At 71.7% G+C, this 43,214-nt stretch carries 35 protein-coding genes (1 of these 35 running past the window's edge); 20 read left to right on the top strand and 15 right to left on the bottom strand.

Going from position 1 to position 43,214, the window contains the following annotated elements; translation table 11 throughout:
* The coding region (locus ACFFQA_RS37195; RefSeq protein ID WP_377862508.1) for an HNH endonuclease signature motif containing protein at window positions 1-581 on the top strand (581 nt) is incomplete at its 5' end.
* A 276-nt stretch (window positions 582-857) separates the two neighbouring features.
* On the opposite strand, the gene ACFFQA_RS37190 is transcribed toward ACFFQA_RS37195, so the two are convergent.
* Window positions 858-1,748 carry a MaoC/PaaZ C-terminal domain-containing protein gene (locus tag ACFFQA_RS37190; RefSeq protein ID WP_377862507.1) on the bottom strand — a complete coding sequence of 297 codons (891 nt, stop codon included), beginning with the start codon at window positions 1,746-1,748 and terminating at the stop codon, window positions 858-860.
* A gap of 192 nt (window positions 1,749-1,940) precedes the next feature.
* Here ACFFQA_RS37190 and ACFFQA_RS37185 point away from each other — a divergent pair, with 192 nt between their 5' ends.
* From ACFFQA_RS37185 to ACFFQA_RS37170, 4 genes are all read left to right on the top strand, one after another.
* On the top strand, window positions 1,941-2,075 hold the full coding sequence (locus tag ACFFQA_RS37185; protein WP_377862506.1) for a hypothetical protein: 135 nt from the start codon (window positions 1,941-1,943) through the stop codon (window positions 2,073-2,075).
* Window positions 2,072-3,316, top strand: coding sequence for a YcaO-like family protein (locus ACFFQA_RS37180; protein ID WP_377862505.1), 1,245 nt, complete (start codon window positions 2,072-2,074; stop codon window positions 3,314-3,316). The genes ACFFQA_RS37185 and ACFFQA_RS37180 overlap by 4 nt, the downstream gene beginning before the upstream one ends.
* 26 nt (window positions 3,317-3,342) lie before the next feature.
* On the top strand, window positions 3,343-4,737 hold the full coding sequence (locus tag ACFFQA_RS37175) for a TfuA-like protein (RefSeq protein ID WP_377862504.1): 1,395 nt from the start codon (window positions 3,343-3,345) through the stop codon (window positions 4,735-4,737).
* A gap of 72 nt (window positions 4,738-4,809) precedes the next feature.
* Complete coding sequence (locus ACFFQA_RS37170) at window positions 4,810-7,785, top strand: tetratricopeptide repeat protein (protein WP_377862503.1); 2,976 nt, start codon at window positions 4,810-4,812, stop codon at window positions 7,783-7,785.
* On the opposite strand, the gene ACFFQA_RS37165 is transcribed toward ACFFQA_RS37170, so the two are convergent.
* The 3 genes from ACFFQA_RS37165 to ACFFQA_RS37155 all read right to left on the bottom strand — a co-directional run bounded on the left by ACFFQA_RS37165 (window position 7,782) and on the right by ACFFQA_RS37155 (window position 11,301).
* The gene (locus tag ACFFQA_RS37165; RefSeq protein ID WP_377862502.1) at window positions 7,782-8,231 is read right to left on the bottom strand and encodes a DUF6314 family protein; all 450 of its coding nucleotides are present in this window, start codon (window positions 8,229-8,231) and stop codon (window positions 7,782-7,784) included. The two genes, ACFFQA_RS37170 and ACFFQA_RS37165, sit on opposite strands and share 4 nt — an antisense overlap.
* A gap of 355 nt (window positions 8,232-8,586) precedes the next feature.
* Entirely contained in the window at window positions 8,587-9,933 is a 1,347-nt protein-coding gene (locus ACFFQA_RS37160) for a flavin-containing monooxygenase (protein ID WP_377862501.1), read from the bottom strand.
* Entirely contained in the window at window positions 9,934-11,301 is a 1,368-nt protein-coding gene (locus ACFFQA_RS37155; RefSeq protein WP_377862500.1) for a serine/threonine-protein kinase, read from the bottom strand.
* Window positions 11,302-11,321: 20 nt separating this feature from the next.
* Here ACFFQA_RS37155 and ACFFQA_RS37150 point away from each other — a divergent pair, with 20 nt between their 5' ends.
* The gene (locus tag ACFFQA_RS37150) at window positions 11,322-11,945 is read left to right on the top strand and encodes a hypothetical protein (protein ID WP_377862499.1); all 624 of its coding nucleotides are present in this window, start codon (window positions 11,322-11,324) and stop codon (window positions 11,943-11,945) included.
* Between the two features lie 326 nt (window positions 11,946-12,271).
* On the opposite strand, the gene ACFFQA_RS37145 is transcribed toward ACFFQA_RS37150, so the two are convergent.
* A complete protein-coding gene (locus ACFFQA_RS37145; RefSeq protein ID WP_377862498.1) occupies window positions 12,272-15,295 on the bottom strand; it encodes a S8 family peptidase in 3,024 nt (1,007 codons plus the stop codon).
* A gap of 63 nt (window positions 15,296-15,358) precedes the next feature.
* Here ACFFQA_RS37145 and ACFFQA_RS37140 point away from each other — a divergent pair, with 63 nt between their 5' ends.
* From ACFFQA_RS37140 to ACFFQA_RS37130, 3 genes are read left to right on the top strand one after another with little or no spacing between them, the layout of a single operon-like run.
* Window positions 15,359-15,910 (top strand): biotin transporter BioY, encoded by a 552-nt coding sequence (locus ACFFQA_RS37140; protein WP_377862497.1) that lies wholly within the window; start codon window positions 15,359-15,361, stop codon window positions 15,908-15,910.
* Window positions 15,910-16,590, top strand: coding sequence for an energy-coupling factor ABC transporter ATP-binding protein (locus ACFFQA_RS37135; protein WP_377862496.1), 681 nt, complete (start codon window positions 15,910-15,912; stop codon window positions 16,588-16,590). The genes ACFFQA_RS37140 and ACFFQA_RS37135 overlap by 1 nt, the downstream gene beginning before the upstream one ends.
* Complete coding sequence (locus ACFFQA_RS37130; RefSeq protein ID WP_377862495.1) at window positions 16,584-17,228, top strand: energy-coupling factor transporter transmembrane component T family protein; 645 nt, start codon at window positions 16,584-16,586, stop codon at window positions 17,226-17,228. Before ACFFQA_RS37135 ends, ACFFQA_RS37130 begins: the two co-directional genes overlap by 7 nt.
* Here the strand turns inward: ACFFQA_RS37130 and ACFFQA_RS37125 are convergent.
* Window positions 17,182-17,877 (bottom strand): SDR family oxidoreductase, encoded by a 696-nt coding sequence (locus ACFFQA_RS37125; protein WP_377862494.1) that lies wholly within the window; start codon window positions 17,875-17,877, stop codon window positions 17,182-17,184. The two genes, ACFFQA_RS37130 and ACFFQA_RS37125, sit on opposite strands and share 47 nt — an antisense overlap.
* 72 nt (window positions 17,878-17,949) lie before the next feature.
* On the opposite strand from ACFFQA_RS37125, the gene ACFFQA_RS37120 reads away from it, so the two are divergent.
* Window positions 17,950-18,534 (top strand): GNAT family N-acetyltransferase, encoded by a 585-nt coding sequence (locus ACFFQA_RS37120; RefSeq protein WP_377862493.1) that lies wholly within the window; start codon window positions 17,950-17,952, stop codon window positions 18,532-18,534.
* A gap of 382 nt (window positions 18,535-18,916) precedes the next feature.
* On the opposite strand, the gene ACFFQA_RS37115 is transcribed toward ACFFQA_RS37120, so the two are convergent.
* On the bottom strand, window positions 18,917-19,357 hold the full coding sequence (locus tag ACFFQA_RS37115) for a hypothetical protein (protein WP_377862492.1): 441 nt from the start codon (window positions 19,355-19,357) through the stop codon (window positions 18,917-18,919).
* A 134-nt stretch (window positions 19,358-19,491) separates the two neighbouring features.
* Here ACFFQA_RS37115 and ACFFQA_RS37110 point away from each other — a divergent pair, with 134 nt between their 5' ends.
* Window positions 19,492-21,138 (top strand): CocE/NonD family hydrolase, encoded by a 1,647-nt coding sequence (locus tag ACFFQA_RS37110; RefSeq protein WP_377862491.1) that lies wholly within the window; start codon window positions 19,492-19,494, stop codon window positions 21,136-21,138.
* On the opposite strand, the gene ACFFQA_RS37105 is transcribed toward ACFFQA_RS37110, so the two are convergent.
* The 5 genes from ACFFQA_RS37105 to ACFFQA_RS37085 are packed head-to-tail and all read right to left on the bottom strand — an operon-like array spanning window position 21,116 to window position 25,279.
* Window positions 21,116-21,721, bottom strand: coding sequence for a TetR/AcrR family transcriptional regulator (locus tag ACFFQA_RS37105; RefSeq protein WP_377862490.1), 606 nt, complete (start codon window positions 21,719-21,721; stop codon window positions 21,116-21,118). The genes ACFFQA_RS37110 and ACFFQA_RS37105 overlap by 23 nt on opposite strands.
* Before the next feature lie 54 nt (window positions 21,722-21,775).
* Entirely contained in the window at window positions 21,776-22,645 is an 870-nt protein-coding gene (locus tag ACFFQA_RS37100; protein ID WP_377862517.1) for an ABC transporter ATP-binding protein, read from the bottom strand.
* A gap of 25 nt (window positions 22,646-22,670) precedes the next feature.
* The gene (locus ACFFQA_RS37095; RefSeq protein ID WP_377862489.1) at window positions 22,671-23,483 is read right to left on the bottom strand and encodes an ABC transporter permease; all 813 of its coding nucleotides are present in this window, start codon (window positions 23,481-23,483) and stop codon (window positions 22,671-22,673) included.
* Window positions 23,480-24,247: an ABC transporter permease gene (locus tag ACFFQA_RS37090; protein ID WP_377862488.1), complete on the bottom strand. Its 768-nt coding sequence runs from the start codon at window positions 24,245-24,247 to the stop codon at window positions 23,480-23,482. Before ACFFQA_RS37090 ends, ACFFQA_RS37095 begins: the two co-directional genes overlap by 4 nt.
* Before the next feature lie 3 nt (window positions 24,248-24,250).
* Window positions 24,251-25,279 (bottom strand): ABC transporter substrate-binding protein, encoded by a 1,029-nt coding sequence (locus tag ACFFQA_RS37085; protein WP_377862487.1) that lies wholly within the window; start codon window positions 25,277-25,279, stop codon window positions 24,251-24,253.
* 746 nt (window positions 25,280-26,025) lie between these two features.
* Between ACFFQA_RS37085 and ACFFQA_RS37080 the strand changes: the two genes are divergently transcribed.
* The 5 genes from ACFFQA_RS37080 to ACFFQA_RS37060 are packed head-to-tail and all read left to right on the top strand — an operon-like array spanning window position 26,026 to window position 31,543.
* Complete coding sequence (locus ACFFQA_RS37080; protein ID WP_377862486.1) at window positions 26,026-29,346, top strand: sensor histidine kinase; 3,321 nt, start codon at window positions 26,026-26,028, stop codon at window positions 29,344-29,346.
* The gene (locus ACFFQA_RS37075; protein ID WP_377862485.1) at window positions 29,343-29,762 is read left to right on the top strand and encodes a roadblock/LC7 domain-containing protein; all 420 of its coding nucleotides are present in this window, start codon (window positions 29,343-29,345) and stop codon (window positions 29,760-29,762) included. Before ACFFQA_RS37080 ends, ACFFQA_RS37075 begins: the two co-directional genes overlap by 4 nt.
* Before the next feature lie 54 nt (window positions 29,763-29,816).
* The gene (locus tag ACFFQA_RS37070; RefSeq protein WP_377862484.1) at window positions 29,817-30,299 is read left to right on the top strand and encodes a DUF742 domain-containing protein; all 483 of its coding nucleotides are present in this window, start codon (window positions 29,817-29,819) and stop codon (window positions 30,297-30,299) included.
* Window positions 30,280-30,885, top strand: a complete 606-nt coding sequence (locus tag ACFFQA_RS37065; protein ID WP_377862483.1) for a GTP-binding protein — start codon at window positions 30,280-30,282, stop codon at window positions 30,883-30,885. Before ACFFQA_RS37070 ends, ACFFQA_RS37065 begins: the two co-directional genes overlap by 20 nt.
* A 28-nt stretch (window positions 30,886-30,913) precedes the next feature.
* A complete protein-coding gene (locus tag ACFFQA_RS37060; RefSeq protein ID WP_377862482.1) occupies window positions 30,914-31,543 on the top strand; it encodes a nucleoside/nucleotide kinase family protein in 630 nt (209 codons plus the stop codon).
* Between the two features lie 36 nt (window positions 31,544-31,579).
* Here ACFFQA_RS37060 and ACFFQA_RS37055 read toward each other — a convergent pair whose 3' ends face one another.
* The 3 genes from ACFFQA_RS37055 to ACFFQA_RS37045 form a co-directional block, all read right to left on the bottom strand.
* Window positions 31,580-35,119 carry a S8 family serine peptidase gene (locus tag ACFFQA_RS37055; protein ID WP_377862481.1) on the bottom strand — a complete coding sequence of 1,180 codons (3,540 nt, stop codon included), beginning with the start codon at window positions 35,117-35,119 and terminating at the stop codon, window positions 31,580-31,582.
* A 438-nt stretch (window positions 35,120-35,557) separates the two neighbouring features.
* A complete protein-coding gene (locus ACFFQA_RS37050; protein ID WP_377862480.1) occupies window positions 35,558-37,675 on the bottom strand; it encodes a serine/threonine-protein kinase in 2,118 nt (705 codons plus the stop codon).
* Window positions 37,676-37,835: 160 nt separating this feature from the next.
* Window positions 37,836-38,873 (bottom strand): terpene synthase family protein, encoded by a 1,038-nt coding sequence (locus ACFFQA_RS37045; RefSeq protein WP_377862479.1) that lies wholly within the window; start codon window positions 38,871-38,873, stop codon window positions 37,836-37,838.
* A gap of 263 nt (window positions 38,874-39,136) precedes the next feature.
* Here ACFFQA_RS37045 and ACFFQA_RS37040 point away from each other — a divergent pair, with 263 nt between their 5' ends.
* The 4 genes from ACFFQA_RS37040 to ACFFQA_RS37025 form a co-directional block, all read left to right on the top strand.
* Entirely contained in the window at window positions 39,137-40,225 is a 1,089-nt protein-coding gene (locus tag ACFFQA_RS37040; protein ID WP_377862478.1) for an ABC transporter substrate-binding protein, read from the top strand.
* Window positions 40,226-40,235: 10 nt separating this feature from the next.
* On the top strand, window positions 40,236-41,777 hold the full coding sequence (locus ACFFQA_RS37035) for a sugar ABC transporter ATP-binding protein (protein WP_377862477.1): 1,542 nt from the start codon (window positions 40,236-40,238) through the stop codon (window positions 41,775-41,777).
* A gap of 111 nt (window positions 41,778-41,888) precedes the next feature.
* Entirely contained in the window at window positions 41,889-42,833 is a 945-nt protein-coding gene (locus ACFFQA_RS37030) for an ABC transporter permease (protein WP_377862516.1), read from the top strand.
* On the top strand, window positions 42,830-43,214 hold the start of the coding sequence (locus ACFFQA_RS37025) for an ABC transporter permease (protein WP_377862476.1). Its footprint extends 590 nt past the window's final position; the window shows 385 of its 975 coding nt (coding positions 1-385); it begins with the start codon at window positions 42,830-42,832; its stop codon lies off the right edge, out of view. The genes ACFFQA_RS37030 and ACFFQA_RS37025 overlap by 4 nt, the downstream gene beginning before the upstream one ends.

Genomic DNA, 43,214 nt, shown 5'->3' with positions numbered 1-43,214 from the left:
TCGCCCGAGGCCTAGACGATGAGCGCACCATGGACCAGCGCCGCGCGGATGTCGCCTTCGACCTGTTGATGGGTAAGGAGACCGGTGCCCCGCAGGGTGAGGTGAAGGTCCTGGTCACCCTCCCCGCCACCACGCTGATGGGAATGGACCAGGAGCCCGGGATGCTCGCGGGCTACGGGCCGATCCCCGCCGACGTAGCCCGGGACATCGCCGCCGGGGGTACGTGGAAGCGGATCTTGACCGACCCCGTGTCTGGGGTGGCGGTGGACGTGGGACGCACGAACTACCGCCCGTCAGCCGCCCTCGCCGACCTCGTCCGCGCCCGGGATGTCACCTGCGTGGCCATCGGCTGCCGCCAACCGGCACACCGCTGCGACCTCGACCATTGCGAACCCTTCGACGGCACCAACACCATCGCGGACGACCTCGGCGCGAAATGCCGACGACATCACGTGATGAAACACCACACCCGGTGGAAACGAACCCAGCTCCCGGGCGGTATCCATATCTGGACCACCCCGATGGGAAGAACGTATGTCCGGGAACCGGAACCGATAGCGGATCCCGCTCCCCCGTTTTAAACCCGACCCCGGCTAGCCCGCCACCACATTAGGTGAGCGGGCTAGCGGTAGTGGATGCCCAAGGAAACCCGGCACCCAAGTCCGGAAGAATTATCCCGGTGGCAACCCGACGGAGTCGGGGCGGCAGCACGGCCGTAAACGCCACCACGGCGTCAACGCCACCACAACCCTCAACACCCACCACCCCACCGGCCATTCGCGGGCTTATGGACGTGTCCGCGCCTCCAGGGACGTCCATAAGCCCGCGAATGGCCGAGTGACCGTCGGAGGGAGGGGTCAGGTGGAGGTGATGACGCAGTCGGCCAGCACCGGACGAGACGAGGGGCCAGGGACCGTGGTGGTGAAGAGGAGACGGCCCCCGGTGCGCCAGACGCGGGTCTGGAGGGTCTCTCCCGGGAAGACCACCCCGGCGAAACGGGCCGAGTAGCTCCGCACGCGGGCGGGGTCGGCGCCGAGCATCGTGTCCACCACCGCCTTGCAGACCATGCCGTAGACGCAGACGCCCTGGAGGGTCGGGCGCGGGAATCCCGCCTCGCGGGCGCGGGCGGGGTCGGCGTGGACCGCGTTGCGCTCGCCGCACAGACGGTAGAGCAGCGCCTGCTGGGGCAGCGTCGGTGTGTCGATCACCGCGTCGGGCGCGCGGTCCGGCACGGGGACCGCGAGGTCGGCCAGCGAGGGGCCGCGCTCGCCGCCGAAGCCACCTTCGCCGCGCGCGTGGATGCTGGTCCGGAACGACAGCAACGGCTCGCCTTCGGAGCGCAGGGTGGCTTCCTGCACGATGATCGCCGCCGAGCCCTTGTCGTGCAGCTCCGCGATCCTGCTGTGCGCGGTGCCCGTGCCGCTGGCCGGGAGTGATTGGTGCACAAGGATTTCCTGGCGGGCGTGCACCAGGGTCGCCAGGTCGAGCCGCACGCCGGGGAAGCGGATCTCCGGGGGCTCGGGGTGGTAGTGCTCCGGGGCGGCGACGCCCAGGGCCGCGGGCACCGTCATGCCGAAGGTCGGCAGCACCCGCAGGTCCGGCTGGAGCACGTAGCGCAGCTCGGCGGGGTTGGTGTAGTCCGCGCCCGCTCCGAGCGCGAGGTGGTAGCGGACCACGTCGTCGGCGGCCCAGGAGAACTCGGTCCCCGGCAGCTCGGCGCCGGTGGCGAGGCTCGGATCAAGCGGCATGGCAGAAACCGTAGTCCGGCCGTAGCGACCCGCACCACAGCACCGCACACGCTTGTGACCAGCGAAAACACGTACCCGAATGAACCTTGCGTTGTCAGCGCGGTGCCAGCTCGCGCTGCCATCCTGGTTCGGCGATGGGAACTCCCCGACCTCATCGCAGGGAACACAGGAACACGACCCGCAGGAGTGAGAATGGACCGGATTGCCATCCCCACGGCGCAGGAGCTCGACACCGAGCTCGCCCAGCGTCACGAGGTGCGCGAGTACTCGGCCGTGAGCTGGCTGGCGCGCAGCGAGTCCTCGTCCTCCGAGTACCTCGGTTGGTGAGCGACCCGGAGCTGGAGGGGCGGGCCGGTGGCGTCACCGGCCCGCTTCGAGCGTCCGTCGCCACGGCCGAGCCGACCGAGCCGACCGGGTCCGGCGAGCCCGAGCCCGCCGGACGCCAGGACGACCAGCGCCTCCGCTCCCCCCGCGAGACCCTCGACTGGCTCGGCGAGAAGCTGCGCGCGGTCGGCATCACCCGGCTCGCCGACCTGACCTGGCTCGACGAGATCGGGATCCCGGTCTACCAGGCGATCCGCCCCGACGCCTGGCTGCTGTCGGTCTCCCAGGGCAAGGGCCTGACCCGCGAGGCCGCCAAGGTCGGCGCGGCCATGGAGGCCATCGAGCTCTGGCACGCCGAACGCGTCGAGCCGGACGTGCCCACCGCCGAGGCCGGCACCGTCTCCCCCGGGCTGGGCTACCGGCTGCGCGACCTCGACCGCACGCCGCGCAGCTGCCTCAACCCCGGGATGCGGCTGGCCTGGAACCACGCGCGGCGGCTGGACGGCTCCGGCGAGACCCTGGTGCCCACCGCGTGCCTGCGGCTGGACGGCCGCGTCCGTCCTGAGTGGACTCCTCCGGTCTTCTCCGGCACCACCAACGGGCTCGCCAGCGGCAACACCTTCGGCGAGGCGGTCAGGCACGGGCTCACCGAGGTGATCGAGCGCGACGCCCTCGCCCGCCACCAGCGCTCCGGCCGCCGCCCCCCGTTGCTGCGTCTGGACACTGTGGACGGTCCGGCCGCCGACCTGCTCGCGCTCTTCGCCGAGGCCGAGGTCGAGGTCCTCGTGGAGGTCCTGCCGGGGCCGTGCGGGGTGCCGTGCTTCGGCGCGCGGATCTTCAGCGACGCGTTCCCGGTCCACAGCCGCGGCTACGGCTGCCACCTGGACGCGCGGACCGCGCTGTGCCGGGCGCTCACCGAGGCCGCGCAGTCGCGGGTCACCTACATCGCAGGCACCCGCGACGACGTCGGCAAGCCCGCGTACCGGCAGACCAGCCCCTTCGCCACGCTGCGCGACCGGGAGTCCTTCAGCGCCGGGACCGCCGCCCCCGGTGACGCGCTGGACTTCGGCGACGTCCACTCGCTGCCCGTTCGCGGCACCGAGCAGGACGTGGCACTGCTGGTGGAGCGGGTCACGGCGGCGACCGGGGTGTGCCCGGTCGCCGTCGACCTGACCCGCGCCGACCTCGGCGTCCCGGTCGCCAGGGTGGTCGCGCCCCGTTTGCTGTTCCCCCAACACCTCTGAGCCACACCCGAGGAGCTGAGGTCGTCATGTCGATGCGAGTGCTGTTCGCCGGTCCCACCCTGCCGGACGCCGAGGAGCTGTTGGCGGGCACCGGAATCCAGGCCCTGCCCCCGGTCGCCGCCCACGACCTGTTCCGGCTGGACCCCGGTCCGGGGGACGTGCTCGGCATCGTGGACGGCTACTTCCACCACTCCCGGTCGATCACCCACAAGGAGATCCTCACCATGATCGACCGGGGCGTGCGCGTCCTCGGGGCGGCGAGCATGGGCGCCTTGCGGGCCGCCGAGCTGGACACCCTCGGCATGACCGGGATCGGCGACATCTACGCCGACTACGCGGAGGGCAGGCTGGAGGCCGACGACGAGGTGACCCTGCTGCACGGCCTGCCGGAGCACGACTACCGCCCGCTGTCCGAGCCGCTGGTGAACATGCGCGCGACCCTCGCGCTGGCCGAGCGCAAGGGCCACTGCTCCCCGCAGACCCGCGACCGGCTGCTCGCGGCAATGGCGCGACGGCCCTATGCCGCGCGCTGCTACCCGGCGATGTGGGCGATCGGCCGGGACATGGGACTGGACGAGGAGGAGCTGCTGCGGCTGGCGAGCTTCGTCAGCACCGGCGCGGTGGACCAGAAGCGCCGCGACGCGCTGCTGCTGGTCGAGCGCCTTCGGGATCCGGACCTGCCGCGCAGGCGGCCGCACACGCTGCCGCTGAGCCGGACGTTGTTCGTGCACGGGTGGGAGCTGGAGAGCCGAGGGCGGGTCGAGGAGACCACATCGACGTGGATCAGCGACCTCGCCGCGCTGCGGGTCTGCCAGCTGCTGGCCTCGGACTACCCGCGGCTGCACCGGCGGCTGGTGCTGGGCTGGCTCGCCGAGCGGTGCCGCCAGGAGTGCAGGCTGCCGCAGGCGGGCCGCGCCGACGCGGACGTCGCCATCGACCACGGTGAGCACCAAGGGGTCTACCGGATCGACTCAGCGGCGTACGCGGGCTTCCTCGACGAGTGGCTCAGCGAGGACGAACGCGGGTTGGAGCCGAGGGAGCAGCTGGAGCTGTTCCTGGTACGCAGTTTCCGCATCGCGCCCTCGCTGACCTGGGACGAGCTGGCGCTGGACGCGCTGCGCGGCACCCCGGCCTTCGAGCGCGCCCGGCAGCTGGCCGCCTTCGCCACCAACGTCAACGCCAAGCTGCTCGAACGCGACCACTCCTTCCACGTGGACCGGCTCTCCGAGAAGCGGGTCCTCGCCGACACCGCACTGCGGTGGCAGGTACCCGAACCGCTGTTGGAGCTCTCCGCGCTGGACCGGGGCTTCGGTTCGGCCGAGAACGCGGTCGCGGCGGGCAGGCACGTGCACCTGCTCGCCAGGTACAACCCCGACGAGGTCCGGCTGGAGGTCGAGCCGGAGACCGCTCGTGTGTGCTGACGGCGCGCCGTCGATCTTGCTCTAGTCTGACCGGCACGGTCGTGGACCACGGCCGACCGGCACGGATGCGGGGTGCGACAGGCGGTGGACCGGGCTGTGCGCAGACCGCTCGGCCCCTGGGTGCGCGAGCTGCGGACGCGGGCGGGGCTCACCCAGACCGAGGCCGCCGCCGTCGCCGGGATCAGCGTCGCGGGCCTGCGCGATCTGGAACAGGGCCGGATCGCCCGGCCCCGCCCCGGCACGCTGCGCAGGCTCGCCGAGGCGTTCGGCCTGTCCGAGCCGGAGACCGCCGAGCTGGTCCGGAGCGGCCGCCCGACCGTGTCCGGCACCCGGGTCCTGGTCCTCGGACCGCTCGTGGTGACCGACGACGGGGAGACCGTCGACCTCGGCTCGGCGCCGCAGCGGACGCTGCTCGGCGCGCTCGCGCTGACCCCGAACACGCCGGTCTCCAGGGACGCGTTGATCGACGCGGTCTGGGGCCACCGGCCACCGCCCAACGCGGTCGAGATGCTCCAGACGCACATCTCGCGGCTGCGGCGGCGGCTCGCCCCGGCCAGGCAGGAGACCAGCGGTCCGCAGCTCGGCGCGACCGGTGGCGGCTACCAGCTGACGGTCACCGAGGACCAGCTCGACCTGCTCGCGTTCCGCGGCCTGCTCGCCAAGGCCCGCGCCCGGTCCGGTGTGGAGGCGGCCGAGCTCTGCCAGGAGGCGCTCGCGCTCTGGCGCGACGAGCCCCTCGTCGGTCTCCCGGCGTTCCACGACCACCCGGTGGTCACCGAGGCGCGGCTGGCGTGGCAGGCGCTGGTGCTGGAGCTCGCCGAGCTCGACGACGAGCGCGGGCTCGCGCCGTTGCAGCGGCTCGCGGTGGCCGAGCCGCTGAACGAGGCCGTGCAGGCGCGGTTGATGATCACGCTCGCCGCGACCGGGCGGCAGGCCGCCGCGCTGGCCACCTTCGACGAGGTGCGCCGCAGGTTCGCCGACGAGCTGGGCGTGGACCCCGGTCCGAAGCTGACCGCGGCGCACCAGCGGGTGCTGCACAACCGCGTCACGAAGCCGAGCTCGGCCTCGGTCAGCGCGCACCGCCAGCTACCACCGGACATCGGCGACTTCACCGGCAGGGAGGCGGAGCTGCGGCGGTTGGGCGAGCGGCTCGCCGCGACCGCCGGGTCCGGGACGGCGTTGCCGATCGCGACGGTCGAGGGCATGGCCGGGGTCGGCAAGACGCGGCTGGTCGTGCACTTCGCGCACCGGCTCGTCGCCACCGGCAGCTACGAGGACATCCAGCTGTACGTGGACCTGCGCGCGCACTCCGACCAGCCGCCTGCCGACCCGGCCGTGGTGCTCGCCTCGTTCCTCACCCTGCTCGGGGTGCCGGGCGCGCAGGTCCCGGCCGACCTGGACTCGCGGGCGGCGCTGTACCGGGACCGGCTGCACGGCAGGCGGGCGCTGGTGATCCTGGACAACGCCGTGGACGAACGCCAGGTGCAGCCGCTGCTGCCCGCCAGTCCCGGCAACCTGGTCCTGGTCACCAGCAGGCGGCATCTCGCGCTGGACGGCGCGGTCACCCTCGCGCTGGACCTGTTCAGCATCCGGGACGCCCACGCGCTGCTGACCACGATCGCGGGCGGGAAGCGCGTCGCGGCCGACCCGGCGGGAGCGGAGGAGGTGACCGCGCTGTGCGGGCGGCTTCCGCTGGCGATCGCGCTCGCGGCCCGCAGGCTCCAGAACCGTCCTCTGTGGACATTGAGCGACCTCGCCGCCCGGCTGCGGGATTCCGGCGGCAGGCTCGGCGAGCTCAGCGCGGGAACCCGTGGGCTGCGCACGGTGTTCGACCTGTCCTACCGCGCGCTCACCCCGCGGGCGCAGCGCTTCTTCCGGTTGCTCGGCGTGCACCCCGGCGACGACGTCACGGCCTCCTCCGCCGCCGCGCTCACCGGTGTCGATCCCGTTGCCGCGCAACAGCAACTGGACCACCTCGTCGACGAGCACCTGCTCACGATGGTGACCGCGCGGCGCTACCGGCTGCACGACCTGCTCCGTGAGTACGCCGCAGGGCACGCGCGGGAACAGGAGGGGCGCGAGGCGGTCGAGCGCGTGCTGACCTGGTACCTCTACGCGGCGGACTCCGCGCGCGAGCGGCTCTTCGCGCACTTCGTCGACATCGAGCTGGACCCGGTGGCGCGGCCGGAGCACCTGCCCGCCTTCACCGGTGACGAGGACGCGTTCCGGTGGCTGACCGAGGAGCACGCCACCCTGGTCGCCGCGGTCGGGGTCGCGCTCACCGAGGGGCTGTACCCGCTCGCGTGGCGGTTGCCGTTGGTGCTCAAGCACTATTTCGAGCGGATCAGCAACTACAAGGACTGGATCACCACCGGGCAGGACGCGCTCAAGGCGGCGCAGCGGGTCGGTGACCGGCGGGGCGAGGCACTGGCCCGCAGCCTGCTCGGGGTGGCGCACGGCCAGCTCGGCGAGATCGACGTCTGCGTGCGGCACTTCACCGCGTCGCTGGCGATCCGGCGGGAGATCGGCGACGAGAACGGGGAAGCGGGGACGCTGGGTAACCTCGGCGTCGCCCACACCAACCGCGGCGACTACGAGGAGGCGGTGCGCTACCTGAAGCAGGCACTGGAGCTCTGCGGGCAGCTGGGCAACCGGCGGCTCGAAGTCCGCACGCTCAGCAACCTCGGCCGGTCGCAGACGATGAGCGGGCAGCCGGAGGACGCCATCCGCTCGTTGGAGTCCGCGCTCGGCCCGGCGCGGGAGCTCGACGACGTGATCGGCCTGGTCGCGGTGCTGCACAACCTCGCGGAGGCCAGGGTGCGCGTCGGCCGCCCCGGCGAGGCGCTGCCGCTGCTGGCCGAGTGCCTGGAGGTCTACCGCGACAAGCACTTCCGGCTCTACGAGGCCGAGGTGCTCGAACTGCTGGCGGAGTCCCGCGAAGGGCTCGGCGATCCGGGGCTGGCCCAGGACTTCTGGCGGCAGGCGGTGGAGATCCTGGAGGAGCTGGGCCACCCGCGGCTGGAGGAGGTCCGCGCCCGGCTGCGCTAGCTGGGGACCCGGTCGTAGGTGGTGTGCATCGAGTAGTCCTTCTTCGGGCCGCGCACCCGCATCTCGATGGTGAAGCGGTCCGGCCCGCTGAAGCGGTAGCGGCCGGTGTAGAGGTCCTTGTCGCAGAGGTGCTCGTCGGTCGCCTCGTCACCGTCCAGGCGCAGCGTGTGCATGGTGCGCCCGAACTGCGGCGGCTCCACGAAGCACACCCGGATCTGCGAGTCCTCCAACAGGTAGTGGTACTCCCGGTGGGTGTCGTGGCTCTGCCCGGAGTCGAGTTCGAGCCGACCGTCCTCCCGGTAGAGCAACAGGTCCGGCCGCAGCTCGCGGAAGCTGGCGACGCCGGTCACCGTCCCGATACCCGGGATCGCCCGCGACAGGGCCCATTCCCCTGGGAGGGAAAGGAAAAGTCGCCGCTCCGCTCCGGGCACGTCTGCGTCGGTCATGGCTGGCCCCACCTTCCTTCTCGGGCTGAGCGACCTAGTCCGTTTCCTGCAAGGGGTGACACCACCTCACCACCCCCTGGCGCCCTCACCCACGTGCCCCTCCTTTCGCGTTTTGTAGGCTTAACGCGAAATGAGAGCGCTCTTTCGCGCATTAAGCCTACAAAACGCGAAAAACTGACCACGCCAGCCGGATCGCGCGCGCACGGGGGCCCGGCGTCGGGGGCACGGTGCACGGCGGCCCGGCGTCGGGGGCACGGCGTCGGCGGCACGGTGCGGGTCAGGTCTCGCAGTGCCCGTTCCAGGCGTCGGCGCCGTTGACCGGCCACCACACCCGAGCAGTCCCCGCCTGACACCTTCACCAGCCATCACCCCGACGACGTGGCGACGTCATCGGGAAGCTCCCCGCGGTTCGTCGCGCCACCGATGCTATCTCGGCCGCCGCGACGTCTGGGGCGGCACCGGGGCCGCACAGCCGGTAGTGCGCGGGCACCAGCGGCCCATCCGGTACCGGGTCCGGCAGGACACCGAGTTCCGCGGCGAGGCGGTCGGCCATGCCCACGTAGTCGCCGTGCGGGAACTGCGGGCGCGGGCGCAGCTCACGGATCTCGCGCTGGCGCAGCAGTCCGGCGTCCATTCCCGTCGGCGCGGGCAGCGCACCGGTCAGCACCGCCGCCGCCCAGCGCGCTTGCAGCTCCACCACGCCGAAGTACGGTCCCCGGTAGAGGCCGACGAACGCCGCGTCCTGGAACTCCGGGTGGAAGGTGCATTCGTGCAGCAGCAACGGTTGCACCAGGTCCGCGGGGTCGTGGCCGAGCGCTGCGCGCTGATCTTGGCTCAGGTAGGGCAGTTCGAGGCGGTGGCCGGTGCACTCGATCACCGCGTCGCAGGGCAGGCGGACACCGGTGTCCAGCACAACCGCGCCGGGCTCGCGCCGCACGGCCCTGCCCGGCTCCATCCGGAGGGCGCCCGCGCGCAGCACGTCCGGCACGAGATCGGATATCACCAGGTACGGAGGCCCATCTGAGTCCGGGTCCACGCGCAGGCGCTCGTCGAACTCCCCCGGGTTCACGGCGATGCGCGAGAAGCGGCGGTTGGCCTCGACCCAGGACAGCTTCGGCCGACCACGCCGGTAGCTGACGAGATCCCAAGGCACGCCGTCGAGATAGCGCGGCAGCAACCACATCGGCCGACTCGCGACGGCGGTGACCTCGACCCCGTTCGCGGCGAGTTCGGCGGCGATCTCGGCTCCGGAGAACGCGGCGCCGACAACGACGACACGCTTGCCCCGATAGCGCTCCGGGCCGTGGTACTCAGTCCCATTGGGGCCGAAGGCCCCGGAGGCGAAGACCACACCGTCGAACCGCTCACCGTTGACGACAGAGCCTGACACCGTCGTGACCGTCTCGCCGAGCCGCAGGTGCGCGGTCAGCCCGAACCGCTCCGCGTACCGGTGCAGGTAGCCGCGCATGTCGTCACGGCTGGGGAAGTCCGGCGCGTCGTGCGGCCACGGGAAATCAGAGAAGCAGCAACTGTGCTTGGACAGGTTCGTCGACATCCCCGGCCACGCCAGTCCGCCCTCGCGCCAGACCCCACCGATCTCGGCGGCGCGCTCGAAGACCACCGGTTCCGCGCCCGCCGCGAGCAACTCCTTGGCCGCGACGAGCCCACCAGGGCCCGCACCGACCACTGCGAAACGCCGCACTCAGCGCCGCCCGAGCCCAACGGAACCCAGTACCTCCTGGAACGCTGTCGCGTTGTCGGCAGACTGTTTGACCTGGACCCAGACCTGCTGTCCGGACAGCTCCAGCAGCGCGTCCGCGACGAAGGCGACACCGCAGCGCCGGGTGTGGGCCGCGCGCAGGCCGACCACCTCGGGCGGCCTTGCCGCGATGGCAACGCATCCCGGTTTGGCGGTCCTGGCCTCGAAGTCCTTCGGCGCGAGCACCGCCATCGGCGGCAGCACGCCGGCGAAGACACCCGCGCGGGGGTCGGCGGGGGCGGGGAAGGCGGCCACCGACTCCGCGATGACGAGGCCGGGCCACCGCCCGGGTGCGAGCCCGAGCAGCGCCGGGTCCCATCCGGCTCCGGCCAGCTCCCCCGCCCATGCCCTCGGCACGCGCAGGCTGACCGTCTTGGTGCCGTCATCGACCTCGACCAGCTCGGATCGGGTGAGGTACCAGGCGCCCGCCGCGACGCCCGCGAGTGCGAGCAGGGCAACGGGAATCGGCCACCGGCGCCGCTTGGGCGCCAGCAAGCGCTGGAGGTCCGCCACGAACTCGCCGACGTCCCCGTACCTGTCCGAGGGGTTGGGCGCCAGAGCGCGCAGCACGGCCGCGTCGAGCCCCGGCGGAACATCTCGCACGACCAAGCCGGGTCGCGACGGTTCGGGACGGTCCGCGATGTCGACGATCGCGTTGTTCTCGTAGGGGTGGCGGCCCGTGATCGTCCGGTACAGCAGCGCTCCGAGTCCGTAGACGTCCGTGCGCACGCTGATCGGCTTGTCCCCGCCCGCCTGTTCCGGTGCCATGTAGGCCGGGGTACCGACGACCATGGTCAGCGTCGAGGCTTCGCTGAGCAGCTTGCCGAGCCCGAGGTCGCCCAGCAGCACCCGGTCCCGGCCGTCCGACCCCGAGCGGAACAGCACGTTCGACGGTTTGACGTCCCGGTGCAGCACGCCGTCCGCGTGCAGGGAGCGCAGTGCCAGCCCGATCTCCACAGCGACCTCGACCGCTTCGCGCCACGGCAGCGGCCCCGCCGCGATCCGGTCTTCGAGCGTGCCCCGGTCCCCGTAGGTCATCACCAGGTAGGGCCGCCCGTCCGGCAGCTCGCCGATGTCGTGCACGCGGACCACGCGGTCGGACTCCGCCCTGCGCAGCAGCCGAGCCTCGGCGAGGAACCGTTCGTGCACGTCGGCCGAGTCCAGCCACTCCGACGAGAGCACCTTGATCGCCACAGTGGAGTCGAGCGCGTCGTCCCGCGCTCGCCACACCGAGGCGAACGCGCCGCCCCCGATGCGCTCGACCACCTCGAATCGGCCTATCCGCCCCGGCACCGGCATGGCCCGTATCATGCCGGTTCATGGTCGGGGGCGTGTCACGTGGAGCGGTGTTCGGCGTGCTCGCGCTGGTGCTGACCGGCTGCGGCGGCCCCGTGGACGTCGGCGGCCCCGCCGTCCCGATGCTGCCCGCCACCGCTGGGCCTTCCACCTCTGCCGGCCCGGCGACGTCCACCCACTCGGCCGTCCCCGGCTACGCCCAGCGCAACTGGGTCGGCGAGGCCACCCCGTCCACCCTCGTGATGGCCGTGCCCGCCGGGTGGGCCGAGCGCGTCGGCGGCGCGTACTGGTCCGACTTCACCGACCCCGCCAAGCGCGTCCGGCTCCGCGTCGACGTCACCGGCGTCTTCGGCCGCGCCCCGATCCTCGGCGCCCGCGCCATGGCCGACCGCCACCTCTCCCGGGTGCGCGGCACTCCCGGCTACCGCGCGCTCTCCGAGCGTCCGCTGCCGAAGAGCTCCTTCGGCGACGCCAACCTGGAGCTCGTCTACCGCTACCTCCGCGACGGTGAGGCGATCGAGGCCACCTACCACTTCACCGGCACCACCACGGTCACCAACCTGGAACTGAGCGTCCACTACCCGATGGCCGACCGCGACGCGGCGCTGCGCGTGCTCGACACGGCCGAGAGGTCCGCCGCGTGGCTCGGCCGCAACTAGCCGCAAGGGGCCAGTAAAACCGACCCCACCACCCCATGACGCCCTCACCCACCTGCCCCTCATTTCGCGTTTTGTCACCTTGATGCGCAAGAGAGCGCTCCCATCTCGCATCAAGGTGACAAAACGCGAGAACCCCGGCCACGCCAGCTGGCTCACGCGTGCACGGGGGTATGGGGGGCGCGGGGGCGGGGGCGGGAGGGGCGCGGGGGCCGCCTCGGGGTATCGGGACGACTTGCGGGACAGGCTCTGGCCGCGAGGGGCTGGTCAAGCCGACCCCGCGCTGGTACCGGCGCGAGCCGAGGCCCACACCGGCACCAGCACAAGGACTACGACACCGAATAGGCCCCGATCACGGTCTGCTCCAACGAGTTCCCGTCCCGATCAACAGCCTTGACCCGCAAGGAAACCGTCCCCACGCGGTTGACAACGGACACCGCCCCGTCAACCACCTTCGCGGCCTCCCACGTGCGGCCGTCGTCAAAGGACACCTCAACAGCAAGCGAAGCGTCCACGCGACCGGCCCCGTTCCGATGCACGGAAACAGGAATCGAGAACGCCCCGGGGCGCGCTCGGTTGTGCGAGTCGACGTTGGGGGCGAACCGGACGCCCAGCAACGGGAGATCACCGACTCCGTGCGCGGAGCGGAAGGTCCACTGTGCACTCACGCGAGGCGACGAGACGTCCAGGCGGTACTGGGCCGCCGCAGGGGGCACGGAGAACTCGGCCCAGCCGGGGAGTGGGCTGGTGGCGAGCAGCACTCCGTCGCGGAACAGTGTGGTCGTGCCGGTCTCATCCTCGATGAAACCGAACTGGTGCTCGTTCTGCCCGCTGGCCAAGGGAATCCTCATTTCGAGCACATCGCCCTCGCGCGCGGCGAACTGGCCGGGCTGGTCCTTCGGGAAAGCAGGGCCGAAGACGGCGGCGTTCCACCGCTCCTCGGTCGGCTTCGTGAAGACGCGGGGCACGGCGGTGATCTTCGTCGTCCCGGCCTCGAAGTAGTTCGACCATGGAACGCCGGGAGTGTAGAACTCGGTGAGGGTGAAGGGAAGCGGAGCCTTGATCACGCCCTCGCGAACACCGACCTGGCCGGAGCCGGTCGCGGCGTGGGAACCGCGAACGGCGACCAGTGAACGGTCTGAAACCCTCTGGGTGAGCTCACGAGGCACAACGCCGTCGCGGACGAGGCGGACGTTGTACAGGTACGGGCTGCCCGCGAACCCGCCCTGACCGTCTGGCTCGGCGAGGTGCTGTTCGGCGCTGAAGGTGAACTGGCCGGGCGGGGCGGATGTGGTGGACGGGCGGACGAAGATCTTGGCGAGGCTCGCCTCGGTCACTCCGCCGACGATGGTGTGCGAGGCGGACGTGCGGAGGAACCCGATCTGGGCCTGGAACTCCCTGGCCGAAGCTTTGTCCACTGTGGAACCGACGGGCTTGGCGTCCCGCGCGTCGAGGACGAGTTCGGTGTTCTTGTCCAGCACCAGGGTCGGCTCGGCGAAGAGGGCCATCTCCTCGCCCCACGTCGAAGCCTGGAGGAAGTACCGGCCCTTGGGTAGCCGGACCACGCCCTGCTCCGGCTGGTGCATCGCGTTGCGGTCGAGGTCGTTGAGCTGGATGGACGCGTTCGCGGCGCGCTTTCCTTGCCGGTCAAGGACAGTGAGCTTCAGGTCATAGCTCTCGACCTCCCGCGTCACTCCGGCGGGCGTGCGCACGGACACGTCACGACCGGTCGCGACGAGGGCTCCGCCGTAGCGGCCGTCCTGCGCGGCAACGCGCGTGTCAACCGTCAGGACGGCGTTCGCCGAGCCTCGCGCGGGAACGGTGATCCGTCCAGGGTGGACGGTGAACATCCCCTTGGGGGCCTTGACATCCGGAGCCAGGTCGAGAACCACCGGCGAGGATCCGGAGTTGTGGTAGGTCACCGTGGTCTTGCTCGGCTCGTCGTCGCCGTGCGGCCACTTGGCGATGCCGTTGTGGATGCTCGCGGGAGTGGCGTGCACGGATTGCGTGCTGGCGCGGCCGATGTCGAGCCGCCCGGCGCCCTGCTCGTGGACGGCGAGCTTCGCGTTGGGGCGCGCGGTGCTCATGAGCGCGGCCTTGATCCGGTCGGCACGCCAGTCGGGGTGCTGCGCGGCCACGACCGCCGCCGCACCGGCCACGTGCGGCGCGGCCATCGACGTGCCGGAGAGGCGCGCGTAGCGGTCGCCGACGGGCTCCTCGGGCGTGCTGTTGCGAGCCCTCGCCGCGACGATCCCGACGCCGGGCGCGGTGATGTCGGGCTTCAGGCCGTCATCGCCCGCGCGCGGTCCTCGGTTGGAGAACGGCGCGAGAGCCTCTTCGGAGTCCACGGCACCGACAGCGAGCGCCGCGTCGGCGACCGCCGGACTCATGACGGCCTCGGCCTGACCCGCGTTGCCGGTCGCGGCGACGAACAGTGCGCCGGTGCGCTCGGTCAGCTGGTTCACAGCGAGCGACATGGGGTCCTTGCCGTCGGTCGGCGGGCCGCCGAGGCTCATGTTGACCACGCGGGCGCCCTGCGCGACGGCCCACTCCATCCCGGCGATGATCGCGGACTCGCTGCCTCCTCCCCCGTCGTCGAGGACTTTCGCGTTGAGCAGCAAGGAGTCCGGAGCAACGCGCGCGGCGGTGGACGCCACGTGCGTGCCGTGGCCTTCGCGGTCGTCGGTCCCGCTCGCCCCGCCGGTGAAGTCCTTGGCCGCGGCGATCCGCCGCATGAGGTCGGGGTGCTCGGCGTCCATCCCGGTGTCGAGCACGGCCACGGTGACGCCCTTGCCGGTGTGCCCGGCCTTCCACGCGACCGGAGCGCCGATCTGCACCGTGCTGCGGTCCAGCGCGGCGCGCACGGGCGCGTCCAGCCAGACCCGCGAACGCGCCAGGCCCGACCACGTCCGCGCGGCGTCGGCCTTCTTGGTGCGCACCGCGAGCCCGCCGATGCTGGGCAGCTCGCGCTCGGCCTTCGGCAGCGCACGGGCGACCGCGGGCTCGACGATGAGCGGGAGGTCGGGCCGGACGCGGTCGTCGAAGCCCATCGCGACCAGGCGGCTCACGTTGAACAGCCGCCGGTCGAGCCGCCCCGAGCGGATCCCCTCGACCACGTCCACGGGCACGACCACGCGGTCGCCGCGCTCGTCGGTGCTGTGCAGGAAGCGGATGTGGCCACGCCCGGGAGCTGCGCGAACGGTCACCCGTCCGTGCTCCAGCTGGACCCGGTCGCCCGTGACCAGCGTCACCGAGGAGGTGGACCGCGGCGCGGGCGAGGCGTGGGCGTTGGCGGGGACGATACCGGTGGCGAGCGCCGCGACCACCAGGAACACCGCGTGCTGTGCTTTCACATGCTGCTGTGACGCCGCTTTCGCCGAGTTGGTTGGGGGCGTCCCACAGAGCAAGATGTCCGCATGCGGACGAAGGATCTGGTGCACGTGGCGTTGTTCGCCGCGATCGTGGTGGTGCTCGGGCTGTTCCCCGCGGTCCCGCTGCCCTTCGTGCCGGTGCCGATCACCGCGCAGTCGCTGGGCGTCATGCTCGCCGGGTCGATCCTCGGCGCGCGCAAGGGCGGCCTCGCGCTGCTGGTGTTCGTGGTCCTCGTCGCGGTGGGCCTGCCGGTGCTCTCCAGCGGCGCGGGCGGCCTCGGCGCGCTGCTGCGGCCCTCCGGCGGCTTCGTGCTGAGCTGGCCGGTCGCCGCCTTCGTGATCGGCTGGCTGACCGAGCGGGTGTGGCGGCGCTACAACCTGGGGTGGGCGCTGCTGTGCAACGCGGCGGGCGGGATCGTGGTGTCCTACCTGATCGGGGTGCCGTTCCTGGCGGTCGCGGGCGGCCTGGACCTCTGGACCGCGCTCACCGGCTCGCTGGCGTTCGTCCCGGGTGACGCCGCCAAGGTGGTGCTCGCCTCGCTGGCCGGGGTCACGATGCGCCGGGCGTACCCGCTGGTTCCCGCGCGGGCCGCCTGATGTTCCGCATCGAGGACGTCGAGCACGGCTACGACGACCGGATGGTGCTGCGCGGGATCTCCGTTGAGCTGACCGAGCGGCGGATCGCGGTGATCGGTGCGAACGGCTCCGGCAAGAGCACGTTCGCACGCCTGCTCAACGGGCTGCTGGTGCCGACGCGCGGCCGGGTGCTCGTGGACGGCCTGGACACCCGCTCGGAGGGCAGGGCCGTGCGCCGCAAGGTCGGCTTCGTCTTCCAGGACCCGGACGTGCAGATCGTCATGCCGACCGTGGCCGAGGACATCGCGTTCGGGCTCAAGCACCGCGGCCTGTCCAAAAAGGACATCGCTGCCCGGGTGGCCGAGGTGCTTGCGGAGCACGGGCTCGCCTCGCTGAGCGAGCGGCCCGCGCACCTGTTGAGCGGCGGGGAGAAGCAGCGGCTGGCGATCGCGGCGGTGCTCGCGCTCGAACCGGAGTGCGTGGTCTTCGACGAGCCGACCACCATGCTCGACCTGCGCAACAAGCGGCGCACCACCGAGGTGATCAGGAACCTGGCCGAGCAGGTCGTGGTCGTCTCGCACGATCTGGACCTGCTGTCGGACTTCGACCGCGTGCTCGTCTTCGACGAAGGCCGCATCGTCGCCGACGCGCCGCCGTCCGAGGCGGTGGCCGCCTACCTGGACCTGATGGCGCCGTGCTGAGCCTGTACCGCCCGGGAACCTCGGTACTGCACCGGACTCCCGTAGGCCCCAAGCTGGTCCTGTTGCTGGCGAGCAGCATCGCGCTGTTCTTCGTGCCGAACCCCTTGGTGCTGGCGGGTTGTCTGCTCCTCGTTGTGGGCATGTGGTCCTTGGCGGGCATCCCACTTCGTGAGCTGGCGCGACAGCTGCGCCCGCTCGTGCTCGTGCTGGCGCTGCTCGGCATCGCCCAGGTGCTGCTGCTGGGCTGGCAGGCGGCCCTCGCGGTGCTGCTGCGGCTGATCACGTTGGTGCTGCTGGCGACCCTGGTGACGATGACCAGCCGCACCGACGACATGATCGCGGCCCTGGAGCGCGCGGCCGGCCCCTTGCGGGTCTTCGGCCTGCGGCCGCACCGGATCGCGTTCGTGCTGTCGATGACCCTGCGGTTCATCCCGTTGATCAAGGAGAAGGCCGACGAGATCCGCGCCGCCCAGCGCGCCAGGGGCGTGGAGCGCTCCTCGCTGGCGCTGCTGCTGCCCCTGCTGGTGAAGGTGCTGCGGATGGCCGACCACATCGCCGAGGCGCTGGACGCGCGCGGGCTCGACGACGCCGCTACCGATAAGGACCCTGGCCGACGGGGCGCACCAGGATCTCGTTGACGTCCACATGGGACGGTTGGCCGACCGCGTAGAGCACGGCGCGTCCGACGTCGGCGGGATCGAGCTTCGGATCGGCGGCCCGATCGGCCGGAATCGCTTCCGTGTCAACGAGTCCGGGCTGCACCAGGGTCACCCGCACTCCGGCGTCCACGCACTCCGCGCGGATGGCCTGCGCCAGCCCGGTGACCGCCCACTTGGTCGCCGAGTACAGGCTCCCCGGCCGCACGCCGCGCCCGGAGGCGGAGCCGGTCAGCACGAGGTGCCCGCCGAAGCGCCGCAGCACGGGCAGCGTGGCGCGCGCGGTCAGCGCCGGGCCGTACACGTTGGCCAGCACCATGTCCCGCCACCGCCCCGGCTCCTCCCCTGCCTCGCCGAGGAAGGAGGTGACGACGCTCTGCCCCGCGTTGGCGAACACCACGTCCAGTCGCCCGAGCTCGTCCTCCACCCGACGCACTGCTGCGCTCAGCGCGTCCCAGTCGGTGACGTCGCAGGCGATCGGCAGCCCGCCGGTCTCCTCGGCCACCTCCCGCAACGGCTCCGGGCTCCGGCCGAGCAACACCAGCCGATAGCCCTCCGCCGCCGCCAGCCGCGCGGTGGCCGCGCCGATGCCCCTGGACGCGCCGGTGATCAGGAAAACGGGTTCTGCCATGCCCCGACCCTAGTTCGGCCACGGCCGATATCCGGTGGCGTGGCCACGAGCTGCTCCTTACGGTGTACGGCGATGCTTCCCGACATTCGCGAGGCGACACCCGCGGACATCGACGCGGCGGTCGCCACACTGCAAGCTGCCTTCATCGACTACCCCCTCACCAGGCACACCCTCCCCGACGACGGCCACCCCGAGCGGCTGGCCGAGTTCCAGCGCCTCCTGCTGACCGACATCGGCCTGCCCCACGGCCGGATCTGGGTCAGCTCCGACCACTCCGCGGTCGCGATGTGGACGACCCCGGCCACCGACGCGGCGGCCTTCGCCGCACTGGGTCCCCGGCTGGGCGAGCTCGCGGGTGACCGCGCGGCAGCCGCCAGCGCGGTCGAACAGGTGTTGGCGCCGCACCGCCCGGCAACGCCGACGTGGTTCCTGTCCACGGTGGGCGTCCACCCGGCGAGCCAGGGCCGCGGCCTCGGCCGAGCAGTGATCGAACCGGGCCTGCGAGCAGCCGACGCGGAGAACGCCACCGCCTACCTGGAAACGGCGTTGGAGTCCAACGTCCGCCGCTACGAGCGGTTCGGCTTCACCGTCACCGCCGAGGTCGCCCTGCCCGACAACGGCCCCACCGCCTGGACCATGCACCGCCCACCCCAGTAGGTCCCCCGAACCCCGCCATGACTACGAAACGGGGTTCAGCGCCGCTCCGGAGGACTCACAGGGCCGCATCACAGACCTCAGGCCGCATCGACCCCCTGGCCACATCGGGTCTCGGGCCGCATCACGAGACCCGGGCCGCATCGGTCTCAGGCCGCATCACGAGACCCGGGCCGCATCGGTCTCAGGCCGCATCGCGCAAGTCGCCCGCACCACCTCGACGACCGCCCACCCGTCACTCCGGAACCCACCACCCGGGCCCCCACTTGGTTCACGTTTTGTAGGCTTATTGTCGTTGAGAGCGCTCTCATTTCGCATTAAGCCTACAAAACGCGAAAACCGACCGCGCCAGCCGACGGGCACGAGCACGGCGCAGTGGCGGTGCCTAGGAGTCCGGGGGGCGGGGTGCGGGGAGGCTGGGCGGGGTGACGGAGCGCAGGACCGCTTCGAGCGCCTCCGGACCGGTCAGGTGGCCGACCTCGGCGGGGATGTTCTCCTCCATCCTCCGGAACGCCGCGTAGTAGTTGCGGTCGAACTCCTCGATCAGCTGGGCCACCCAGCGCTCCACCACGAAGTTCTCCTCGATGACCTCGACCTGGACGCAGGCCGCCAAGTCCATCCTGCCGTCCGCGGCCAGCAGGCCGACCAGGTCGTCCAGCGCGTCGTCGGCGTGCTCGACCAAACGCCGGATCGCCAGGAGGTAGGCGCGGGCCTCGCGAACGGTCTGCAGGACCTCGGCGAGCTTGTTGGCGATCTCCGCGCGCGCGGCCGTGCGATCCGTCCCGGCGGGACAGATCGGCAGCTCGAAGCCCGGGTCGCACGCCATGCGGGTGTGGTACCTCGCCGGGCCGTTTCCCAATCACACGCAACCCGAAACGCCTAATCGCCCAACGGTTGAAAACCGTACGAAACCGTACGGTTCAGGTTGTCCGGCGGCCGTGGCGCACGCAGCATGACTGCATGAAGCTCGCGAGCCTTGTGGCACAACGGTTGCTGCGGTTGCCCGAACCGGTCACCCGGGACGTTGCGGCCACCAAGGACATCCCGATCACCATGCCCGACGGCGCCGTGCTGCTCGCCGACCACTGGACGCCGCGCGTGCGGCCCGAGCGGCTGCCGACGCTGCTGATCCGCACTCCGTACGGGCGCTCGGGATGGGGTGGCCTGCTCGCCAGGATCTACGCCGAGCGCGGCTTCCAGGTCGTGATCTGCAGTGTGCGCGGGACATTCGGCTCGGCGGGTGAGTTCCGCGCGATGCGGCACGAGCGCGGCGACGGGCTCGCGACCATCGAGTGGGTCACCGCCCAGCCGTGGTTCGACGGGAACCTCGCGCTGACCGGAGCGAGCTACCTCGGCTACACCCAGTGGGCCGTGGCCGCCGACGCGCCGCCACAGGTGAAGGCGATGGTGCCGCACGTGACCTCGTCGCGGTTGGCGCTGGCGTTCCTGGCTCCCGGCACCTTCGAGCTCGACACGTCGCTGCGCTGGTCGGTGCAGACGGCCACCCAGGAACGGCGGCCCAAGCGACTGCGGGACATCGCGACCCTGCTCTTCGGCATCGGCGAGGATCGGCTGGTGCGCTCGATGAACACGCTGCCCATGGGCGACGCGGACCGCAGGGTGCTGGGATTCCGGTGGCCGTTCTACCAGGACTGCGTGCACCACGACAGCGAGGACCGGTTCTGGAAGGACTGGGACCACAGCGACTCCGTCGGCGCCGTGACCGTGCCCACGAGCCTGGTCGCGGGGTGGGAGGACATCTTCCTCAGCGACCAGCTCGCCGACTACACGGCGCTGCGCGAGGCGGGCAGGCGGCCGAGGCTGGTCATCGGCCCCTGGCAGCACGCCGCTCCGGCCGGACTTGCCGCTGCCGCAAGGGAAACCCTGGAGTGGGCGGGCGCGCACTGCCGAGGTGAGGAGCCGCCACGCCGCGCCCCGGTCCGGCTTTTCGTTGTGGGAGCGGGACAATGGCGCGAGTTCGAGACGTGGCCGCCCGAGGGCTACGAGCCGCGGAGCTGGCACTTGCGCAGCGGCGGTGGGCTGTCGCTCGCACCGCCCACCGCGAGCGAGCCGTCGCGCTACCGCTACGACCCGTCCGACCCGACGCCCTCAGTGGGCGGACCGCTGCTGACCCCGCGTGGCGCGGGCCGCAAGGACAACCGTGCCCTTGAGGCGCGCAAGGACGTGCTGACCTTCACCACCGGTCCGCTCGACGCCGACCTGGAGATCATCGGTGAGGTCGCCGCGCGGATCTGGTTGCGGTCCAGCCGCCCGGACACCGACGTCTTCGTGCGCCTGTGCGATGTGGACGCGCGCGGGCGCTCGATCAACGTCTGCGACGGGCTGGCCAACGTCCGACCGGACGGCGTGACCGGGGTGACGGTCCAGCTCTCACCGATCGCGTACCGGTTCCGCCGCGGCCATCGGCTGCGCGTGCAGGTCTCCAGCGGCGCGCACCCGCGCTTCGCCCGCAACACCGGCAGCGGCGAGCACCACGCGATCGCGGTCACCCCGCACCCCGCCGACCAGGAGGTCTTCCACGACCCGGAGCACCCGTCGGTGATCACCCTCCCCGTGCGGGCCGTCAACGGCGCAGCAGCGGGATGAACAGGCCGTCGACCACGCGGTCCACCAGGGCGTCGTCGACCTCGTCGTTGGTGGTCATCAGGCGGAGCAGGAAAATCGCCGCGGGCAGGTCCGCAAGCAGGCCGACGTCGACGCCCTCCGGGATCTCGCCGCGCTGGACCGCGCGGGCGAGGATCGTGTGCAGCAACGGTTCCTGTTGCTGGGCGATGCGCTCCGCGTACATGCGGGCCATCTCCTCGTCGCGGCGGCCGCCCTCCATCAGGCCGAGCAGGATGCCCCTGGTGTAGGGGGTCTGCGCGCGCACCCAGGACCGCAGCAGCAGCCGCACGTCGTCCACCAGCGAGCCGGTGTCCGGGTCGACGTGCGGCACCTCGCTGACCTTGAGCGCGTCCAGGATCAGCGCCGCCTTCACCGGCCAGTACTGGTAGAGCGTCGCCTTGCTGGCGCGGACCCGTTTGGCGATCAGGTCCATGTTGAAGCGCTCGTAGCCGACCTCGGCCAGCACCTGGAGCGTGGCAGCGAAGATCTCGCGCTGCCGTTCGGGGTCGCTGAGCGGCACCTTCCTCGGTCGTGGCACGACGGGCTGCGGATCGGGTTCCGGCACGCGTTCCCTCCCGAGGGGCCTGCTGTGGTCGCAGCAGGGTACCCGCCCTGCCGATCAGCTCTGCGCGGCCTGCTTCCGCGTGGCCCGCGAAGCCTGCTCGGCGCGCTCGGCGGCGAGGAAGCGGGCGGCAGCGCCCTCGGGGTCGGCGTGCACGCGGGGACGCACCGCGCCGCCACCGTGCAGCAGCCGGGCCGTCTCGGCGCGCAGCGCCACGAAGGCGTCGGACTCCCTGGTGGTGATCTGGTCGCGCTCGGCGGGCAGGTCCACCTTCAGGTCCGCCACGACCGTGGCCGGTGACTTGGACAGCACCAGAACCCGGTCACCGAGGTAGACGCTCTCGTCGATGTCGTGGGTCACCAGCAGGATCGTGGTGTCGTGCTCGCGCCGCACGCGCAGCAGCAGGTCCTCCAGCTCGAACCGGGTCTGCGCGTCCACCGAGGCGAAGGGCTCGTCCATCAGCAGCAGGCTCGGCCGGTAGGCGAGCGCCCGCGCGATCGCCACCCGCTGCTGCATGCCGCCGGAGAGCTGCCACGGGTACTTCGCCCCCGCCCCGGACAGGCCGACCCACTCCAGCGCCTGGGCGGCCCGCTCGCGGCGCTCGGCGCGGGAAACCTTGCGCTTCAACGGGAACTCGACGTTGCGCGCGACGCTGAGCCACGGGAACAGCGAGCGGCTGTAGTCCTGGAAGACCACGGCGAGGTCGTCGGGCACGCCGCGCACCTCGTCGCCGTGCAGCGCGACCGTTCCGCTGGTCGGGGTGATCAGCCCGGACAGCGAGCGCAGCAGCGTGGACTTGCCGCAGCCGGACGGGCCGACGATGCACACCAGCTCCCCGGCGGCCACCGTGAAGGACAGCCGGTCGATCGCGGTGTGCTCGCCCTCCTTCGCGCGGTAGCGGTGTCCGAGGTCGGTGACCTCCAGCATCGCCGAACGGCACAGCTCCGTCACGTCATGCTCCCGTTCCGGCCGCGAGCGCGGCCTGGCGGTTGGCCGGCTGCCACGCCAGCGCTCTGCGTTCCACGGCCGACAGCGCCGTGTTGAGGAGGAAACCCAGCACCCCGAGCAGCACGATCCCGGCCCACATCGCGGGGAAGTCGAACTGCCGCTGGGCGAACAGCAACCGGTTGCCGATGCCCTCCGTCGAGCCGACCAGCTCGGAGATCACCATCAGCACCAGGGAGAGCGAGAGGCTGACCCGCAGGCCCGCGAAGATCTTCGGGGACGCCGCTGGCAGCACCACGCCGAGCACCCAGTCCACCGTGGACAGGCGGAAGGCGCGCGCGGTCTCGGTCTTGGTCCGGTCCACCGAGCGCGCCCCGTCGACGGAGTTGAGCAGGATCGGCCAGATCGAGCCGAAGACGATCGTCGCCACCTGCATCGGCGTGCCGAGGGAGAACAGCGCGAGGAACACCGGCACCAGGGTCGGCGGCGGGATCGCCCGCAGGAAGGCCAGGATCGGCCCCAGGTAGTCCATCGCGGTCGCCGACCGTCCCAACAGGACACCCAGCGAGACGCCGAGCAGCGCCGCCAGCGACCAGCCGCCGAGCATCCGCGCCAGGCTGGTCAGGATGTCGGTGAACACCGTGTCGGAGAGGAACAGATGCGATGCCGGGCCGCTGAGCCACAGCTGCCGCGCCATGTCGGCGATCTCGGTCGGCGGCGGGAAGAACGGGCTGCGCGCGATCCTGGTCGTGATCTCCCACAGGACCACCAGGACGGTGATGACGACCCAGCCGGACAGCGAGTCCCGCATCCGCCTCATGCCGGCTCCTCCGCTCGCGCGCCCCAGGCGAAGTACCTCCGCTGCACCCACTCGAAACCGGCGTTGACCAGGTAGCCGACCAAGCCTGCCACCACGGTCCCCGCGAGGACCAGGTCCATCTGGCCGCCGCCGCTGCCCGCCGTGAGGATGAACTGGCCGAGGCCGAGCGCGCTGCCCGCCAGCAGCTCCGTGCTCACCACCACGATCAGCGCGATCGCCGCCGAGGTCCGGATCCCGGTCATCACGAACGGCGCGGCGCTGGGCAGCGCCACCGTGGCCAGGACCCTGGGCCTGCTGGTGCCGAACACCCGCGCGGTGTCCACCAGCAGCGGGTCCAGCTCGTCCAGCGCGTAGATCGTGTTGAACAGGATCGGCCACACCGAGGCGTAGACCGCGAGCACGATCTTCGCCTCCGGCCCGCCGCCGAAGAGGATGATCACCAGCGGGATGAGCGCGACCGAGGGGATCGGGCGCAGCAGCTCCACCACGGTCCTGGTGGCGCGGCGCACCGCGGGCGCGCTGCCCAGCACCAGGCCGAGCGGGACCGCGACGGCGGTGGCGATGCCCAGCGCGATGGCCCAGGCCAGCACGGTGGCGATGACGTCGAAGACGAACTTCCCGTCCAGCACCAGGTTCACCAGGCTGACCAGCACCACCGACGGCGGCGGGAGGTAGCCGGGCGGGACCAGCTCGGAGCGGCCGAACAGCTCCCAGAGCAGGAGCAGCCCGGCCACCCCGGCGAGTCCGCGGAAGGCGGCGCGCACCGGCTACCTGGCCGCGGCCGGCGCCAGCATCATCGTGCCGACGTCGATCTTGTCCTTGAGGATGCCGAAGTCCTTCATCAGGTCAGGGACGCGCTGCAGCCGGGCCGCCTCCAGCGAGGTGGGGAAGGCGCCGATGTTCATGATCGACGCGGTCTGGGCGTCGATCTTGGCGTACTCCTGGACGACGGCCTCGATCTTGGCGCGGTCGGCGTTGGCCGCCGCCTGGCCCTTGGCGAGCGCGCGCTGGAAGGCCGCGACGGTCTTCGGGTTCTGCTTGGCGAAGGACTCCGACGTGGAGTACCCGGCCATCGGGATGTCCGCGGTCGGCCCGGAGGCGGCGTCGAAGACGCGGGTGGCGCCCATGCTCTTGGCGGCCTGGGTGATGAACGGCTCGCCCATCAGCGCCGCGTCCACGTTGCCGTTCTTCAGGTTCGCCGCCATGTCACCGAAGGACATCTCGACGTACTTGATCTGCTTGGCGTCGATGTTGTTGGCGTTGAGCACCGACCAGATCGTCATGTCGGCGAGGTTGCTGGTGGTGGTGACCGCGACCTTCTTGCCAGGCAGGTCGCTCATGGACTTCACCGAGGAGTTCGGCGAGGTCATCACCATCCACACGTTCGGCTTGGCCGAGTAGCAGTCGGCGACCCACTTGAGGTTCACGGTGCCCTTGGCGTGCGCGGTGAACATCGAGACGTAGTTGCCGTGCACCATGTCCAGCTCACCGGCGACCATCTTGGTCACGCCGGCGGCGGAACCGGCGAGCGTCACCAGCTCCAGGTCGAGGCCCTCCTGCTTGAAGAACCCCTCCTTCTGCGCGATGTAGATCGGCGCCACGTCCACGACGGGCACCAGACCGAGCCGGACCTTGGTCCGCTCCAGGCCGTTGGCCCCCGGCGCGTCGTCGCCGGAGGAGCCACCGAGCAGGCCGCAGCCCCCGAGGCTGACCACCATCGCCGACACGGCGAGAACGGCGCCGAGCAGGCGGGAGGGTCGGGACGACGGCCTGCCGAGGATGCCGCGTCGAATCATGCTTGCGCTCCAGTGCTGAAGGGGTTGCGGGGGTGAGGGGGGTGGCGGGGCCTACCTAACGGGCGGCCGCCGCGACGGGTCAAGCCCGGGGTGCGAAGAATCTGTCCTGTTTGTTCTTCGAGGATGCTTGGCTTTGCATTTCCTTGAGGTCAGAGGAAACGCGCTGTAATCGCTTCGGGTCGATTGTGGACGGAGAGCCACCGCCCGCGACACGCCCGAAGCCGCGGGGGTGAATTTCACGGCCGCACCCCGTTCGGAGTAGTCGAACCTCTAGAGCACTCGATGCGAAACCCGTCGAAGGGACCGATCCGAGACGAATCCGAGACGTGGTAGCGCGCGGGTGCTGTCCGGCCCCGTGACCAGCCACCTCGCCCAGGTCACCGCCACCGCGGCCGGTCCTGGCGGGGCGCACCGGGGACAGTCGCGGACGAGCCGGGCGTTTGCCCTGTTCACAGCTCCTGCCGGTACGGGTCATACTGTGTCTCCTGGCCGGTTTGGACTACCCACCACGCGGGCGAGCCGCCTACCAAGGGTAGGCACGCAATCACTCGTCCGAGTCATATGGGTCTAGACAACGCCGCGCCCGAGCGTCAAATCAACTTCACGAATGTCATGTGCTTCCTAACTGAACGCGCCGAGGCTGACAGGACCGTTCTTGTTCGCTACCTTGCGCTGAAAGTTGTCCGTACGAGCTGGGTCCCGTACGGGGGGAGCCGCTTAGCTCTGATCCGGGGAGTGTTCACGTAGTGCCCGATCAGCCCGGCAGGATCGCGTCCCGCAAGGGTGCCCCGAACCGGTCCACCGCACCCGCCGACGGTCTCACCGGCGCCGGGGACAGCGGCGACCCGACACTGTCGCGCCCCCGGCGGCGCACATCGCCGGCGTCGGAGTCCACCCCGACCCCGGACCACCCCGACCAGCGTGACGACTCCCGCTGGCGGTTGCGGAACTGGCGGCTGCGCAACCGGATGGCCGTCGTCCTGCTGGTGCCGACGATCACCGCCCTGGTCCTGGGGACCCTGCGGGTGCAGGACGAGCTCGGCCGCGCGGACCAGTTCCAGCGCACTGTCACCCAGGTCGACGTCGCCCGCAAGGTGACGACGGTGATCCACGAGCTGCAGAAGGAGCGCACGCTCGTCGTCGCCAGGGTCGCCGCGGGCCGCAGCACCGACCGCAAGCCCATGGTCGACCAGTTCGAGACCGTGAACACCGCGGTGAACGAGCTCAACCGCACCCTGGAGTCCCTGGAGTACGACGACGCCGCGAGCGAGGAGCGCTACCGCCGCGGCCTCCAGCGCCTCAGCGCGCTCAACCCGCTGCGCCTGGTCGCCGACACCACCTCCTACGCCGACATCGCCGTGCACGCGGCGTACTCGTCCATTCTGGACTCACTGGTGCAGCTCGGCCGCGAGGTCAGCGCCTCGGTCTCCGAGCACGCGCTGTCCAGGGCCTCCACCGCCATCCAGGCGCTGACCCAGGCCAAGGAGCGGGTCGCACAGCAGAACGCGCTGATGCAGATGGCCGCGACGCACAACGAGTTCCGCGCGGGACAGCTCGACGAGCTGCGCGCGGCGAACTCCGGTTACGACGCCGCGGTCTCGGACTTCCAGGCGGTGGCCACCCCCGCCGAGCGGCAGCTGTTCCTGGGCACGGTCAGCGGCAGCGACGTCGACACCCGGCAGCGGATCAAGCAGATCTCCCTGATCAAGGGCGCCAACGGCGCGTCACTGGACATCCCCGGCGAGGAGTACAACCGGGTCGCCGGCGTCACCAGCGACCTGCTCAGCCGGATGGAGAACGCGCTGCTGGAGTCGCTGCGCACGCAGGCGGACGGCCTCGCGGCGGCGGCGGTCGGCTCCGCGACCAGGGACGCCGCGCTGGTGCTGGTGGCGCTGCTGGTGGCGCTGCTGCTGATGACCGTGGTCGTGCGCTCGCTGCTGACCCCGCTGCGGGTGCTGCGCACCGAGGCGCTGGACGTGGCCAACACCCGGCTGCCGGAGACGGTCAAGCGCATCCTCGCCGACCCGAACCCGGCAGAGGCCGCCAAGACCGCCGTCCAGCCGGTGAAGGTGTTCACCCGCGAGGAGATCGGCCAGGTCGCCCGCTCCTTCGACGCGGTCCACGAGCAGGCCGTGCACATGGCCACCGAGCAGGCCCTGTTGCGCGACAACGTCAACGCGATGTTCGTCAACCTCTCCCGGCGCAGCCAGACGCTGGTCGAGCGCCAGCTGTCGGTGCTGGACCAGCTGGAGCAGGACGAGCAGGACCCGGACGCGCTGTCCAGCCTGTTCGTGCTCGACCACCTCGCCACCCGCATGCGCCGCAACAGCGAGAACCTGCTGATCCTCTCCGGCAGCGGGCTGGGCAAGCGGCTGTCCGCCCCGGTGCCCGTCGCCGAGCTGATCGGCGCCGCGGTCTCCGAGGTCGAGCACTACGCCAGGATCAACCTGACCTCCGCGCCGGACGTGCTGGTGCAGGGCAGGGTGGTCAACGACCTCATCCACCTGACCGCGGAGCTGCTGGACAACGCCACGGTGTTCTCCGACCCGCAGAGCCAGGTCGACGTCAGCGTCGCGCAGCTGCGCTCCAAGGACCTGGCGATCCAGATCACCGACCGCGGCGTCGGCATGAGCGACGAGGAGCTGGCCGAGGCCAACCAGAACCTGGCCGAGCCGCCGGAGATCGACGTCGCGGTGTCCCGCCGGATGGGCCTGTACGTGGTCTCGCGGCTGGCCAGCAGGCACGACATCAAGGTCCGGCTGCACAGCGGGGAGTACATCGACGGCGGCACCAGGGCGATCATCACCGTGCCCGCCGAGCTGGTCGTGCTGCCGTCCGCGCTGGAGCAGCCGATGTTCCCGCAGGCGCCGCCGCAGTTCCCGCCCCAGCAGATGCCGCAGCGCCAGCCGCAGCAGAGCCTCCAGCAGCCCGCGCAGCAGGAGTGGTTCACCTCCACCAACCCCGCCGTGGAGCCCGAGCCCGCCCCGCTGCCGCAGCGCCCGGCGCGGGCCAAGCCGGAACCCTCGGCCCAGCCGGAACCCGTTGCGCAGCAGGCACCCCCGCCCGCGCCCGCGGAGCTCAGCGGCCCGCACACCGGGGAGCAGCCGCGGGTCGGCGGGCCCAGGATGCTGGCGCGGCGGCTGGCGCCGTCACTGGTCGAGCAGACCGACGCCGGCCAGTTGGGGGTGGACACCCAGGCCACCGACCAGTCCGATGTGGACGGCGGGGACCTGTTCGCGGCCCGGCACGACCAGGCCGCGTACGAGCCGTCCGCGCCCACCCCGGCCGAGGGCAACGGCTCGGCCCCGGTCAACCCCTTCCCGAGGACCGAGCGCCCCGAGGTGGACGCGCCGACCGAGCGGCTGCCCATCTACGAGGAGATCCTCTCCCAGTGGTTCCAGACGGTGGAGAACCCCGACGGCGAGTTCCCCACCCCCGCGCCGCGCCCGGTGGCGCCCGCCGAGCCCACCGCCCCGGCCGAGCGCCGGGAGCCCGTTCCCGCGGCGGAACCGGTCGCGGAGAAGGCCGCAGAGCCGACGCCCGAGCCGGTCGCCGAGAAGGTCGCCGAGAAGGCCGCTGAAGCGGCGCCTGACAAGCCGGCCAAGCCCGCGGAGCCGGTGGAGCCGGTGCTGCGCCGGGAGACCATCCCCGCCCCGCCCCGCGCGGCCACGTGGCGCTCCGCCGGCGACGAGGGCTGGCGCGCGGTGGAGACGATGCTCAACACCCCGGCCGAGGAGGAGCTCACCGCCGCGGGCCTGCCCAAGCGGGTGCCGAAGGCGAAGCTGATGCCGGGCTCCATCGCTCCTGCGACCCCGGCAAGGCGCGGAGCCGGCGCCCAGCCGGCGCGCGTCGGCCAGGCCCCGGCCCAGGCGGTCCAGCCCGCCCAGCCCGCCCGCTCCGCCGAGGCGGTGCGCGGCCGGATGTCCAGCTTCCAGCAGGGGCTGCGGCGGGGGCGGCACTCCAGGATCGACGAGCTGGCCAACGAACGCGCCGGTGAGGCAGTGTCTAACGGGTCCGACGGTGACGCGTCGCACGGCGCCGCACCCCGCCAGGAGGAGGACAAGTGACCATCCCGCAACAGCCGAGCGGCTTCGGCTGGCTGATCACCGAGTTCGTGCAGCGGGTGCCCGGGGTGGCGCACGCCGTCGTGGTCTCGGCCGACGGCCTGCTGCTCGCCGGCTCCGAGGGCCTGCCGCGCGACCGCGCCGAGCAGCTGTCCGCGGTCTCCTCCGGGCTGGTCAGCCTCACCCAGGGCGCCGCGCGCTGCTTCGAGGCGGGCAACGTCGCGCAGACCGTGGTGGAGATGGAGCGCGGCTACCTGTTCCTGATGTCGGTCTCCGACGGCTCGTGCCTGGCGCTGCTGGCCGCGCCGAACTGCGACATCGGCCTGGTCGCCTACGAGATGACCCTGCTCGTCGAGCGCGTCGGCCAGCAGCTGACCCCGGAGCTGCGCGCGCAGCTCCAGGGCCGGGGCATGGGCTGAGCGGGCGCGAGCTGACGTGTGGGACGACATGCCGGTGACGGAGGTGGCGACGAGATGACCACGGGTTCGCACGGACCGGACAACCCCGGTGACGACTGGTCACAGCTCTACACCCACGGCGGGTACGGGGCCGACTACAGCGGCTTCGCCGAGCAGCCGGAGGGCAGGCACGAGCTGCGCGCACCGCTGGCCGAGACGGGTATGCTCGCCCGCCCCTACGCCCGGACACGCGGCCGGACGCGACCCGACTACGATCTTCCGATCGAGGCTCTGGTCCGCACCAGCGACCACGCCGCGGGTGACAGGGAGGCCATCGGTCTTCCCGAGCACCGCTCCATCAGCCGGTTGTGCATCGAGACCCGGTCGGTGGCGGAGGTCGCGGCCCGGATGCGGCTTCCGCTGGGTGTGGTCCGGGTACTGATCGGCGACATGGCGACGATGGGGTTGGTCCAGGTGCACCAGAACGGCCTGGTGTCCGGCGACCAGCCCTCGATCGCGTTCCTGGAAAGGGTGCTCAGTGGGCTCCGCAGGCTTTGATCCCCACGCTCCGGACACGAGCCGGGCGACGACCTCGGCCAAGATCGTCGTGGCCGGGGGGTTCGGTGTCGGCAAGACGACCTTCGTGGGGTCGGTGTCCGAGATCGTGCCGCTGACCACCGAGGCGGTGATGACCGAGGCGAGCGCGGGCGTGGACGACCTGTCCGCGACGCCGAACAAGGTCACCACCACGGTGGCGATGGACTTCGGCCGCGTGTCGCTGGACCAGGACCTGATCCTGTACCTGTTCGGCACCCCCGGTCAGCACCGGTTCTGGTTCATGTGGGACGACCTGGTGCGCGGCGCCATCGGCGCGGTCGTGCTGGTCGACACCCGCAGACTGGCCGACGCCTTCGCCTCCATCGACTTCTTCGACGACCGGCAACTGCCCTACATCGTGGCGCTCAACTGCTTCGACGGCATGCTGCACCACCGCGTCGAGGACGTTCGCGACGCGCTGACCATCGACGACTCGGTGCCGATGGTGATCTGCGACGCCCGCGCCAAGGAGTCGACCAAGCAGGCGCTGATCACCCTGGTCGAGTACGCGATCCAGCAGTCCATGACCGCCAAGCCCCTCGTCTGAGGCGACCCGCGTCGGGGGTGGTGGGGCGGTGCGGGTCAGGGCGGTGAGCCCGGACGGGCTCGTCCGGGAGATCGCCGACCGGGTGCTGCCGGCCGGGCGGGACGAGTGGGTCCGGGTGGCGGTGGACGGGGCCGAGGCCGCCGGGACCGCCGCGCTGGCCGACGCGCTCGTGGAGCCGCTGCGGCTCGGTGGGCGGGCCGTGCTGCGGGCGTCGGCGGGCGGGTTCCTCCGGCCCGCCTCGCTGCGGCTGGAGCACGGGCGCACCGACCCGGACGCGTTCTACCAGGACTGGCTGGACGTCAAGGGGCTCACCAGGGAGCTGCTGGCCCCGTTGTCCCCCGGCGGCTCCGGGCGGGTGCTGCCGAGCCTGTGGGACGCGGAGCGGGACCGCGCCAGCCGAGCGTCCTATGTGGACATTCCGCCCGGCGGCGTCGTGGTGCTCGACGGACCGCTGTTGCTGGGCCAGGGGCTGCCGCTGGACCTGGTGGTGCACCTGTGGCTGTCCCCGGGGGCGCTGGCGAGGCGCACCGCGCCGGAGCGCCGGTGGACCCTGGACGCCTACGCCCGCTACGAGAACGAGGTCGATCCGGCCGCGCTCGCCGACATCGTGGTGCGGGCGGACGACCCCCGGCATCCCGCTGTCGTCGACCAGGGCTGAGGGGCGCCGGGGAACGCCCCTCAGCCGCAGTGCGGGTCAGCCGACCCGGTAGGCGCGGACCAGCGTCTCGGTCACCGAACTGCCCGCCGCGTCGACGGCGGTCGCGCGCAGCGACACGAAACCGTTGGCGGGGTTGGTCACCTTCGCCGTCCAGCCCTTGCCGGAGGGCAGCACCGGGGCCGCCGCCCAGGTGGCGCCGTCATCGGTGGAGACCTGCACGGTGACCGCCTTGGCACCGGAGCCGGTCGTGCCGGACTGGTACGGCGCGCTCACGCCGAAGGAGTACTCCCCCGGCTTCGCGCGGTTCGCCGCGTCCAGCACGAGGTCGTAGCGGATGTCCAGCAGCGCCAACGGAACCGACTTGTCCGTGTGCCCGCTCTGGAACGTCCACTCGGCGCTCGCCCTGGTGCCCAGCACGGTGCCGGGCATCGCGTTGGCGGCCTCGGCCCGCAGCTCGAACGGCAGCCGCTGCTTCGGCACGTCGAAGGTCGCGATGCCGGGCACATCACTGCCGCCGACCTTCTTGCCCGCCACGGTGAGCGTCGTGCTCCCCTTGTCGCCGGACGGGGAGAACCGGCCCCAGGAAGCCTGGCCGCTCTGCGAGAACATCGGCAGCTCGACCCGCAGCTTGTCCCCGTCACGCGTCACCGCAGGCCGGGACAGTTCGGGGTTGAACGGCGCCTTGAACAGGTCGACCCGGTAGGACCGACCGGCTCGGTAGGTGACCGGATCGGTCTCCTGGACCCCGTAGGGCTCCTGCTTGGCGTCCACGCCGACGACGATCCCGTTGAGCCATGCCAGGTCCGGCGTGTAGAAGACGTCCAGCTCGGCGGGCGCCCGAACCGGCACCCTGGATCCGAACCACATGCCGCCGACCTCGGCCGCTGCCTCCAACGCGGTGCTCAGCTGAGCGGCACCGGGCTGGCGCACGGTCGTCCGGACCTTGGCGAGATCGCGTGCGGAGTGGTGCCACGCGACACCGTCCGGCAGCGCCCCGACAGCGCGGTCGTGCAGGACGTAGGCGGCCGGAGCGTTGGCGATGCCGCGCACCCGCACGGTGACCGGACCGACCTTGAGCGCACTGCGCAGCACGGCGGCTTTGTTCTCCGCCAACGAGATGGTCGGCCCACCCCAGGCGGGGTCCACGTTCGGATAGGCGCTGTCGGTCACCACACCCACCGCACCGGCGGCGTACGCGGCGGCGACGCGCTTGGTGACCTCGACGGTGGGCAGGCGGCCCGGCGCGAGGAAGGCCAGCGCACCGCGCAGGTCGACCTTGACCAGCTCCTCCGGCGTCCCCGTCCCGGCGTCCACGACCTTCGCGGCGACCTCGCCCCGGTAGCCGAGCGGGTCGGAGTCGGCCGGTTCGAGCTCGGTCGGGTTCGCGCCCTCGATGACCGCGGAGACCAGCCGCCGGTTCCATGACGTGTTGCTGTACAAGGAGAGCCCGGGAATCGGCTTGCTGGGCACGACGAACTCCTTGCCCGGCTTGGACAGCATCGAGATGCCGCTGACCGACTTGCCCGGCACCTCGGAGAGCAGGCCGACCACGTGCCCGAGCTGGAGCGGCGTCTGCACCGCATCGGGGTCGTCGACGCGGACGTCGATCGGCTTGGCCTTCCGGCCGTCCAAGACCAGGTCGGTGTCGCCGGCGACGGTCAGCTCCTGCGCGAACCGCACCCGGTCGGTGTAGACGCCGTACGGGTAGCCCTCGCCGTACTCCAGGTCGATCACCTGGCCGAGCACCCGGTAGCGCCCCTCGGGAACGCTGTCGCTGCCGGAGCGCAGCAGCCGCGACTTGCCGGTGTCCACGTTCTGCAACACGACGCTCGTGCTGGCGTCCTTGGTTCCCTTGTGGCTGAAGGATTTCACGGTCACGACGTGGGTCTTGGCGCCGACATCGGCCGCGACCGTCGTGCGCAGCACGACGCCGTCGCCGGTCGCGGTGAGGCGGACCCCGAACAGCCCGGTGGCCTCGCGGAAGTCGGCAGTGACGGTGGCCTCGGCGGAGACCTTCGCGGGGACGACGAGCTCCTTCTTGTCCACAGTGAACAGTCCGCCCTGCTGCGGCAGGTCGAGCCGCAACGTGACCGGACGGTCGGAGTCGTTGCTGTAGCGGACCTTCTTGCTCACGGGCGCGGTCGTACCGGCGGGAACGCTGCCCATGGACAGCGATGCGGGCTCGACACGGACCTGCTGCTGGAAGCTGCGGGCCAGGTCGAGCCGACCAACGCCCTGCCCGAACGCGGTGGCACCGTTGAGCGGGGTCGCCGCACCCATCACCGCGGCCTTGAGCTGCTCGCCCTTCCAGTCCGGATGCCGTTGCGCGAGAATCGCGACCGCGCCCGCGACGTGCGGCGTCGCCATCGAGGTGCCGGACAGCCGCGCGTACGACTCGTTCACCGCGCCCTGCGACAGGGTTCCGGACGCGCGCGCCGCGACGATGTCCACACCGGGTGCCGTGATGTCCGGCTTGGCGGCGTGGTCACCGAACCGCGGTCCCCTGCTGGAGAACGGCGCGAGCTGGTCGGTCTTGCTGGAGGCCGCGACCGTCAGCGCGGCGTCGGCGGAGCCGGGGGACTCCACGGCCTCGTCCAGCCCGGAGTTGCCGGAGGCGATCACGAACAGCGCCCCGGACTTCACCGACAACGCGTTCACCGCCTGCGACAACGGGTCCGAGCCGTCGGTGGCGCCACCGCCGAGGCTCATGTTGACCACCTTGGCCCCCTGGTCGACTGCCCACTGCATGCCCTCCAGGATCGCGTCCTCAGGACAGCCGTTGTCGCCGCACACCTTGCCGACCATGAGCTCGGCGTCGGGTGCGACGCCCCGGAACCGCCCGCCGGAGGCCGCGCCCGATCCGGCGATGGTGGACGCGACGTGCGTGCCGTGCCCGTGGGTGTCGGTCACCGGCTCGTCCGGCAGGAAGCTCTTCGACGCGCTGACCCGGCCGCTCAGGTCGGGGTGCTTCTGGTCGTAGCCGGTGTCCAGCACGGCGACCTGGACCCCGGCGCCGGTCCCCCCGGCCCGCCACACCGCGGGCGCCCCGATGACACCGGCGCTCTGGTCCAGGCTCGGCTTCAAGCGGCGGTTGAGCCACACCTTGGCCTGGGGAGCCCGCAACGCCGGGCCGTTCAGCGACGCCCAGAACTCCCCGGCACGCTCCCGGGGCTGCGAGACCGCGGTGATCCCCAGGCCCGGCAGCTCCCTGGTGACGGTCCCGGTCGCGGGCACGGAACGGGTCGTCCGCTGCTGGCGCGTCAGCAGCACCGGGAGCACCGGTGAGGAGGCGTCGTCGAAGCCCTGGCCGATGAGCTCGGTGACGTTGAACAACGTGGCGTCGAGCCGGTTCTCGCGCACCAAGGGCATCGCGTCGGCCGGGTAGACGTACCGCCTGCCGTCGAGCACCAGGCTGTGGAAGGCCATCTCCTCCCGCCCCGGCCCAGGGCGAACGTTCACCACGTCCGCGCCGCGCACCACGACCTTGTCGCCGGTGAGCAGCGTGACGACCCGCTCCCGCGCATCGGCTCGCTCTGGCTGGTGCGGCTGCGCGACGGCGACACCGGGCGAAGCCACCAGCGACGCGGATAAGGCGACTAGCGCCGCGACCGGCGCCCAACGGCGCCGAGGACTGGAATACGCCCGCATGCACGCTCCCTCGTCGACGGAGGCACGGCGCCTCCGTTCCGGAGAGACCTACGCACGCTCACAACCGGCGGGTTGGTTCCCCCCAAGAACTTCGAACCCCCCACCTCACTCCGCCCCCCACCTCACTCCGCCCCCTCCCTCTCCACCCCCTCCCCCCTTCCCCCTCCCTCATCCCCCCTTGCGTGGCGCCAGAACTCGCGTTTTGTAGGCATAATGCGAAAGAGAGCGCTCCCAATTCGCATTAAGCCTACAAAACGCGAAACCAACCCACGGGTGCGGCGGAGTGCGGTGCGGCGGAGTGCGGGTGCGGGTGCGGGTGCGGCGGAGTGGTGCCGGGGTGGGGCTCCGGAGCAGCGCGGGGGTGGGTCAGAACTTGCGGGTGGGGGCGGGGCCCCGGTTTCCCGGGAGGGGTGGGCGTCGGTGGTCGTCCACGCGCTTGGTCTCCTCCCCCAGCGGGGACTTGCCCGGGGTCTGCTGCGGCGGGCGGGCGGCCTTGCCCAGCTGGGACTTGTGGATCATCGTCGTGACCGGGCCGTCCTGCTTGAAACCGCCGCGGTTGAGCCAGGTGCCGACCTCGCGCTCGATGGTGGCGAGGGTCGGCCTGCGGGACGGGTCGGGCTGCAGGGCCGCCGCGAGCATGCCGCGGTGCGCGCTGCCCTCCGGCAGGTGCAGCTCCCCGCCGCCGCGGGCCGCCGCCAGCAGCGCCGAGGCCGGGTCGCCCTGGTCACCGCGCGGGGGCTGGCCGCTGAGCGCGTAGTTGATGGTCGCCGCCAGCTGCCAGGCGTCCGAGGCCGGGCTGGCGCTCTTGCCAGCAGCCACCTCCGGGGCGATGAAGTCCGGGGTGCCCAGCATGAAGCCCGCGGCGGTGAGGGTGGAGTCGCCGCGCTTGCGGGCGATGCCGAAGTCGATCAGGTGCGCGATGGCGCTGTCGTCGACGATGACGTTGGAGGGCTTCATGTCGCGGTGCAGCACGCCCTTGGTGTGGGCGGCGCCGAGCGCGCCCGCCATGGTGACCCACAGCCGGGCCGCCATCACGTCGTCGAGCAGGCCGTCCTCCTTGATCACGTCGCTGAGCGAGCGGCCCTCGATGTACTCCATCACGATGGCCAGCCCCTCCCCCTCGTTGACCAGGTCGTAGACCCGGACGCAGTTGGGGTGCCGGATCGAGGCCAGTGCGCGGGCCTCGCGCAGCATGCGCTCCTCGGCCTCGGCGTCGGGGGCGTGCGCGAGCTTGATCGCCACGGTGCGGCCGAGGTTGGTGTCCATGGCCAGCCAGACCTTGCCGAAGCCGCCTTCGCCGAGCTGGCGGATGCGCCGGAAGCGCCCGCCCGCCTGCGGCATCTCCGACTTGCCCGAGCCCGCCATCCCCGCGGCGGCGGCCATGGCCGCGGCCCCGGCCGCCATGCCCATCGAGGCCGGGACGCCCGACGGGCCGGACGGCGGTGGGCCGCCGAGGGCGAAGGGCAGCGGGCCGGGGGTGTTGGCGAGCTTGCCGGGACCGCCGGGTGGCGGGCCCTCGGGCGGCATCGGCGGGCGGCCGGCACCGGGGCCGGGGTAGGGCGGCTGCGGGGAGTGCTGCACCGGCTGCAGGTCCACCCTGGTCGGCGGGTGCTGCTGCTGGTTGCGCTGGACCTGCTGCTCGACCCTGGTGGGCGCGGGAGCCTGCTGGGGCCGCGCTGGGGGGATGGCCCGGTGGTCCACCTTGTTGTCCACTCCGTCTTCTGCTGGTGCGGACTTCGCGTCGGGTCTTGCCGACCGAAGCTCGGGAGAACGATCTTCCCGTGCCGCCTCCCTGCGCGCGCGGGCGGCATCCGACGCGCGGTCGATCGCGCGCTGGCCGGGCCCGCCGATCAGCCAGATCAGGATCGGTCCGACGATCGCGGCGAGCAGGAACCCGCCCCAGAGGAAGCCCATCGCACCGGCCTTCTTGCTGAGAGTGAGAAAGAACAGAGCCGCGAAGGAGCCGGTGAACAGCCACACCGGGAACCGGGCGCCCTTGCGGAAGGCGAGCATGCCCTGCATGAACACCGACACCAGGATCAGCACCGGGATGCCGACCAGCGCCGGCCAGGCGATCCAGCTCTTCCAGCTGATGTCGGAGAGCACCGTCTGCACGCTGTTGTTGCCCAGCAGCTCGCCCTGGGACGTCGAGACGAAGCAGAAGCCCTCGTCGAGGCGGGAGGAGTCGAGGCCGCGGGAGTAGCCCGCGTGCATCGAGGCGATGACGTTGGCGGTGCCGCCGAGGGTCAGCAGCGGCAGCACCAGGGTGCTGACGACGGCGATCAGCGCGAACGGGACCAGCGTGCCCAGCGTGGTCCGGTTGCCGGTGAACTTGCGGATGATCGCGATGGTCGCCGCGCCCGCCGTCGGGAAGAAGCCGAAGAGCGCGCCGGCGGCCACCAGGGTCCACGCCCAGTCCCCAGGGCACACGTTGAACCCGAACACGTTGTGCAACGCGCCGAGCACCGACTCCAACAGCCCCACTAACGTTCCCTCCTCGAACGTGGCGCTCTTGCCCGGTATCCGTCCGCGCGACCACGCTCCGCGACGACACCACCCTATTCGTTTCGGTGACCTTCGTGTCGCGCCACCGTGAGAACTGCCGTTTAGAAGTCACCAAGAGCACATAGGACTGGGTGAACCGCTAACCGAACGGGCCGCGCGGCCCAGGTACCTTCGCGCCGGTGTCGAGCTGCTCCCACCACCACGAGACGGTTGGCACGGCAAGAGGTTCCATGCTCACGCCGCGGTCGTCGCGCCGCACCGGCGCTCCGGAGCCCGCGCGGAGGTGCCACTCGGTGTTCCCGGCGACCGCGCGGCCCACCCCGGCCAGGTACCGCCGCATCGCGGGGCCGGACAGCGGCAGCAGCTGCGCGCGCAGGCGCAGGAACAGCGCGAGCGAGCGGTCCCGCACGTCGGCCGCCGCGGCGAGGGCCTCCGGCACGGACAGCGACGGTGTGTCCACCAGCAACGCCGAGACCACGTTGAGCGCGGAGGGCTCGGTACCCCGCCGGTAGGCGAGCAGGTCGTGGTCCACCAGGGCCGCCGTCCACGCCGCCTCGGTCGCCGCGCGGGCCGCCGGGCCGTTGAGCTCCCACTCCGGCACCTCCGGCCCGAGCGACACCTCGACCTTGACGCCCATCGTCGCCGCCGCCCCGCACTGCGGCCGCAGCACCATCCACTCGGCCAGCCCCGGCCGCAGGCCGCGCTCGGCACCCGCGCGCTCGGCCGCCAGCCCCAGCCACCACGCCCGGACCGCCTCGGTGAACCGGCGCAGCTGCAACGGTGTCACCGAGCGGCGGCACCGGCGCAGCAGGTCGCGCAGCGCGTCGGCGAACGGGTCGCCGACGAGCACCGGGACCTCGGGGGCGTCGAGCACGTGACCGAATCCGACCACTCGGCCGAGGAACCGCGCCGAGCTCACCCCCTCGGCGAACCGCTCCCGGCGGAACAGCGCCGCCCAGCAGGTGTACTGCGCGACCAGCTCGGCGCGGTCGGGCAGCGCGTCGGGCACGGTGCGCGCGGCGAACTCCACCAGCTCGGCCATCCCCTCGGCGTCGCCGCCGAGCAGCCCGTGACCGTCGAGCCAGGTCAGCGTGGCGTCGGCGAGCTCGCCCGCCCTCGGGTGGAGCACGGACGGGATCGGGCAGTAGAGGCTCGGCAGCTCGAACGTCGTTGTCATGCGCGGGCCTCCTCCTCACCGGCCGGTCTTCCATCAAATCGCGCTGCTCCCCACGGTCAATCCCGTGCCTGTCGGTTCACCCGAAGTGACGCAACGTGACCAATGGTTGTCCATTTTTGTCCAGAAATGAGCGCCCATTGTCATCAATCTCATTACTTCTGCTCGCTTCAGTGGCATGCTCGCAGGCCAGGGCTGGTATTGAGAGCTAGGCCACACCGGCCGCCCGAGCTTCGACTACGCCGTTGTACGAAGGAGCCGATCGCATGAACCCCGTTTCCAGCCGCACCCGCGGCCTCAGGACGGTCACCGCGCTGGCGGCGGCGACCCTGCTCACGCTCACCGGCTGCGCCAACCCCGAGGGTGGCCCCGCCGACCCCGGCGCGAGCTCCGGCGGCGGTCAGCAGGTCACCAGAACCCAGGACGCCGGTGGCCCCGGCTGCTCCCTGCAGCAGTACGGCGTCGAGAAGATCGACCTGAGCAAGGCGGTGGTCGGCTTCTCCCAGTCGGAGAAGGAGGCCAACCCGTTCCGCATCGCCGAGACCGCCTCGATCACCGCGGAGGCGAAGAAGCTCGGAGCGCGGCTGATCACCACCAACGCCAACTCCGACCTCGGCAAGCAGATCTCCGACATCCAGAGCATGCTCGCCCAGGGCGCGCAGCTGCTGATCGTGGCGCCGCTGAACTCCGAGGGGCTTGAGCCCGCGCTGCGCGCGGCGCGCGAGAAGAAGGTCCCGGTGATCACCGTGGACCGCAAGCTGTCCTCGGCGACCGCGTGCAAGGACTACCTGACCTTCATCGGCTCCGACTTCGTCGACCAGGGCAGGCGCGCGGGCGAGGCGATGGCCAAGGTGACCGGCGGCACCGGCAAGGTCGCGATCCTGCTCGGCTCCTCCGGCAACAACGTGACCACCGACCGCACCAGCGGCTTCAAGGACTACCTCAAGGCCAGCGCGCCCGGACTGCAGATCGTCGCCGAGCAGACCGGTGACTTCGCCCGGGAGAAGGGCCAGCAGGTCACCGAGCAGCTGTTGCAGGCGAACCCGGGCATCACCGCGGTCTACGCGCAGAACGACGAGATGGCGCTCGGCGCGGTGACCGCGATCCGCTCCGCCGGCAAGAAGCCCGGCCAGGACATCAAGATCGTCTCGGTCGACGGCACCCGCAACGCGGTGGAGAGCATCGTCGCGGGCGAGATGAACGCGGTGATCGAGTCCAACCCGCGCTTCGGCCCGCTGGCGTTCCAGACCGCGCAGAAGTTCTACGGCGGCGAGTCCATCGGCTCGACCGTGATCATCCAGGACAAGTCCTACGACAGCGCCAACGCCAAGGCCGAGGTCGCGAACGCCTACTAGAGGGGGCCGTATGTCTTCCTCGGAGGACGTGCCGGAGCGGACGGCACCGGTGGTGCTGGAGGCGTCGGGGATCCGTAAGTCCTTCGCGGGTGTGCACGCCCTGCGCGGAGTCGACTTCCGGCTCCGCGCGGGCGAGGTGCACGCGCTCGTCGGTGAGAACGGAGCGGGAAAGTCCACCCTGATCAAGGTGCTGACCGGGGTGTACCAGCCGGATGACGGGCAGCTGAGCTACCTCGGCGAGCCGGTGTCCTTCACCAGGCCCGCCGCAGCGCAGGAGGCCGGGATCAGCACGGTCTACCAGGAGGTCAACCTGGTGCCGTCGATGTCGGTGGCGCACAACCTGTACCTGGGGCGGGAGCCGAGGACCCGGCTGGGGCTCGTCGACTTCCGCCGGATGCGGCGCGCGGCGGCGGAGCTGCTGACCGACCTCGGCATCGACGTCGACCCCCTGCGACTGCTGGGCACGCTCGGACTCGGTGTGCAGCAGATGGTGGCGGTGGCGCGCGCGGTCAGCACCGAGGCGCGCGTGGTGATCATGGACGAGCCGACGTCGTCGCTGGAGCCGCGCGAGGTGGAGACGCTGTTCGCGCTCATCCGCAGGCTGCACGAGCGCGACGTCGCGGTGGTCTACGTGAGCCACCGGATGGAGGAGCTGTTCCAGATCTGCGACGCCGTCACGGTGCTGCGCGACGGGCGGCTCGTCCACAGTGGACCGATGTACGAGATGACCAGGCTGGAGCTGGTCTCGACGATGCTCGGCCGGCCGCTGACCGAGGTCCGCAGGGAGGGGACGACGGCGTTCGGCGGCGAGCACGAGACCGGGTCGACCGCGCTGCTGCGGGCCACCGGGCTGTCCCGGCGCGGCGTGCTCGGCGCGGTGGAGCTGTCGGTGAAGCCGGGCGAGGTGCTCGGGCTCGGCGGGCTGCTCGGGTCCGGGCGCAGCGAGACGGTGAAGGCGTTGGTGGGCCTGCAACCCCTGGACTCCGGGGTGATCGAGGTGGACGGCCGGACGGTCCGCAAGGGCTCCCCCGCCGCCGCGATCCGGGCCGGGATCGTGCTGGTGCCGGAGGACCGCAAGGCGGAGGGCATCATCCCGCACCTGTCGGTCAGGGAGAACATCGTGCTGGCCGCGCTGCCCCGGCTCTCGCGGGCGGGCATCGTCTCCCGCGCGCGGCAGGACGAGGTGGTCGCGACGTTCATGGAACGCTTGCGCATCAAGGCATCCAGCCCGGAGCAGAAGGTCAACGAGCTCTCCGGCGGCAACCAGCAGAAGGTGATGCTGGCCCGCTGGCTGGCGATGAGCCCGAAGGTGCTCCTCCTGGACGAGCCCACCCGGGGCATCGACGTCGGCGCCAAGGCCGAGGTCCAGTCCCTTGTGGACGATCTGGCCGCGCAGGGGCTCGGCATCGTCCTGGTCTCCTCCGACCTGGAGGAGCTGGTCGAGGGCGCCGACCGCGTCGTCGTCCTCAAGGACGGCTCCTCCGTCGCCGTCGTCACCACTCCCTCGGTGGACGCCGTCATGACCGCGATCGCCGAGGAGAACGCGCCATGACGGCCATTCGCGGGCTTATGGACCCTTTCGAGGCGGAGAAACGGTCCTTTCGCGGGCTTATGGCCGTCGGGGAGCCGGAGGGTGAGCGGGATGAGTGAAGTGGTGGCGGGAATGCGGCCGGGGTCTCGGGCGCACGTGGTGGGGCTGGCGCGGGACTACGGGGTGTACGTCGCGCTGGGGTTGCTGGTGCTGGTCAACCTGGTGCTCACGCCGAACTTCCTGTCCGTGGACAACCTGCGCACGCAGGCCGTGCAGGTGGTCCCGGTGCTGGTGGTGGCGCTGGGCATGGCCCTGGTGATCGGGACCAAGGGCGTGGACCTGTCGGTGGGGTCGGTGATGGCGCTGGCCGCCGCGGTCCTGCCGCTGTACCTGGGCTACGGCCCGGTGCTGGCGGTGGTGATCTGCCTTGCGGTTGGCGCGGCGGCCGGGGTGCTCAACGGCTCGCTGGTCGCCTTCGTCGGCGTGCAGCCGATCGTGGCAACGCTGGCGCTGCTGGTCGGCGGGCGCGGCCTGGCGCTGGTGATCTCCGGCGGCCAGCTGCGCGAGGTGCGCAACCCGGAGGTCCGCGAGCTCGGCTCGGGCTCGGTGCTCGGGGTGCCGAACACGGTCCTGGTCGCGGTCGTGCTCGTCGTGGTGGTGGCGCTGCTGGTCGGCCGCACCACCTTCGGCCGCCAGCTCGTCGCGGTCGGCGGCAACCCCAAGGCGGCCGAGTTCGCCGGCCTGCCGGTGCGCCGGGTGCTGGTCGGGGTGTACGTCATCTCCGGGGTGCTCGCCGCGGTCGCGGGCGTGCTGGCGACGGCACGCCTCGGCGCGAGCGACCCGTCCCGGCTCGGCGAGCTGGTCGAGCTCTCCGCGATCACCGCCGTGGTGGTGGGCGGGACCCCGCTCACCGGCGGCCGGGTGCGGGTGCTCGGCACGGTGGCGGGCGCGGTGCTGATGCAGCTGATCACCGCGACGCTGATCAAGAACGACGTGCCGGCCTCGGTGGCGCAGATGGCGCAGGCGCTGATCATCGTGGCCGCGGTGCTGGTACAGCGGGAAAGGGGCGCGGCGTGAGCGCAGCACAGGACACCGCGGCACGGTCGGGCCGGTTGGCCGGGCTGGTGCAGCGGCACGGCGCGCTCGGCGTGCTGGTGCTGCTGCTGGTGGTCGGCGGGCTGGCCTTCGACACCTTCCTGACCGCGTACAACCTCGGCAACCTCGCCGTGCAGGCGTCCTTCCTCGCGGTGATCGCGCTCGGCATGACGATGGTGATCGTCTCCGGTGGCATCGACCTGTCCGTCGGATCGGTCTACGCGCTGTCCGGGGTGCTCGCCGCGTACGCCTCGCGCTGGGGCCCGCTGGCGGCGCTGCTGGTGCCGCTCGCGGTGGCCGCGGCGATCGGCCTGGCGCAGGGCCTGTTGGTGGGCAGGGCGAAGCTCGCCCCGTTCATCGTCA

Origin of the sequence: Allokutzneria oryzae, from assembly GCF_042429765.1 — a bacterium.
In the GTDB taxonomy this organism is placed as follows: Bacteria; Actinomycetota; Actinomycetes; order Mycobacteriales; family Pseudonocardiaceae; genus Allokutzneria; species Allokutzneria oryzae.
The sequence above is the reverse complement of the archived record's forward strand: the minus strand, read 5'-3'. Positions and strand labels throughout refer to the sequence as shown.

Coding starts and splice junctions, on each gene's coding strand:
- ACFFQA_RS37120 (WP_377862493.1), top strand. CDS start 17,950: ATGCTTCCCGACATTCGCGAGGCGACACCCGCGGACATCGACGCGGCG.
- ACFFQA_RS37175 (WP_377862504.1), top strand. CDS start 3,343: ATGTCGATGCGAGTGCTGTTCGCCGGTCCCACCCTGCCGGACGCCGAG.
- ACFFQA_RS37110 (WP_377862491.1), top strand. CDS start 19,492: ATGAAGCTCGCGAGCCTTGTGGCACAACGGTTGCTGCGGTTGCCCGAA.
- ACFFQA_RS37135 (WP_377862496.1), top strand. CDS start 15,910: ATGTTCCGCATCGAGGACGTCGAGCACGGCTACGACGACCGGATGGTG.
- ACFFQA_RS37045 (WP_377862479.1), bottom strand. CDS start 38,873: ATGACAACGACGTTCGAGCTGCCGAGCCTCTACTGCCCGATCCCGTCC.
- ACFFQA_RS37185 (WP_377862506.1), top strand. CDS start 1,941: ATGGACCGGATTGCCATCCCCACGGCGCAGGAGCTCGACACCGAGCTC.
- ACFFQA_RS37125 (WP_377862494.1), bottom strand. CDS start 17,877: ATGGCAGAACCCGTTTTCCTGATCACCGGCGCGTCCAGGGGCATCGGC.
- ACFFQA_RS37095 (WP_377862489.1), bottom strand. CDS start 23,483: ATGAGGCGGATGCGGGACTCGCTGTCCGGCTGGGTCGTCATCACCGTC.
- ACFFQA_RS37100 (WP_377862517.1), bottom strand. CDS start 22,645: ATGCTGGAGGTCACCGACCTCGGACACCGCTACCGCGCGAAGGAGGGC.
- ACFFQA_RS37035 (WP_377862477.1), top strand. CDS start 40,236: ATGTCTTCCTCGGAGGACGTGCCGGAGCGGACGGCACCGGTGGTGCTG.
- ACFFQA_RS37040 (WP_377862478.1), top strand. CDS start 39,137: ATGAACCCCGTTTCCAGCCGCACCCGCGGCCTCAGGACGGTCACCGCG.
- ACFFQA_RS37085 (WP_377862487.1), bottom strand. CDS start 25,279: ATGATTCGACGCGGCATCCTCGGCAGGCCGTCGTCCCGACCCTCCCGC.
- ACFFQA_RS37070 (WP_377862484.1), top strand. CDS start 29,817: ATGACCACGGGTTCGCACGGACCGGACAACCCCGGTGACGACTGGTCA.
- ACFFQA_RS37165 (WP_377862502.1), bottom strand. CDS start 8,231: ATGACCGACGCAGACGTGCCCGGAGCGGAGCGGCGACTTTTCCTTTCC.
- ACFFQA_RS37155 (WP_377862500.1), bottom strand. CDS start 11,301: ATGATACGGGCCATGCCGGTGCCGGGGCGGATAGGCCGATTCGAGGTG.
- ACFFQA_RS37140 (WP_377862497.1), top strand. CDS start 15,359: ATGCGGACGAAGGATCTGGTGCACGTGGCGTTGTTCGCCGCGATCGTG.
- ACFFQA_RS37030 (WP_377862516.1), top strand. CDS start 41,889: ATGCGGCCGGGGTCTCGGGCGCACGTGGTGGGGCTGGCGCGGGACTAC.
- ACFFQA_RS37115 (WP_377862492.1), bottom strand. CDS start 19,357: ATGGCGTGCGACCCGGGCTTCGAGCTGCCGATCTGTCCCGCCGGGACG.
- ACFFQA_RS37190 (WP_377862507.1), bottom strand. CDS start 1,748: ATGCCGCTTGATCCGAGCCTCGCCACCGGCGCCGAGCTGCCGGGGACC.